Source organism: Arthrobacter sp. NPDC080073 (genome assembly GCF_040686575.1).
GTDB lineage: Bacteria > Actinomycetota > Actinomycetes > Actinomycetales > Micrococcaceae > Arthrobacter.
On record NZ_JBFBKR010000011.1, the window covers coordinates 113566 to 163731 of the forward strand.

Annotated in this window: 44 protein-coding genes (1 of these 44 only partly in view); 15 read left to right on the forward strand and 29 right to left on the reverse strand. The window is 62.4% G+C overall.

Annotated features, from left to right (window positions below):
• Nucleotides 1-553 carry the 3' portion of a GntR family transcriptional regulator gene (locus AB0O52_RS14040; protein WP_364538508.1) on the forward strand. It extends 230 nt beyond the left edge of the window, so 553 of the gene's 783 nt are visible here — the last part of the coding sequence; its start codon lies off the left edge, out of view; the stop codon is at nucleotides 551-553.
• Between the two features lie 36 nt (nucleotides 554-589).
• On the opposite strand, the gene AB0O52_RS14045 is transcribed toward AB0O52_RS14040, so the two are convergent.
• Nucleotides 590-1591 carry a nucleoside hydrolase gene (locus AB0O52_RS14045; protein ID WP_364538510.1) on the reverse strand — a complete coding sequence of 334 codons (1002 nt, stop codon included), beginning with the start codon at nucleotides 1589-1591 and terminating at the stop codon, nucleotides 590-592.
• A gap of 27 nt (nucleotides 1592-1618) precedes the next feature.
• Complete coding sequence (locus AB0O52_RS14050; protein ID WP_364538512.1) at nucleotides 1619-3049, reverse strand: MFS transporter; 1431 nt, start codon at nucleotides 3047-3049, stop codon at nucleotides 1619-1621.
• 128 nt (nucleotides 3050-3177) lie between these two features.
• Between AB0O52_RS14050 and AB0O52_RS14055 the strand changes: the two genes are divergently transcribed.
• From AB0O52_RS14055 to AB0O52_RS14090, 8 genes are all read left to right on the forward strand, one after another.
• Complete coding sequence (locus AB0O52_RS14055; RefSeq protein ID WP_364538514.1) at nucleotides 3178-4050, forward strand: ribokinase; 873 nt, start codon at nucleotides 3178-3180, stop codon at nucleotides 4048-4050.
• A gap of 625 nt (nucleotides 4051-4675) precedes the next feature.
• Nucleotides 4676-5926, forward strand: coding sequence for a DNA (cytosine-5-)-methyltransferase (gene dcm, locus AB0O52_RS14060; protein ID WP_364538516.1), 1251 nt, complete (start codon nucleotides 4676-4678; stop codon nucleotides 5924-5926).
• Between the two features lie 102 nt (nucleotides 5927-6028).
• Complete coding sequence (locus AB0O52_RS14065) at nucleotides 6029-7279, forward strand: type II restriction endonuclease (RefSeq protein WP_364538518.1); 1251 nt, start codon at nucleotides 6029-6031, stop codon at nucleotides 7277-7279.
• A 237-nt stretch (nucleotides 7280-7516) separates the two neighbouring features.
• Nucleotides 7517-8548 carry a ribbon-helix-helix domain-containing protein gene (locus tag AB0O52_RS14070; RefSeq protein ID WP_364538520.1) on the forward strand — a complete coding sequence of 344 codons (1032 nt, stop codon included), beginning with the start codon at nucleotides 7517-7519 and terminating at the stop codon, nucleotides 8546-8548.
• Complete coding sequence (locus AB0O52_RS14075) at nucleotides 8535-10454, forward strand: hypothetical protein (RefSeq protein WP_364538522.1); 1920 nt, start codon at nucleotides 8535-8537, stop codon at nucleotides 10452-10454. Before AB0O52_RS14070 ends, AB0O52_RS14075 begins: the two co-directional genes overlap by 14 nt.
• An 84-nt stretch (nucleotides 10455-10538) precedes the next feature.
• A complete protein-coding gene (locus AB0O52_RS14080; protein WP_364538524.1) occupies nucleotides 10539-11240 on the forward strand; it encodes a hypothetical protein in 702 nt (233 codons plus the stop codon).
• On the forward strand, nucleotides 11233-11958 hold the full coding sequence (locus AB0O52_RS14085) for a hypothetical protein (RefSeq protein WP_364538526.1): 726 nt from the start codon (nucleotides 11233-11235) through the stop codon (nucleotides 11956-11958). The genes AB0O52_RS14080 and AB0O52_RS14085 overlap by 8 nt, the downstream gene beginning before the upstream one ends.
• A gap of 845 nt (nucleotides 11959-12803) precedes the next feature.
• Nucleotides 12804-14039: an MFS transporter gene (locus AB0O52_RS14090; RefSeq protein WP_364538528.1), complete on the forward strand. Its 1236-nt coding sequence runs from the start codon at nucleotides 12804-12806 to the stop codon at nucleotides 14037-14039.
• A gap of 53 nt (nucleotides 14040-14092) precedes the next feature.
• Here AB0O52_RS14090 and AB0O52_RS14095 read toward each other — a convergent pair whose 3' ends face one another.
• The gene (locus AB0O52_RS14095) at nucleotides 14093-15028 is read right to left on the reverse strand and encodes a 2-hydroxyacid dehydrogenase (protein WP_364538530.1); all 936 of its coding nucleotides are present in this window, start codon (nucleotides 15026-15028) and stop codon (nucleotides 14093-14095) included.
• Between the two features lie 260 nt (nucleotides 15029-15288).
• Between AB0O52_RS14095 and AB0O52_RS14100 the strand changes: the two genes are divergently transcribed.
• On the forward strand, nucleotides 15289-16263 hold the full coding sequence (locus tag AB0O52_RS14100; RefSeq protein WP_364538532.1) for an aldo/keto reductase: 975 nt from the start codon (nucleotides 15289-15291) through the stop codon (nucleotides 16261-16263).
• A 439-nt stretch (nucleotides 16264-16702) separates the two neighbouring features.
• Here the strand turns inward: AB0O52_RS14100 and AB0O52_RS14105 are convergent, their stop codons facing one another.
• The 3 genes from AB0O52_RS14105 to AB0O52_RS14115 all read right to left on the reverse strand — a co-directional run bounded on the left by AB0O52_RS14105 (nucleotide 16703) and on the right by AB0O52_RS14115 (nucleotide 19608).
• Nucleotides 16703-17809 carry an ABC transporter substrate-binding protein gene (locus AB0O52_RS14105; RefSeq protein ID WP_364538534.1) on the reverse strand — a complete coding sequence of 369 codons (1107 nt, stop codon included), beginning with the start codon at nucleotides 17807-17809 and terminating at the stop codon, nucleotides 16703-16705.
• Between the two features lie 66 nt (nucleotides 17810-17875).
• Nucleotides 17876-18724 (reverse strand): ABC transporter permease, encoded by an 849-nt coding sequence (locus AB0O52_RS14110; RefSeq protein WP_364538536.1) that lies wholly within the window; start codon nucleotides 18722-18724, stop codon nucleotides 17876-17878.
• Nucleotides 18725-18750: 26 nt separating this feature from the next.
• A complete protein-coding gene (locus tag AB0O52_RS14115; RefSeq protein WP_364538538.1) occupies nucleotides 18751-19608 on the reverse strand; it encodes an ABC transporter ATP-binding protein in 858 nt (285 codons plus the stop codon).
• Between the two features lie 262 nt (nucleotides 19609-19870).
• Between AB0O52_RS14115 and AB0O52_RS14120 the strand changes: the two genes are divergently transcribed.
• A complete protein-coding gene (locus AB0O52_RS14120) occupies nucleotides 19871-20539 on the forward strand; it encodes a response regulator (protein ID WP_364538540.1) in 669 nt (222 codons plus the stop codon).
• A 24-nt stretch (nucleotides 20540-20563) separates the two neighbouring features.
• Here the strand turns inward: AB0O52_RS14120 and AB0O52_RS14125 are convergent, their stop codons facing one another.
• From AB0O52_RS14125 to AB0O52_RS14135, 3 genes are all read right to left on the reverse strand, one after another.
• The gene (locus tag AB0O52_RS14125) at nucleotides 20564-21124 is read right to left on the reverse strand and encodes a YceI family protein (protein WP_364538542.1); all 561 of its coding nucleotides are present in this window, start codon (nucleotides 21122-21124) and stop codon (nucleotides 20564-20566) included.
• 91 nt (nucleotides 21125-21215) lie between these two features.
• Nucleotides 21216-22121 (reverse strand): EamA family transporter, encoded by a 906-nt coding sequence (locus AB0O52_RS14130; RefSeq protein ID WP_364538544.1) that lies wholly within the window; start codon nucleotides 22119-22121, stop codon nucleotides 21216-21218.
• Nucleotides 22114-22707, reverse strand: a complete 594-nt coding sequence (locus tag AB0O52_RS14135) for an XRE family transcriptional regulator (protein ID WP_364538546.1) — start codon at nucleotides 22705-22707, stop codon at nucleotides 22114-22116. The genes AB0O52_RS14130 and AB0O52_RS14135 overlap by 8 nt, the downstream gene beginning before the upstream one ends.
• A 128-nt stretch (nucleotides 22708-22835) precedes the next feature.
• On the opposite strand from AB0O52_RS14135, the gene AB0O52_RS14140 reads away from it, so the two are divergent.
• On the forward strand, nucleotides 22836-24206 hold the full coding sequence (locus AB0O52_RS14140; protein WP_364538548.1) for a DUF2254 domain-containing protein: 1371 nt from the start codon (nucleotides 22836-22838) through the stop codon (nucleotides 24204-24206).
• Between the two features lie 12 nt (nucleotides 24207-24218).
• Here AB0O52_RS14140 and AB0O52_RS14145 read toward each other — a convergent pair whose 3' ends face one another.
• The 18 genes from AB0O52_RS14145 to AB0O52_RS14230 form a co-directional block, all read right to left on the reverse strand.
• Nucleotides 24219-25610, reverse strand: a complete 1392-nt coding sequence (locus tag AB0O52_RS14145; RefSeq protein ID WP_364538549.1) for a hypothetical protein — start codon at nucleotides 25608-25610, stop codon at nucleotides 24219-24221.
• A gap of 103 nt (nucleotides 25611-25713) precedes the next feature.
• Complete coding sequence (locus tag AB0O52_RS14150; RefSeq protein WP_364538551.1) at nucleotides 25714-26130, reverse strand: ester cyclase; 417 nt, start codon at nucleotides 26128-26130, stop codon at nucleotides 25714-25716.
• Nucleotides 26131-26174: 44 nt separating this feature from the next.
• On the reverse strand, nucleotides 26175-26924 hold the full coding sequence (locus AB0O52_RS14155) for a DUF2182 domain-containing protein (RefSeq protein WP_364538553.1): 750 nt from the start codon (nucleotides 26922-26924) through the stop codon (nucleotides 26175-26177).
• A gap of 74 nt (nucleotides 26925-26998) precedes the next feature.
• On the reverse strand, nucleotides 26999-27616 hold the full coding sequence (locus AB0O52_RS14160; protein ID WP_364538555.1) for a DUF1326 domain-containing protein: 618 nt from the start codon (nucleotides 27614-27616) through the stop codon (nucleotides 26999-27001).
• Between the two features lie 64 nt (nucleotides 27617-27680).
• The gene (locus AB0O52_RS14165; RefSeq protein WP_364538557.1) at nucleotides 27681-28364 is read right to left on the reverse strand and encodes a hypothetical protein; all 684 of its coding nucleotides are present in this window, start codon (nucleotides 28362-28364) and stop codon (nucleotides 27681-27683) included.
• Between the two features lie 247 nt (nucleotides 28365-28611).
• Nucleotides 28612-29814, reverse strand: a complete 1203-nt coding sequence (locus AB0O52_RS14170) for a glycosyltransferase 87 family protein (RefSeq protein ID WP_364538559.1) — start codon at nucleotides 29812-29814, stop codon at nucleotides 28612-28614.
• A 38-nt stretch (nucleotides 29815-29852) separates the two neighbouring features.
• Entirely contained in the window at nucleotides 29853-30224 is a 372-nt protein-coding gene (locus AB0O52_RS14175) for a hypothetical protein (RefSeq protein ID WP_364538561.1), read from the reverse strand.
• Between the two features lie 427 nt (nucleotides 30225-30651).
• Nucleotides 30652-33213, reverse strand: a complete 2562-nt coding sequence (locus AB0O52_RS14180; RefSeq protein WP_364538563.1) for a LuxR C-terminal-related transcriptional regulator — start codon at nucleotides 33211-33213, stop codon at nucleotides 30652-30654.
• 242 nt (nucleotides 33214-33455) lie between these two features.
• Nucleotides 33456-34823 carry an MFS transporter gene (locus AB0O52_RS14185; RefSeq protein WP_364538565.1) on the reverse strand — a complete coding sequence of 456 codons (1368 nt, stop codon included), beginning with the start codon at nucleotides 34821-34823 and terminating at the stop codon, nucleotides 33456-33458.
• Between the two features lie 69 nt (nucleotides 34824-34892).
• Nucleotides 34893-35813 carry a hypothetical protein gene (locus tag AB0O52_RS14190; protein WP_364538567.1) on the reverse strand — a complete coding sequence of 307 codons (921 nt, stop codon included), beginning with the start codon at nucleotides 35811-35813 and terminating at the stop codon, nucleotides 34893-34895.
• A 246-nt stretch (nucleotides 35814-36059) separates the two neighbouring features.
• Nucleotides 36060-37058 (reverse strand): aldo/keto reductase family protein, encoded by a 999-nt coding sequence (locus tag AB0O52_RS14195; RefSeq protein ID WP_364538569.1) that lies wholly within the window; start codon nucleotides 37056-37058, stop codon nucleotides 36060-36062.
• 21 nt (nucleotides 37059-37079) lie between these two features.
• Complete coding sequence (locus AB0O52_RS14200; protein WP_364538571.1) at nucleotides 37080-39332, reverse strand: TIM-barrel domain-containing protein; 2253 nt, start codon at nucleotides 39330-39332, stop codon at nucleotides 37080-37082.
• A gap of 1 nt (nucleotide 39333) precedes the next feature.
• On the reverse strand, nucleotides 39334-40521 hold the full coding sequence (locus AB0O52_RS14205) for a glycoside hydrolase family 15 protein (RefSeq protein ID WP_364538573.1): 1188 nt from the start codon (nucleotides 40519-40521) through the stop codon (nucleotides 39334-39336).
• Nucleotides 40522-40620: 99 nt separating this feature from the next.
• Entirely contained in the window at nucleotides 40621-41871 is a 1251-nt protein-coding gene (locus AB0O52_RS14210) for a sugar ABC transporter substrate-binding protein (protein ID WP_364538575.1), read from the reverse strand.
• A 36-nt stretch (nucleotides 41872-41907) separates the two neighbouring features.
• Nucleotides 41908-42723: a carbohydrate ABC transporter permease gene (locus AB0O52_RS14215; RefSeq protein WP_364538577.1), complete on the reverse strand. Its 816-nt coding sequence runs from the start codon at nucleotides 42721-42723 to the stop codon at nucleotides 41908-41910.
• Entirely contained in the window at nucleotides 42716-43675 is a 960-nt protein-coding gene (locus AB0O52_RS14220; RefSeq protein WP_364538579.1) for a sugar ABC transporter permease, read from the reverse strand. Before AB0O52_RS14220 ends, AB0O52_RS14215 begins: the two co-directional genes overlap by 8 nt.
• Nucleotides 43672-44886, reverse strand: coding sequence for an ROK family protein (locus AB0O52_RS14225; protein ID WP_364538581.1), 1215 nt, complete (start codon nucleotides 44884-44886; stop codon nucleotides 43672-43674). Before AB0O52_RS14225 ends, AB0O52_RS14220 begins: the two co-directional genes overlap by 4 nt.
• Before the next feature lie 293 nt (nucleotides 44887-45179).
• Nucleotides 45180-45728: a TetR/AcrR family transcriptional regulator gene (locus AB0O52_RS14230; RefSeq protein ID WP_364538583.1), complete on the reverse strand. Its 549-nt coding sequence runs from the start codon at nucleotides 45726-45728 to the stop codon at nucleotides 45180-45182.
• 115 nt (nucleotides 45729-45843) lie between these two features.
• Here AB0O52_RS14230 and AB0O52_RS14235 point away from each other — a divergent pair, with 115 nt between their 5' ends.
• Complete coding sequence (locus tag AB0O52_RS14235; RefSeq protein WP_364538585.1) at nucleotides 45844-47265, forward strand: MFS transporter; 1422 nt, start codon at nucleotides 45844-45846, stop codon at nucleotides 47263-47265.
• Between the two features lie 9 nt (nucleotides 47266-47274).
• Here the strand turns inward: AB0O52_RS14235 and AB0O52_RS14240 are convergent, their stop codons facing one another.
• Nucleotides 47275-47778, reverse strand: a complete 504-nt coding sequence (locus tag AB0O52_RS14240) for a DUF664 domain-containing protein (RefSeq protein WP_364538587.1) — start codon at nucleotides 47776-47778, stop codon at nucleotides 47275-47277.
• 9 nt (nucleotides 47779-47787) lie between these two features.
• The gene (locus tag AB0O52_RS14245; RefSeq protein ID WP_364538589.1) at nucleotides 47788-48126 is read right to left on the reverse strand and encodes a hypothetical protein; all 339 of its coding nucleotides are present in this window, start codon (nucleotides 48124-48126) and stop codon (nucleotides 47788-47790) included.
• A gap of 133 nt (nucleotides 48127-48259) precedes the next feature.
• On the opposite strand from AB0O52_RS14245, the gene AB0O52_RS14250 reads away from it, so the two are divergent.
• Together AB0O52_RS14250 and AB0O52_RS14255 are read left to right on the forward strand one after the other, a co-directional pair.
• Complete coding sequence (locus tag AB0O52_RS14250; RefSeq protein ID WP_364538591.1) at nucleotides 48260-48580, forward strand: hypothetical protein; 321 nt, start codon at nucleotides 48260-48262, stop codon at nucleotides 48578-48580.
• Nucleotides 48581-48673: 93 nt separating this feature from the next.
• Nucleotides 48674-50166: DUF222 domain-containing protein (locus tag AB0O52_RS14255; protein WP_364538593.1), on the forward strand; the 1493-nt coding region annotated here is incomplete at its 3' end.

Genomic DNA, 50166 nt, shown 5'->3' on the forward strand with positions numbered 1-50166 from the left:
CCGCGGCGTCGGCCGGTTCGTCGCCGACACTCTCCCCCGCATCGGCATCGAACGCATCCGCCCATTCGAGGAAGTCCTCGGCGGCCCCGGCAAACACGTCGAAATCAAGCGCACCCAGGTAGTGAAGCAACCCGCGTCCGAGTTCGCAGCTCCCGGCGTCGGGATCAACCCAGGCGACGACTGCTGGCTCTGGGAGTCCGTCCTGATCCGGGACGGCGAGCCCATCGCCCAGCTCCAAGAAAACATCTCCGCCCTCCCGGTCAGCTTCGCCGGCGGTGCCGCCGCGCCTTTGGAAATAGACGACGACGGCGGCACCACCTTGCTTGCCGCGCTCAACAAAGCGGCGGGCAACAGGTTGGGGCCGGGTGAGTGCCAAATCGGGCTCAGCCAGGTCGGCCCGAGCCGCGCTAAATTGCTCGACCTGCGAGCCTCGGACCCGGTTCTGGTTTTGACACAGTACGTCCGGCACGCGAACCGGCCGTTCTACTTGGCCAAGTGCCTCATCGCAGACCGCGCGGGTCACCTCTCGGTGATGCAAACACTGCAGTCCTAAGCCGCGTCCAGCCCAGTTCGCGCCGGGCCAACTGACTCAGTTGGGCCGGCTCAGCAAGACTGGGGTCGCGGGGATGGCCTCGGAGACTCCAAACGCAAGCAGCGTATCCACCAGGTGCGGAGCGAAGTCGTCCTCGAGCGATAGGACCACACGGCAGCGGGCGCCGAGCTGCTCCGGGTAGTCCATGTACAGGCCCCGCAGCTCGCAGATGGTCTGTCCGCGGCCCGGCCCGGACGTGGTGTCGACCTCGACATGCACCACCGGCGCAACCGCAGCAGAAACGGCGCCCACCGCGAGCGCCGCGGCGAGGGGGTCGTGCATCGCGGAACATGCGCGGCCGTAGATGCCCTCGTAGAATCGGAAGTAGTAGCCGAGCATCTCGCCCAGCGCCCGCGGAACGGGCAAAGAAGAGGCGAGCAGCTCCTGCCGGTGGCTCTCCTCGAGCACGTTAGCCATGGTCACGTCGAGCGGCACGAGGGTCACGTTCCAGTCCGCGGACAGCACAAGAGCGGCGGCTTCGGGGTCGTTGGCGATGTTGGCCTCGGCCACCCGCGTGATGTTTCCGGGGGCCAGGGCCGCCCCGCCCATGATGGTGATTTCCTCCACCAGCCCCGGCAGCTCGGGGTCCAGCCGCAGGGCCTCGGCGATGTTGGTCAGCGGGCCGATGGCAAGGACACGCAGCGTGCCCGGGTACTCGTGGGCGAGCCGGACCAGCATCTCCGGCGCGGTTTCGGACGCAAGGTGGGCCTCCGCCGTCGTAAGCGTTACCTCTCCGATCCCGTTGCTGCCGTGCACGTGCGGCGCTCCTCCGCCGAACGAGCCGGAAAGGGGGTCGTGCGCGCCGAGGGCCACCGGGATGTGTGCGTGCCCGGCGAGCTCGAGCAGGTCCAGGGTGTTGCGGGCGCCGACGGCGGCGCTGACGTTGCCGCTGACGGCGCCGATCCCTAGCACGTCCGCCTGCGGGGAGGCAAGGAGGTAAGCGAGGGCGAGGGCGTCGTCGATTCCGGTATCGCAGTCGAGGTAGAACGGGCTGGTCATGTTGTTTCTCGATTCAGTTAAAAGGGATTAGAGGGTTTCGCCCTTGGGGGCAGCGACGAAGAGGCTGACGATGAACGCGACGGCGGTGATCGCCACCGAGATCCAGAGGGCGGTGGCATAGCCAACAGACGTGGCTTGGGCGGCGAACGGCGCAACGAGCACGACGCCGAGGCTCGCCCCGATGCCGAATGACGCACCGTTGATGCCGGGCAGCGCAGCCGGTGCCTCCTTGGGCGAGAGCAGGACAGAGAGTCCGTTGATCGCGGTCAGGAAGAGACCGTTGTAGAAGATGCCGAGCGACGCGACGGCGATCAGCACCGCCACCTGGTTGCTGGAGAACGTGGCGGCGACGATAGCGCTTGCGAGGCTGAGTGCGGTGCCGGCGCGAAGTGTTTTGATCCAGCCGCGGCGATCGGCCAGCCAACCGGCGAGCGGGGCGGCGAAGACGCCGATGAGCGCGGCCGGGGTGAGGAACAGCAGGGCGGAGAGCGAGGCGCTGAGCCCGAAGCCGGCGTGCATGTCCTGGCTCAGCAGCACCACGGTGAAGTTGATGATGGCGAAGATGCCGGCGAGGGTGAGGACCGTCGTCGCGATGACGGGCCAGACCTGGCGGGAACGCAGGTGGTGGACGGCGATGAGCGGGTTGCGGCGGCGCTTCTCGATCATCCAGAAGGCGACGAAGGACGCGATGGTGCCGGCCAGCAGGCCCAGGGTGCTCGGCGCGGTCCAACCGGCGGCCGAGCCGTCGGACACAAAGTAGGTGATGAACACCAAGAACACCGAGAGCGAGCCCGCTCCCCACCAGTCCATGGCGCCGCGGATGCCCTGCGGCCTTCCCTTGGGAACGGTCTTGAGGATGCAGGCCGCGGCGATGGCGGTAAGAATCAGGACGACGACGAAGATGGAGCGGAAGCCGAGGGTCTCGGACATCAGACCGCCGAAGTAGCCGTCGACGCCGCCGATCCCGCCGTTGATGGCGGCGATGATGCCCACGGAGGTGCCGAAGACGCGGGCATTCAGGTCTTCGCTGAGCACGATGTAGGCGAGGGCGAAGACCGCGCTGGACACGCCCTGCAGGAACCGGCCGGCGATGAGGATCGGCAGGGTGGGCGCTGCGATGCAGAGGATGGTGCCGGCGCCCATGATGGCCAGCACCAGCAGGAGGGCGAAACGGCGTCCGATGAAGTCGCTCCACCTGCCGATCACGGGTCCGGCGATGGCACCGGCGAGGAAGAACATGGACTGCACCGGAGCTGCGCTGTCCGCCGACAGGCCGAAGCTTGCGGCGATGTGCGGCAGCGCCGGGGTGACCATGCTGGCGTTGAGCTGGAAGGACAGCACGCCGAGCAGCAGGGCGGAAATAAGCATGGCCGCTCGGCGACCGCCGAGCTTGCTCGTGTCAGTTTCGAGTACGACGGCGGATGGCGGCGAAGTGGTAACGGTGGCTGGGGTGTTCACAACAAACTCCTTTGTCTGCAGGCGGGTCTGCCATTGGGATGTGAGTTGTTATACAACCATGTATGACACACAAGTACAACCATCCCGTACACTATTTCTCAATCCAGCCCTTCCCGTTAGGACTTCCCATGAACACTCGACTTCCTGCCGTCACCGTTGTCGGCAGCATCAACCTGGACATCATCGCCACCACAGACCGGCTGCCCACCCCCGGGGAAACTATTGGTTCCGGTGTTCTGAGCCAGCAGCCTGGCGGCAAGGGAGCCAACCAAGCGGTCGCTGCGGCACGGCTCGGCGGTAGTGCCCGGATGATCGGGGCCGTGGGTGGCGATGGTCAGGGGCGGGTGATGCTTTCTTCGTTGGCTGCTGCTGGGGTGGATGTTTCGGACGTCGCGGTGCTCGACGGTTTCGCAACGGGAACCGCCCTGATCGTGGTGGACCGCGACGGCGAGAACCAGATTGTCGTGTGCCCGGGCGCGAACTCGGGGTTCTCCTTGGAGGGGATTTCCTTCTCTGCTGAGGGGGCGGTGCTGTGCCAGCTCGAGGTCGGCCTGCCTGTGGTCCTGGAGGCCGCGCGTCGTTCCTCGGGGTTCTTCGTGCTGAACGCTGCTCCGGCGATGGACCTTCCGGCCGAGTTCCTGGAGCGGTGCGACCTGGTGATCGTCAACGAGACCGAGTATGAGCTGATCCCGGCTTTGGCTGGCGCGAAGCTCGTGGCTGTTACGTATGGTGCGGATGGCTCGGCGATGTTCAAGCGGGGTGTGCGGGTCGCTTCGGCTCCTGCTGTTTCCGCGACGGTGGCGAATACAATCGGCGCGGGTGATGCGTTCTGCGCCGCGCTGGTGCTGGCGCTGCGGTCGGGGCTTTCTCATGAGTCCGCGCTGGCGGTGGCGAATGCTGTCGGGGCGGATGCCGTTGGTGATGCTTCGTCGCAGCCGGCGTTGGGGCGGTTGGAGGAGTATGTTGCGCGGGTTGCCGGGGTCAGGGTCGCTAGGCGCTGAGTCTGGGTAGAATTGACAGATTGTCAGAATGACAGGGAAAAGTGTCACCTTTCCTTTTGCTGCCAGTTACGCCTGCGTCCTTGGGTGACATGAACTTCAGGAAAGCCCGCCCGAGCACACGGATTTGGCTTTTATAGCCTCCTGAACAGCAGGTGTAGCCAACGTCAAATCCTTCCTTCCCGTTCTTCAAGCCCCACAGGCTCCGGTGACCCCGACTGGCAGCCCCTCGACCCAGCACACACGTGTCCGTCGAGATACAAATTAAAAGAAATGTCACTGCGTCAGTGTGAGGGGCTTTCGACTCTGTGATGGGATTCCGACAGTCCTGGTTAATTGCGTAGGGCAGGTCACTAGTCGGCGTCGAACACGTTGAGCCGCCAGCAGGCTCCTCATGAACGCTGCACCCCCTATTCCTCCTCGCTTCGCATGCCTAACACAGGGTTGGCTATCGAACGCGCTGAATGTCCGAGGCTCAAGAGAGGATTGAACTCACCACTTAGGTCCCATCCTCAATTAGAGAAGGGCGATCGGGCTTCGGTCCGTAGTCCCTAACACTACCCGGCGCGCCGTTCGGACTCTGGGTCAGATATACGACAGAATGTCGGGTGAACAACCCAGATAGGACATGATGGACAACGTAACCACGCTTCTTGCCCGAGCCCGTGCCCGGTACACCCAACGCCAGCTCGCCGAGCAACTCAACGTCTCGGACCGGACCGTGGCCCGCTGGGAAAGCGGCGAAACACCATGCCCGACCATGCTCGCCCCTGCCCTGAAGGAACTCTTGGGCATCCGGACAGCCTCCGGGGCGGATGATTTCAAGTTCATCGACCTCTTCGCAGGGATCGGGGGCATCCGCAAAGGTTTCGAAGCCCACGGCGGACAGTGCGTGTTCACGAGCGAGTGGAACAAGTACGCCGAAAAAACCTACCTCGCCAATTTCCCTGACGACCAGGAAGAATCCCACACCTTCGTCGGCGACATCCAGCCGTTCCCCGCCGAGGACGTCCCGGACCACGACATCCTGCTGGGCGGATTTCCCTGCCAGCCGTTCTCCATCGCCGGGGTCAGCAAGAAAAACTCCCTCGGGCGCCTGCACGGCTTCCAAGACGCCACCCAAGGCACCCTGTTCTTCGATGTGGCCCGGATCATCGATGAAAAGCGCCCTGCCGGGTTCATGCTCGAGAACGTCAAGAACCTCCGCTCCCACGACAAGGGTCGGACCTTTGCAGTGATCATGCAGACCCTGCAGGAGGAACTGGGCTACGAGGTCCACACCAAGGTCATTGACGCGATCAATTTCACGCCACAGCATCGGGAGCGCATCATAATCGTCGGCTTCCGCGAGCCCACGGACTTCAGCTGGGACGATCTGGAAATCCCTCCGGTCGGACCCAAACTTCACACCATCTTGCACAAAACCGATGGCACCGAACCGGTCTTGGAATGGGACGGGGACCGCTACTTCGACCACGATAACGCCGAAGTGCAGCCCAAATTCACGCTGACTCCCAAGCTCTGGGCCTATCTGCAGGCGTACGCGGCCAAACATAAGGCCGCCGGCAACGGCTTTGGATTCGGTCTGGTCCACCCCAGCGGGACGAGTCGGACTCTCTCGGCCCGGTACTACAAGGACGGCTCCGAGATCCTCGTCGCCCAGGACGGACTCCGACCCCGCCGGCTCACCCCGCGCGAATGCGCCCGCCTGATGGGCTACGAGGACACCTTCCGCATCCCCGTCAGCGACACCCAAGCGTACAAGCAATTCGGCAACAGCGTCGTCACACCCGTGATGAGTGAGATCGCACGGATCATGACCCCGCACGTCCTCAAAATAATGAATCAGCCCGCCACCACTGAGGTTCTGTCCGCCTGACCCGCCAAGACCTCGCGACCGTGTCGTGGCGCTCATTTGAATGGGCGCCACGATACTGTCGGGTCCGGAACATAAGCATCTGGATTTCAGCTGGGGGAATGTATGGATTTCGGTGACTTGGCCGACCACTTTGACGGCGTAGCCGCCAAGATTCTCAGCACGGTCGAGACAGTCGGTAAGCGTTCCAACCAGCACGAGCTTGACGGCGTCAAAGCCCTCCAAGGCCTCTTCGGGCGCCCCAGCGAAAAACTGGTCATACCCACACGGTTCCTGCTGGTCTCCGATGACACCGACGAGCCTGTTGCTGAAGACGGCACGCTGACGTTCTACGACGCCCGGCTCAACATCCCGAACCGCTCCGAATACCGCCTCTACTACCCGGCATCTGTGGACGCTATGAAACAAGCCCAACCCGGCGATATCGTCTTCATCGCCAAACAAAAGACCGGTGGAGCCCTCTTCATCGTCGCCCCATCCGGATCCAGCATCGCCGCCCAACTGGACTGGCTCTTCGGCACCGACGTCTTGGAACACCGCGGATTCTCCATCCGCTCTGGCTTGGAAACCGGGCACGACAGCCTCGGCCTGACCGCCATGTACCTGCTGGACATGCTTGGCATCGCCATAGAACCTGCCGACGACGTCTGGCTGGACAAGATCCTTGCCAAATTTGGCGCCCGTTTTCCCACCTCGGCGGAGTTCGGTGCCTTCGCCCGCGCTACTCTTCCTGGTCTACACCCTGCCGATGACCCCGATGGGGTCCTCATGGCGTGGCTGGAACAAGAAGAAATCCTCTTCAGAACTCTGGAACGCCACTTGGCGACCGGCACTCTCGATGCCCTCTACCGTGACGGCCACGTGGACGTAGACAGCTTCATTGAGGTGTCCTTGTCCCTGCACAACCGCCGCAAAAGCAGGGCCGGGAAAGGGCTGGAGAACCAGCTCATCGCGCTATTCGACGCCTTAGACGTCCGGCACACCTTCAATCCGGTCACCGAAAACCGGGCACGCCCGGATTTCATCTTCCCCGGCATTGAGGAATACCGGGCCCCCATGTTTCCGGCACTCGATCTGACCATGCTCGGCGTGAAAACCACTTGTAAGGACCGGTGGCGGCAGGTCCTCAGCGAGGCCAAACGCATCGAGGACAAGCACTTGCTGACCTTGGAAAGCCCGATCAGCCCCGCCCAGACAGACGAGATGAAAGACCACAGGATCCAGCTCGTTATTCCCAAGGGCCTGCACGAACCATACAAACCGGAGCAGCGGCAATGGTTGATGAGCGTAGACGATTTCATCACGATGGCAAGGAAACGGGACGGCCGCGGCCCTACACAGCCGTCGCTGCTCTGAGCTCGATCACGGTGACACCAGCCCCAAGCGGATGATCAGCCGTGGAGTCCAGCCCGCCCCAGTGGGCGTTTCTCCCGTTTGGCCTTGCATAGCGTTATTCAAGTGCCTACACCAAGGTTCATTCAGCCATATGTACTGCCGTCAGCCGGGCGATACATCTGATCTTCGGAAAAAACATTGACTATATCTCGCATACAGTGAATCATTGTTGAGTTGGACCGACTACATGGGGAAGATATGGAACAGGTTTTGAGACCGGTCAGGTTGCTGATGAATGCTCAGTTGATCCGCCGTGTCGACGAAGTCATTGCCTCAGGTTTGGGAGGGTTTACAACTCGCGAGGAACTCATCGAGGAAGCCCTCAACTCGTATCTCCTAGAACTGCGAGACATCAACTTTCGGTCGCCCGACCTTTCAGTAGGGAAGCCAGTTGCAGGCACACTGCAGGAAGGAACAGAAGTCGTCCGGGACGAGGGACGATCAAGGAGTGTGCCGACTAGGATCATCTCGCTACCGAGCGGCTTCGCGACCCAAGGCGATGAAATGTTTGTGGAAGACGTTCCACTGCTTGGGCTGCACAACCGGGATTGGCCCTCGCTCTGGGCCTTGAGCCGACTGGCACACGTTTCAGCCGCTGGTCCCGTGCCCTTTGCATCGTTTTTGGAAGACGTAACAGCGGAAGCCTGGCGGCTTGCAGCCTCTTTGCAAGCTGAATTGGGCGCGCATGCCAAGCCCGCCACGCTAATGCTGCCGACCAATGTGCTTAAGAAGCAATCAGCCAACATTGGCTTCCAAAACTTCGCCGTTGGCTCGGTATCAAGCAAGCCCCATCACCGCGGACTGCACAAGGTTACAGGCCCGTTGCCCGTTTGGCGGGCAATCGCTTTTCTAAAAGGCGCTAAGGGACTCCAAGTCTCTCTCACTAAGCAGGGCTGGGAGCTACTCAAAATCGTCGACGGGCTAGGAGCCGATCAACCACACAACCGCGGAGTTGCCGAAGCCTTCTTCAGCTACCTTCGAGCCAATTCCCCGAGCGACTGGTGGGGATTCGAAACGATGCTGCGCGAGGTTTCACATACGCCTACACGCGATGCGCTGCTGACAGCAATGGCGGACGCGCGGGAATGGAGTCCTTCGATCGCCTCATCAGCGACCCAAGGATATATCGCTCGCAGTCGTGAATGGGGCTTGGTCGAGCCCAAACTTACAGGCGGAACGTACCGGCTCACAGACTTCGGAAAGGAAACTCTTCACAATGTCCAGCGTTGATATCCCCGCGTGGCGCTTCGTCAAGCACCATCCCGAGACCAAGTCCCGGGATCCTCTCCAATCGGAACTTCTCAATCAGGAATCGTTCAAACCGGCCGATGCTTTGGTGAGGGAAAGCATCCAGAACTCCCTCGATGCCAAGCTCCCCGACCACGAGAAAGTCCGTGTCCGGATCCACGTTTCAGGGAACACCGGAAGTCTCAGCCCATTCGAGGCGAGTCCATACTTCCGGGACTTTTGGCCGCACGTTGCCCAGTGCGAGAACGGCGGCCAAGTTGCCGCCGACTTGGAAGATGGACGCTGCCGTTTCGTTGTCATCGAAGACTTTGGGACCTGCGGACTCACCGGCGACACCGAGGCAGCACGGGTCGCAGACGGAGAATCGAATAACTACTACTATTTCCTCCGAGCAGAGGGAATTTCCGGCAAAAGTGCAGGGAATCTTGGACGATGGGGCGTTGGAAAATACGTTTTCCCAAAATCCAGCGGTGTCAACGCATTCCTTGCCTTGACTAATCGGTCCGACGATCCCGGCAACAGTTTGCTCGTCGGCCAGTCAGTCCTAATGAATCACACCTTGGATGGAACCGACTACGATCCCGACGGTTGGTGGGCAAAGCCTGGAGAAGGCATACAGATGCCGATCACTGATGCTGACCTAATTGCTCAGACGACACGGCGCTGGAACATCACCCGCACCGACGAATCGGGACTGAGCATAGTCATCCCATATGTAGACGAAAGCCTCGGCGGCGTCGACTTCATCCGCTCCGTTATCCGCGCCTACTTCGGGGCGATCCTTTCCGGTGGGCTAGTCGTTGATATCGACGACGCGGATGCCGAGGAAATCGTTACGCTGGATGAAAACAACATCTCCACTCTTGCGGAAACGTATTTTGAAGGGCCAGAACGCGATAAGGTCGTCAGCGAAATACATCTGCTGCAGGTGCGAAACTCCATCCCAGCAGAAGGTAAGTTCAACACAACGACCGTCTCAGCAGAAGCGGGCAAGAAATGGTCCTCAGCGACCATCGGGACGGACACAGCCAACGCTATCCGAACGAGACTCGAAACGGGCCAACCTGTCGAGGTGACCGTTCCTCTCGAGTTGCAGTTGAAGGAACGGCCGAGTAGTCCTGTGCGCACTCATTTCCATGTTCTCCTTCAGCAAGACGAATCCCTCAGACAAAAGCCGCTCTTCCTGCGCAGGGGTATCGTCATCTCCGAGGCCTACCGCTTCAAACTGCCCGGGGTCCGCGCCATCTGTCTTGTAGACGACGAGCCACTCACCAAAATGCTCGGTGATGCGGAAAACCCGGCCCACACGACGTGGACTTACAACGACAAGGTCAAAGCGCGGTATGTCCGGGGCGGGGATGTCCTCGACTTGGTAAAACAAGCTCCGCACAAGATCTATCAGCTCGTCTTGGACGCCGCTCTGGAGGAACAACGCATTATCTTCTCCGACATTTTCGCTGCACCCCTCGACCCGCAAAAAGGGCGCAAGAGCCGAGGAGGCCCTGAGCGGACCGGAACGACCACAAAACGCACTCTTCTAGGTGGCCGAAAACGCAAGGCTCGAGGCCAGTCTCTCATCATCCTAAATCGTGAGGAGTCCGGGGGCTTCTCGATCATGCCAACCGAGTACGGGCGCTCGGGGCAGCTAAAGAGGGTCGAACTTGCGGTCGGCTACACCACGCGGCGCGGTGACGCGCTTGCTAAGTGGACCAAGGACGACTTCGAGCTGTCCACACTAGCATCCGGCATTTCCGGCGGAAAGCTCGCCAAGGTCGGCGGGAACACCTTGATCGCCGAGATCGATGACCCAGAAAACTTCAAACTCACCGTTACCGGCTTCGATACCAACCGGGACCTCACCATCCGTTCGAGGGGGTTTTCAAAGTAGATGGCAACATATAACTTCACCGGTCGCCGAGACATAGACCGATCGCGGATCCGACTGCGCCTCAGGGAAACCGAAGGAAAGATCTTGCTAGAAGTACAATCCGTCGATTTATCTGGGCTGGACTTTCCACCCACAGCCGAAGTTGCTGTGGAAGCCTACCGGCAAACCACCAAGGTCCGTATTCCCTGCGGATCGATTGGATCACCGAATTATCCCGAGGCTGTGCATCTCAGCGCATTCGACATCATCGAAAATGTTCAGCTGCGCTTACGTGTTGTAGGTACCGAAAGCGGTTCTCACGGGAAAGTCCTTGCTGTTGCAGACCGCCTTCTTGGCGCTGGAAGCCGCGACGAAGATTCTGCCGAGCCGCTCCTGAAGCTACAGCGGGCAGAACTCGGAGAACGGGTTTGGAGGTTCGGCATCGACGGTGACCAACCGATCCTTTACATCAACAAGTTCTTGGAAAACCATGACCAGCTCGTCCATTCGGCTGCATTCAAGGCCCTTGTCCTGCCCGAGTTCTTCCGTCAGGTTGCCTTGTGGATTGCCCGGAATCGGGATGATGCAGATGAACCAAATTCGACGATCAGCCATTGGCTGCTCTTTTGCGACAGCATCGGGGTCGATCCCTCCGACCTAGATTCCTCGGAGGAAGGCGACTCAGGTATCGCCGACATCATTGACGAGTGGGCGACGGAGGCTGCCTCGGTATTTGCGGACCACATCGGTGCTCTTTCCCTGTTGAATAGCCCGATCGACCTAGAGGAAGAAGACGACAATGGCTGAGATACGTCGATTCAACGAGCCTGGACTGGCAGCCGCCCGGGAGCTACTCGACAGTTTGCGGAAGGGAAAAGCCGCCGACATTGATGCACTCCTGGAGAACGAGGAATACACAACACTCGTCGCGGAGTCCGTCGAATACGAGGTCATTGATTTCGAAGACAGGATGCACGCCGCGCAGTTCTTCTTCGACCTTCTGACGCCACTAACCGAAGAGCATCCAGACTTGGAATTGGACGCCGGGCTGTGGTCTTGGTTGACATTCAAATGGCTGCCCGTCCTTGCGCCCGAAGACCCGACCACCGGGGCGCGGACAGTACGGTCCACGGCTTATTACATCCTCAACCCTCACGACTACAAGACCTACTACCGACACTATTTCTCAGGCCCATACCGCATATATAAAGCTCACCAAGAGCACCCAGAGGAGGCCTACGGCGTATTGGCCACGCCGGTGAACAGCCCTGGCGAAGTGGTCGAACAAATCGCATCTAACCAAGAGATCGTCAGCAACTCGACCCTTCTGGGCGTAGTCACCCGCCTATATCTCGATGGCAAGACCAAAAAGCTCAAACGGGGATCGGGCGGCAGTAAGGGAGGATCCCCGCGCCGCCTGGCTGCTGTTCTTGCTCAATTCGATTTGACGTGGGATACGTACGCCATGACACCCGACGAAATCATCAACCTTCTTCCGCAGGAGTTCGCCAAGTTCAAGTCCTGACTTGTGGCACTGGTTACGTTCGACGCGTTCCGTTGAAATTTCGCTGACCACTTCCTCTGAAGTGAAACGTTTGCTTTGAAAGGGCGATCCACCATAGTAGAAGGGTTGGAGAGTGTAGCTGGCGCGTCACGTATAAGACATCCCGGACAGGGCAAGAGTCAGGAAGGTCGTGCGCGGCCGGTGAGGCGGGAAGTACGCGGATCTGAGCGGGAACTTGGAGTTTCTGGGAGGCATCCGGTGGACTGCCAGCTTACGTGCGCCGGGCTACAGATGCGGTGACAAGCGTCCGGCGCACACACCGGGAACGTCTGCCGGGATTCATCGGTACCGTAAAGATGTTTTTCCTAATAATGGTCCTGTGTATTTGGTCGACGCGCGCCGCAGTCGGCTCAACGGTCGTCGCCATAGATTCTCCCCTACCGCAGATCGGCAGGCTCACAGGAACGTCTCGACGTGTTCGTGCGTGATCGGTAAGCCAGTGGGTTGCTAGGCGTGCAAAGCAAGGTGATCCCCATTCTCCAATGATGATCGGTCACGCACACGTACCGGGCGAGCGGCCCCGGCTTCGACCACAGCCAAATCCGGGTAGCGGTTGATGACTTCTGTCACGACGAACACTCATCTCCCTGAGATGTGTGACTACGGCAGGCTAACGGCTGGGCCTAGGCGAGAGTGTTGTGTTAAGGGAACGAGGCTCCTACGGTTCGATCTGGCTTGGGAGCGAGCTCCCCCAACCTAGCCCTAACAGACCCTCCCTCACGCAAAGCAAAACGGGTAGCTTGGACGAAGGACTCTGGCATAGGCGCCGTCCTCCTTCCCACCCTTTTGAATGGATCTGCTCCCCCATGTCTTCCGCCCTGCCCTCGCCTGCGCCCAAACGCTTCCCGATCGCCGCGATGCTGGTCCTTGCCACCATCGCCTTCACCGCGATCACCACGGAGCTTCTGACGTCGGGTCTGCTCCCCCAGATCAGCGTCGGCTTGGACGTGTCGGAGCCCGTGGCCGGGTACCTCGCTGCGGCTTATGCCGCCGTCATCGTGGTCACGGTGATCCCGGCCGCGCGGCTGTTGGCCAGGGTCCCGCGGAAGACCCTGCTCGTCTCACTCGTCCTCACCTTCGCGTTGAGCAACGTGCTCGTCGGCCTCGCACCCAACTTCGCCGCGGCCATGGGCGGCCGGCTCGTTGGCGGCTTGGCGCACGGGCTGCTCTGGACCACTATGGCACCGTTCGTCTCACGCGTGGTCCCGTCCGACAAGGTAGGCAAGGCCCTTGCCATCGTCTTCAGCGGCAACAGCTTGGGCATGGCCATCGGTGCTCCCGTCGGAACGGCTCTCGGTACAGTTCTCGGCTGGCGCGCGGCCTTCCTCTTCCTGGCTGGCTTCGGCCTGTTGCTGACCGGTCTGGCTCTCTGGCTGCTCCCCCAGGTCTACCGGACCTCCGATGCCGCCCGGCCCTCCATGCGGATTGCCATCGCCCAGCCCGGCGTGAAATCGGTGGCGATCGCTTGGCCATTATTGGTGCTCGCCCACTTCGCGCTGTTCACCTACGTCGCGCCGTTCATCCGCGAAGCCGGCCTGCCCGACTACGCCATCAGCCTCTCCCTCACCGTCCTCGGCGCGTCCGGCCTGGTCGGCATCTGGGTCGCGGGCATCACCGTGGACTCCCGGCCACGCCGTTCACTGCTGATTACGACGGCGGCAATCGCCATCGCGATGCTCCTCCTACCGCTCGGGGGCGGAACCATGCCCGGCGCCATTGTGCTCATGGCAGTCTGGGGTGCGGGCCTTGGCGCGGTCGGCATCTACAACCAGGCCGCTATCCTCCGCGCGGGGGGCGAATACCGGGATGCCGCCAACGGACTCACCGTGCTCACCATCCAGCTCGGCATCACCATCGGAGCGCTCTACGGCTCCGCCGCGCTGGTTCTGGCCGGCCCGCTCATGGTGCCCTTGGCCGCGGCGCTGCCAGTCGTCGTCGCACTCGTCATCACGCTGACGGGCAAGCGGCATGCCTACCCGCCCGGGCGGAAAGAGGCCGGCTGGTCGGAACCGAAACTCAAGGAAATGGCGGACCAGCACTAATCCTGCAAGTGGGCTTCGAGGCTCAGGCTCCGGCGCCTCAACACCCTCGTCCGCTACCCCTCGGCTGACTCCACACCCAGCACCACGTTCACCGGTTCCTCGCCAGCCAGCAGCAACGAGATCTGCTTCTGGATCAGCCGGACCATCCGGGGGAACATCGCCGAGCTCGCCCCGCCCACGTGAGGCGTGATCAGCACGCCGGGGGCCGTCCATAAAGGATGGTCGGCGGGCAACGGCTCGGGGTCCGTCACATCCAAAGCAGCGCGTAACCGCCCAGAAGACGTCTCCCGAAGTAAGGCGTTAGTGTCCACCACAGGACCCCGCGCCACGTTCACCAACAACGCTCCCTCCTGCATCGACGCGAGGAACCGGGCGTCCACCAGCTTGCGGGTGTGCTCGGACAACGGCACGCTGACCACTACGATCTCGTGCAGAGGCAACTGTTCATGAAGGGCATCGATGCCGTAGATCCGGCCGTGGTCATCGTCCCGTGCCCGGCTTGCCATGCGTGTCACGTGCGTTTCGAACGGCAACAGCCTGGCTTCAATGGCCTTCCCCACACCCCCGTAGCCCACCAGGAGAACGCGGCGGTCCGCCAAGCTGGGGCGCTGGCCGTTGGCCCATTTTCCGGATGCCTGGTTATGCACAAACTCCGGAATCCCGCGCTGGCTGGCGATCATCATCCCCAAGGCAAGTTCCGCCGTCGACGTCTCATGGACTCCTGCCGCGTTCGCGAAAACGCAGCCAGATGGCAAGACGTCAGCGACGCCGTCGTACCCTATCGACTGGCTCTGCACCAGCCGGACCGTCACGCCCTCCAGCGCCGCAAGCGCGTCTGGCCGGCCCAAGTAGGGCGGCACCAGCATGTCGAAACTGTCAGCCGGCGCTGGGCCAGCCAGATCCCACACAACGAACTCGACGTCGGCGGAAGGTTCCATGGCATCCAGGAGTTTCTGATCGGGCAGACACACCCGCAGCCGGGCCGTCATTGCGCCACCATCAGATCGACGTTCGCAGCACGCAGCGCGGTTTCGCTCATTTCCCTTTTCCTGCTTCCCTTGGCGGTCGATTTAGCCGGACGGCAAGTCGTGTTCCAACACCAATCTACTTTCCGCCGCGGTCCGGCGGCCCGTTCCCGCCCTCACGTTGTCCCTCCTCCGCCAACGTGCCTATAGTGGCCCTACCCGCACCCCTCTCTGAGCACCGTCCTGCCGTCCAGCACGTTCTGCCACCTATAGGAGAGAACCCCATGGAAAACCGCACGCTTGGTTCACTGACCGTTTCTGCCCTCGGCCTCGGCTGCATGGGCATGAGTGAGTTCTACGGGGAAGGAGACGAAAGCGAATCCATTGCCACCATCCATGCATTCCTCGACGCCGGCGGCAGCCTGTTGGATACCGCCGATATGTATGGGCCCTTCACCAACGAAAAGCTGGTGGGCAAGGCCATTGCGGACCGTCGTGACGACGTCGTGCTGGCCACGAAGTTCGGAAACGAACGGCGCGACGACGGCTCCTTCGTCGGCGTCAACGGCAGGCCCGAATACGTCCGCTCCGCCTGCGACGCCAGTCTGCAGCGCCTCGGCGTGGACCACATCGACCTGTACTACCAGCACCGGGTGGACAAGACCGTCCCCATCGAGGACACGGTAGGAGCCATGGCGGAACTGGTCCAGGCAGGGAAGGTCAGGCACCTTGGACTGTCGGAGGCCGCGCCGGACACCGTTCGCCGCGCCCACGCGGTACATCCCATCACCGCATTGCAGACCGAGTACTCCCTCTGGGAGCGGGAGCCGGAAACGAAGGTCTTTCCCGTCCTGGCAGAGCTGGGCATCGGGTTCGTTCCCTACAGCCCGCTCGGCCGCGGCTTCCTGACCGGGCAGATCCGCAGCGAGGCCGACTTCGCGGAGAACGACTTCCGCCGCCACTCCCCTCGCTTCCAAGGCGAGAACTTCAAGCGCAACCTGGAACTCGTGGATCGGGTGAAAGAACTCGCCGACCAGAAGCAATGCACCCCGGGGCAGCTGGCCCTCGCGTGGCTGCTGGCACAGGGCGAGCACATCGTCCCGATCCCCGGCACCAAGAAGCGCGAACGCCTGGCCGAGAACCTCGGGGCCACCGCCGTCGAACTCTCCGAAGATGATCTGAAGCGCCTCGACGAACTGGCCCCGGCAGGATCCACTGCCGGAGCGCGCTACCCCAACATGGCCAGCATCGACACCTAAGGCCAAGCGTCCCCGGAGGTCGCTCACCAGGAAGCGGGCAGGGTCCGCTCGTATCGGCCATGGATCGAATTCCAGTTGTATGGAAATAACACCGCGTCGCATACTAAGGGCGTCTGACCAAATCTAAGCATCGAGGGCTGTCTGGGGGTCTGCAAGATGACTGGTCGTGCTGTTGTATTTGCCGCAGTGGCTACGGGATTACTTGTGTTCGTCGTTCCATACGTTGTCTCGGTCCTGTTCGGTGTTGCACCCAACGGGACCGAGACGTTGATCGTCGTCATTCTGCTCTGGATCGCTGTGTGGACGGTCAGCAGAACAAGATTCAAGCGCGATACCCAAACGAGATGACGATCGCCCGTCACCCACAAACAAAACATCCGGCCTGCGTGGATTACCACGCAGGCCGATTGTCAGGGGCTGGCTATACAGGGATGAGAGATTAGCCGTCGTTGCCGGCAGGGGTGCTGGTGGCGGTGTAGCCCTCGAGCTTGAGAGCGGCCTGGGCGTACTTCTGGGTGAACGTGTCGGCGATGTTGACCTTGGAGGTGTCAACGCCGATGGTCTTCTCCTCGTCGAAGATCGTCTTGGGGCCGCCTGCAGGCATGATGCCGTCGGGGAGGAACTGGCCCTTGTCCTGGTTCAGCGCGGCGACGTACTGATCCTTGGAGATGGTGCTGTTTTGGACGTAGGACTGGGGCAGTTTGTCGGCGATGTCCTGGGCGGAGTGGGTGCTGATCCAGTGCATCGTGTCCACAAGGGCGTTGACGACCTTCTGGGCTGCGTCCTCGTGGGTCTTGACCCAGTCCGCCTGGGCGAGGAGGCCGGCGGACGGCAGGGTGCCGCCAAGTGCTGCCTTGGCTCCGTCAGAGGTGGCGAGGTCGATCGCCGAAACGGCGAGGTTCTTGTTCTCAAGGGCGCCCACGGTCGGCTGGGTGGTCATGACGCAGTCAGCGGATCCGCGCTGGATCGCCGCGATGGCGGTTGCTCCGGCGCCGACGGCGATCGTGTGGTAGTCGCTCTTCGCGAGGCCGGCCTTGGCAGCGATGAACTGGGTGAGCTCATCGGTTCCCGAGCCGAGGTCGGTGACGCCGACTGTCTTGCCCTTGAGGTCTGCGCCCGTTTTCACGTTTGCCTTGGGGTTGCACATGATGCGTTCGCCCGGCGCACTCGAGAGCTGCACGAGGTTGATGACGTTCTTGCCCTTCGACTGGAAATCGACGGTGTGGACGTACCACGCACCGGCCATGTCCACCTGCCCTGATGCCATCGCGTCTTCGGCGCCAACGCCACCCTGGGACTCGGTGGAAAGCTCCATCTTGACGCCGTACTTCTTGTAGTAGCCGAGCTGCTCTGCGAGCTGGTACGGCAGGTAGATCTGCTTGTCGATGCCGCCAACCATCATCTTCACGGTGGGCATCGAGGCGGCGTCTGCAGAAGCACCGCCGCTTGCAGTGCTGTTGCTGCTTGCGGAGCTGGTGCCGCAAGCCGCGAGGCTCAGTGCGATCACTCCGGCAGCGCCGACGGCGTAGATCTTGTTCTTCATCATGGTTGTGCTTTTCCTTCTATTGTGAGGATTCGAGCGTTGGGTCAGTGGTATGGGAGACGGCGGGCGTCAGATCGCCTGCGCTTCGGAACGGTTTGGTGGCCGCCATTTGAGAAGCGTGTGCTCTAGCAGGGCGATGAGGTATTCCGCGCCGAGCGTGATGACTGCGATGATCACCATGCAGGCGAAGACAGTGTTGGGATCGAAGGTTCCCTGTGCCTGGCTGATGATGAGGCCGATTCCTTGCTGGGCGCCGAGCACTTCAGCAACGAGTGCGCCGATGATCGCGAAACCGAACGCGGTGTGCAAGCTCGCGATGATCCAGGTCATTGCCGAGGGAATGGTCACGTGGATCGCCACCTGAAGCGGCGATGCACCCAAGACCCGCACGTTTCCGACCAGGTTCTGATCCACTTCACGGACACCTTGGAAGGCGTTGAAGAAGACGACGAAGAAGACCAGTACCGCTGCGAGCAGCACCTTCGGGAAGACTCCGAGGCCGAACGCCACGATGAAGATCGAGCCGAGCACGATTCTTGGGATCGAGTTCACGATCCGGATGTACGGGCCGACAACTTCGGACAGGTACTTGTTCGAGCCCAAAAGGATACCGAGCACGACGCCGACGAGCGTTCCGAGCGCGAAGCCGTAGATGGCCTCCTGCATGGTGACCCAGAGGTTCTCCCAGATGGTGCCGAATGCCGTGCCCTTGGTGAAGAGATCCACCAGGCTGTTCCAGATTTCTGACGGCTGGCCGAAGAAGAACTTGTCCACCCAGCCCTCCGTGGTGAACCACTGCCAGCCACCGATCACGATCACCGCGAGGATGGCACGGCCGGCCCAAACCCACGTGGTGCGGCGGTTTAGGGCACGCCGGGCGGAAACCTTAAGCTCACTCGCTTGTGCTTGTTCTTGCACGGGAGCACCTCTACTGATTGTGGTTGTCATGCTGCTGCACCCGCCGATTGCTTGTAGGCGCGGGTGACTTCGTCCTTCAGGGACTCCCAGATTTGGCCCTGCAGCTCCAGGAACCGCTCCTCGTGCCGGATCTTCTGGACATCTCCGCGCGGCCTGGGCAGATCGATGTTGAAGACATCCTTGATCGTGCCGGGGCTGCTGGTCATGATGACTACCTTGTCGGCGAGCGCCACTGCCTCGTCGAGGTCGTGCGTGATGAACAGGACAGAGGGGCGCAGCTCCTCCCAGAGCTGCAGCAGTTCGTTCTGCATGATGGCCTTGGTCTGCACGTCGAGGGCGCCGAACGGCTCATCCATCAAGAGGATCCGCGGGTTGTTGATCAGCGCCGCCGCCATGGCGACGCGCTTGCGCATGCCGCCGGACAACTGGTGCGGGTAACGGTCCTCGAAGCCGGCCAGGCCCACGCGGCGCAGCCAGTCCCTTGCGAGCAAGGTGGCTTCCTTCTTGGGGGTTCCGAGGAGGACCGGGCCGATCAAGACGTTCCCAAGCACGGTCTTCCAGGGGAAGAGCGCGTCCGCCTGGAACATGTAGCTGACGCCGTTGGTGATGCCGTCAACGATCTGGTCGTGGACCCTCACTGAACCGGCGCTTGGCCGCTCGAGTCCGGAAACCTGAGCCAGCGTGGTGGACTTGCCGCAGCCCGTCGGTCCGACGATCGCGCAGAACTCGCCGGGTTCGACCCTGAGCGTCACATCGCGGATGGCAGTGAATGTCTCGTGCTTGGGCGTGAGGTAACGCTTGGTCAACCCGACGATGTCGATACCCGCGGCGACCTCAGCCCTCTCAGGGTCCCCGGGCGGCCGGTTGGGGTGGTTAGCATTCATAACGCTAAGACCTCTCTGTCTTTCGTTCGTTTTTCCAGCTGCAGCTTGCGCTGTCACCCGGATCCCTTCATTGGGAGTCCGGCGAATTCGTGATGTGGATCACTGGAACTGTGTAAAGCTTAGGAAGGGACCATCCGGGCCAGAAGTCTTCAGTAAGTTGTGCGCCTTAGCCGCAAAAGTGCACGTTTTGTGCGTTTTCTGCCGTCGCTTCAACTACCGGGGAAATGCCCGCACCATCGCGGAAAGGACAGGAGCGCAGACGTTGATTAGGACATTGGTGGTTGACGACGATTTCCGGGTCGCCGGAATCCACGCTGCCCGCGTGGCAAGGGTTGACGGATTCGAATGCGTCGGTCAGGTGTACAGCGCCGCAGCCGCCCGGGAGGCAATTGAGCGCCTCAACCCGGACCTGCTCTTGCTGGATGTACACCTTCCGGACGAGGACGGGATCTCGATGTTGCGATCCCTGCAGGCTTCCGGAACCGACGTTGATTGCATCATCATCACCGCTTCCCAGGACCTGGCCACCGTCAAGTCAGCAATGACTAGCGGCGCGGTCTATTACTTGGTCAAGCCCTTCAGCTTTGACCGGCTCCGCACGCAGTTGGAGGCGTACCGGAACTGGCGGCAGGAGCTGGATTCCGCTTCAACTGCCGACCAAGCCACTATTGACGGCCTCTACAACGCGCGCTCGGCGGGGGTCAGGACCACCGCCCCGGCGCCGCGCCTGCAGCCCACCATGCAGAAAGCGCTCGACGCCGTCCGCGCCGCCGGGGGTCCCGTCAGTGCTGCTCAGATCGCTGAGCAGCTCGGTGTGAGCCGCCCGACGGCCCAGCGTTACCTCAGCGTCCTGGAACGCAAGGGCCTTCTGGCACTGGATCTCACGTACGGAAGCACCGGCCGCCCGCTCAACTCCTACACGGTGAGTTGAGCGGGCGGCCGGGCTTCGTCTTGACTACTCGGCTGCGGGCTCGCCCTGCTTCACGAGCGCAGCCTCGAGGTTGATCTTTACTTTGTCGCTCACCAGGAAACCGCCGGTCTCCAAAGCTGCGTTCCACGTCAGTCCGAAGTCCTTCCGGCTGATCTCGGTTTCGGCGGAGAAACCGGCGCGGGTCGCGCCGAAAGGATCAACAGCGACGCCGGTGAACTCAACTTCCAGCTCCACCGGCTTGGTGATTCCCCGGATGGTGAGGTCGCCCGTCAGAGTGTAATCCTCGCCGTCGCCCTCTACGCTCGTGGCTCGGAAGGTCATCTCCGGGTACTTCTCGACGTCGAAGAACTCGGCGCCGCGGACGTGCGCGTCGCGGTTGGCATCGCCGGAGTCGAAGCTCGCGGTCTTGACGGTTGCGTGGAGCGACGCGTCGGCGAGGGATTCGCGGATGCGGGCCTCGGCGCTCGCGTCAGTGAACCGTCCGCGGACCTTGCTGATGCCGGCGTGCCGGACACTGAAGCCAATTTCACTGTGGGACATGTCCAGCAACCACGTGCCGGGGGTCAAACCTTTGGGAAGAGTCATTGTGGATCTCCTGTTCGAAGAATCTCGCTTGGATCGATCCCTTCCACCCTTGTTGAGCCCGAACTTGAAGTCAAGGACTCCGGCTCCCTATCTAGCCGACAAGGTCAAGGTCCGCGCTGGTGCCCGCCTGATCAGTGGTGAGCGGGTGGCGTCGACCACCGCGTTGCGCTGCGGCGCCGGCGAGGACCACCAGCGTGATGCCGACAAACTGGATGAGCGAGGGCTGCTGGTGGAGCACGAGCAGCCCGAGGAGGACGCCGAAGGCGGGTTCGAGCGCCATCAGGGTGCCGAAGGCGGCTGAAGTCATCCGGCGCAACGCGAGCAGCTCCAAGATGAAGGGCAACACGGGCATCAGGACAGCCACTGCGACTGCGGTAGCGAGGACACCGAAGGTGAGCTGACCAGCGGCTTGCGGGATACCTACCACCGCTGCCGTGAGGGCAGCCACGGGAACCGTGAGCGAAAGTGTTCCGATGCCAGTGAAGCGATCGCCAACGCGTTGGGTGAGCAGAATGTAGGCAGCCCACCCGGCGGCGGCGAGGCAGGCGAACCCGATACCCGCCAGGTCGACTTGCCCTTGCCAGGGGTCGGTGAGCAGTACGACTCCCACCAGCGCGAGCGCAGGCCAGAGAAGGGCCCTCGCGCTGTGGCTGCGCAGGGAGGCGACGGTCAAGGGGCCAAGGAACTCGATCGCGACGGCGGTGCCGAGCGGGATGCGCTCGATAGCGGCGAGGAAGGCAATGGTCATCAGTCCCGTGGCGACACCCAGTGCGAGGAGCACCGGCACATCGCGACGGCGAACCGCACGCAGCGGAGGCCGGGCCACGGCCAGGAAGATGAGCGCTCCCACGCTGAGCCTCAGCCAAGCGGTGCCGGCCGCACCCACCACAGGGATCAGGTCCACCGAAAGGGCGGACCCCAACTGGACCGACAACATCGCGGCAACGGCCAGCCCCCATGGTGGCACTGCGGCACCGCCGATTGCGCGTTTACTCATGCCTGTGTCCGGACCCTACGCCGGGTTCGAAAACGGCCAGGGAGAACCTCGCCGGCTCCGTGCCCGGATTGGCATAGGAGTGCGCCACGTTGCCCGGGAAGCTCACGGCGTCACCGGTATCGAGGGTGATCGCTTGCCCTGCGACCTCGACCACCACGGTGCCTTCCTGAACCTGCAAAAGTTCCTTGGTACCCGGTGTGTGGGCCTCGCTTACGTGATGGTCACCAGGGCTCAAACTCCAATCCCACAGTTCAACCACGTCCGGCGATTCTGTGCCGGCAACCAGCATCCCTCGGCCACCGGAAGCACTGCTCCACAATGCCGCTCCTTCACCGCGGCGGGTGACCTTCACCGGCTTGGGCTGGGGCGATTCGACCAAGGCCGGCAGCCCGACTCCGAGCGCGTCGCTGATCCTCAGCAGGGTTCCCACGCTTGGATTCGCAGCGCCCTGCTCGACGTTCACCACCATTCGGCGGCTCACACCGGCAGCATCCGCCAACTGATCAAGGGTCCAGCCCCGCGACTGCCGCTCCTGCCTGACCCGGGCGCCGATTGCGGATGCCAGGGCAGTTGTACTCTCATCCATAAGTGCATCATACTGCACTCATAGTGCACTACAAATTGTCGGATACTTACCGGTGGAGCGCCCGTCCGATATCACTTTTCACAAGCCTCCCCTTGACTGGCGGGCACCCTCAGTCGAGAGTGACACTTGTGAGGCGTGAGGCCGTTCGGGAGTATCTGGCGAGTGCCCTGTGGGCGATGCCGACCTGCGCCGTCATCATCGCGATCATCGCGGGGGCCAGCCTTTCCGCGGTGCAGCTCGACGCTACGTCACCCTTCGCCGTCCTCCTCTTCCAAGGGACATCCGACGACGCGCGGAACCTGCTCATCGGGATCGCGAGCACCATGGTGACTGTCATCGCCGTCGTCCTCGGACTGAGCGTCGTGGCACTGCAGCTCGCGTCGACGCAGTTCAGCCCGCGGCTGCTGCGGAACTTCCTGCGCGACATTCCCAACCAGGTAACGCTCAGCGCCTTCGTGGCCACGTTCGCATACAGCACGGCGGGCCTGTACACCGTCGGCATCGCCGCGGGACAGCGCACCCAGGACTACCCTCGCCTCGCGGTGAGCGGCGCACTCCTGCTGCTGTTCGTCAGCATGGTCATGCTCGTCTTCTTCGCCCATCATCTGTCCCATTCGATCCAGGTGGACCAAGTCATGAAGGGCGTCGAGAAGGCCACCCTCAAGGTGATCGAGCGGTCCTTCGTCCCCGGTGATCCCGGAATCCGCATGCCAAACCCGCCGCCCGGCGCCACCGCTTTGCTGGTGCCGCAGTCGGGATATGTCCAAGCCTTCCATGTCGACGCGTTCGTCAGGGTGCTCGCGAGCCGGGGCCTCACTGGCCGGATGGTGCCCATGATCGGCCGGCACGTCGTCGCGGGGTCCCCGCTCGCGTGGGTGTGGGAGACCACCGGCGACAGCGCGCGTCCTCTTGCCCCCGACGGCGGCACTGAACTCCGGCGGGCGCTCGCCGAGAGCGTGCGGATCGGTTACGAGCGGACCCTTGAGCAGGACGTCGCCTTCGGGATCCGGCAACTCGCCGACGTCGCGTCCAAAGCGCTCTCGCCCGCCATCAACGACCCCTACACTGCGAACCAAGCGGTGGACCATCTCGCCTCGATCCTCGCGGCCCTCTCACTCCGGCAGCACGGGCCGCAGGCCGTGGTGGACGCGCAAGGCACCGTGAGACTTTACGTACCGGCCCGCGATTTCGCCTATCTCGTGGATCTGGCCCTCGGACAGGTGCGACGCTACGGCGCGAACGAGCCTCGCGTCGTCAGGGCCCTGTTGCGCGCGTGCCGTGAGCTTGTGTGGTTCGGCGACGCAGCCCACCACGCTGTCGTGCGGCATTACGTCGAGACCCTCATGAGCGACGTGGCCCGGCTCGTGGCCCAGCCAGCCGATCGCGAACCCCTCCTCGCGGAAGGCGCGGCGCTGCTCGAAGCCTTCGACCACGCCGAGGGCGCGAGCGACGCCGAGGAAGCGAGCGACGCCGCGGGAGCGAGCGACGCCGCCAACTAAGGTTCGCGTGCGTCATTCGATTTCTGCTTCGGCGGCCACGTTGCGGATGCCGCGGGGGCGTCCTGCTTTGGTCCAGGCCCGGTAAAGGAGGCCTGCGACGGCGACGGCCGCGGCAAGGCTGACGATGGGGAACCCGCGGGAGAGATTGGCAACGAGGGTGAAGGCCACCACGAGGGCTCCGACAGTATTGAGGATGAAGACTCCCGGCTGGCGTTCCTTGCGGGCCAAGAGCGCCATGGAGACCAGACCGCCGAGGAAACTGAGGAAGACCGCGACTGCGTAGAACAGGACAAGCTCCTGGTCGTTGCCGCCGTCGACGGCTGTCACGGCACCGGCCAGGACGATGAAGACCACCACACCCCAATAGGGCGTGTGATGGTGGTTGGTACGGCCCAGGGAGAGGGGAAGGACGCCGACGGTCTCACCGTTGGGGTTGATGTGGCGCGCGAGGGCTTTGAGTAGGCCCGGCCCAGCCTGGAAGCCCGAGGAAGCCGCCGAGAGCAGCAGCAGGGCAGTGACGAGCTGGAACGCGGCGAACACGGGCGCGGGCGCAGCCAGGCGGGCGAGCTCGGCGATCTGTGTGCTGTCTTTTGGAGGGACGCCGACGTGCAGCTGCGCGGCCTCGAGGGCGAGACCCAGCGTGATAGTGCCGACGATGGCGAGAGTCAGCCAGAGGGTTAGCTGCCCGAAACGGCGCTTCCCGTCATTGCCGAGCTGACCGAGCTGGGCGACCGCCGACGTCGCGGCTTCCACACCGGTGGCCATGGCCATGGCGACCGGGAACGCAAGCACCACGGCAAGGACTGGTGGAGGCCCGGGAGCGCCGACGATCGTGCCGAGCGGTTTAGGTGCTGCGCCCAGACCGTAGGCAAGGACGACAACGGAAATGACGATAAAGGCCACAGTCATCGCCGCGAAAACCAGTCTGCCAAGGTGACCGAACCAGGTCGCGGCACCGACGAGGACCACCAAGCCCAGCGCGAGCAGCAAACGCCAGGGTGCAAGAGCGGGAAAATAGGCGATAACCGCCGAGGATCCCGCCGAGACACTGATCGCGATAGTGAGCAGGAAATCCACCACCAGCGCACCAATCGGGATGAAAGACCAGCCGTCTCCGAAGGCCTCACCCACTGCGGCCGGTGCCCCGCCGCCTCTCGGGTAGCGCGCGACGAGCTGCCGGTAGTTCACGATCACCAAGGCGACGATGGCCACTACCAAGACCATCGTCGGGACCAGCAGTGCCAAGTCCCCGTTCAGGGCGCGCAGAGCCGCTTCGATCGCGTACGCGACGGAGGAGACAGGGTCGGCCATGACCGCGAAGGCAAACGCCAGCAACAGAGCGGTGCGGGAGCGCAGGCCTCTTGCCAGTCCACCTCCGGTGGACGCTCCGCTCGGAATTTTCACGGGGATCTCCGGTTCCAGGACAGACGTATCGACCTGCCGACCAGACTTCCCGGCTCACCTCCGAATGCCTCCCGCCCGCAGCTAGGAGCGCGGGCGGGAGACGCTATTGCGGAATCGCACCGATCTGCTGCATGAGGCTAAGGGTGTCAGTTGATCCCCAGTGCTCAGCAACCTTGCCGTCCTCGACGCGGATGATGTCGGTCCCGCCGAATTCGACGCTGTTGCCCGACGCCGGAATGCCCGCCATGTCTCCGCGGTGCGTACCCGTCATAACCACGTGGCACGCCTCCAGGTTTCCGTCAGTCAGCCACGGCTCCATCGTCTTGACCTTGATGTCCGGGAACGCTGCGCGGATGGCGGTGACGAAGAACCGAACGCCTTCCTTCCCAGACGGTTGCCCGGGGAGAGCCTCTTCATGATCGACCATGTTATCCGTTGCCAGTTCATCAATCAGATCGAGATTTCCACCCTCGATGATTTCTTTGTAAAAACGCCCGATCAGTCCAGTGCCATCAGTCATTTCCGACTCCTTAATGAATGAGACCGTCCAATTTTTCCCAGCATTTACATCCCGACTCCCGGCGTCACCCCGGGCGCGAAGGCGACGCCGACAGCGATCAGTACCAGCGCGACCGCCACCGATCGGTTAGCGAGGCGCCTCCACGGGAGCATCTTCTCCAAGGCGATGAACGCCCCCACCACAGCCATCCAGCCGACGCTCATCACTCCGAGCGCGAAGAGCGCCACCATCAGCGCCCAGCAGCAAGCAACGCACCAGGCGCCGTGCTCGAGTCCAAGACGCAGCGCACCAAAGGTCCCGTAGTGGATGCGGCGCAAAATGAAGTCCATGGGCGTCCGGCACTTCATCAGGGAGACGTTCTTGGCCGGCGTGAGTTGGTAGACGGCCGCGACAAAGATCACTCCAGCTGCCAGGTAGCGACCACCCGGATCGGAGACAAACAATCCGGGGATGAGGGATGCGACTATTGCATAGAGCGCATAGGCAGCGAGACCGAAGATCGTCCACGAGATCAGGTAGCCCGCAACGAATACGGCCGTGGAACCCGACGGAGCGTAGCGACCGGTCTCCCGGCGGTGGTGGGTGATCCGGGCGTAAGCGACAACCATGGGCGCCACCGACGGAAACATCATCGCCGCAAGCATCACCACCCAGGTGGTGAGGAAGAAACCGAGCGGCCCGGGATCGGTCCAACGCCCCATGTCCATCCCGGACGTTTGTGCGGCAGAAACGATCCAGCTGACTGCCGCGAGGACGAGTAGAACTGCGACCAAGCCGGCCTCGCGCACGTCCATCCTGAAAGCTGTGGCGGGCGGCGTACCGCCCGCCACAGTTCCACGAATCAACTTTCTACGAGGCAGGTGCGCAGTCATGCCCTGCCCTTGGGGGCGCCTTCAGCCATTTCGCTTGCGTAGGCGAACTCCCCGCTTTCCCCATAGATCCCGTCGAATTCCAGACCGAAGAGATCCGAGTGCCCCGGGGCTTTCCCGATCATGTAGTCAGCCGCGAAGGCGTACATCGCGTTCTTGACAGTTGTGACGCCGCCACCGGGTCCGGGCAGCGTTTCCAGCGTGTAGTTCACACTGTCTCCCACCGCGCCGGACGGGTTATCGCCATCCGAGAACGTGACCCGTGCCCTCTGAACACCCAACCATTCGCCGTACAGGGCCGCTAGATCCCCGAACGGTCCGCCGACCTCGCCGTGCAGGATGCTCTCAAGGGCGGTCGCCTGGCCGTCCGAGGCGCCTTCATCGACGACGACGCCGATCTTCCAACCGCCCGCTGTGAGGTTTGACGGGAAGAAATTGACGAAGGCGAAGTCGACACCGGAAAGGTCGGTATCATCGAGCTTCCCGTCCGCAACATGGAACACGGCCACACCGCGGCACTCGCCGTTCGCACTGTTGGGCCTGCCGTCCACCGGACACGGACAGATCAAGGCACAACTGCAATTGGCAACATATTTTCCGGACATTTCCCAAGACATTGAGGACTCTCCTCGCTAGCTCATTCGACTAGCGGAGCTCCCCCAGAGGCAGCGCCGAAAACACTCAAATCGAGACCACGAACCCCGTAAGGCCGAGAATATTCCCGCCCCATGAGGGTGTCAACAAGCTCTGCAAACCCAAAGGATGAGCGCGCCGGAGAAGCACTTCAAGGCGTCCGGCTGCCCGATAAAGCCGCAGGTCAGGGCCGGGAGTTCCCCGGTCGTCATTTCCCCGCGGCCGGAACCACGCCCCCCCCGTTTCGAGGCGGACCGGACAACCGAGCTGCGCTTCGTAGGCCGCGGCCAGGGCACTGTTGTCTGCGCCCTCTGAAACAGTGACCACCACATGGGATCCGTCCTTGGACATCTCAACGACCCGGACTCTTGCATCTTCTGTCAAAAGGATTCCCGCCCGGTCCATGGCAGTTCCCGGAACGCACGCTGCCGAACGGATCGAGATGTCAACGCCCGGGAGTTCGTCGCGCAAGCGTGAGATCCGGTCGCTCTCGGCGCCATGCCACATAATGACGAGCTTCCCCTGTTCAAGGGCGACTGACCCGAAGTTGGGGTCGCCACTTAACTCTTTGGTGATGAGGCTTGCCGCTGACGCCAGCGCCCCGTCTTGCGGTGCCGCTTCGGTATTCTGGACCGGATCGGTAACTCTTACCGGGCCGACGGGATGGTGGACGTTTCCGTCGCAGGCAGTCAATCCGGCTCCCAAGAGGAGCAGGAGCATCGCAGAGACCACGCCGGCAGTGTTTCTCCAACGCACAGCAACCCCCAAAGCTACAGCCCCCTCACGAACGATCGAACAAGGAGATCGTCGGTACTGTAGCTGCCTGCCCACGATGCGAAACTTTCGTTGATGGCCAGCATGTACAGGCTGACGCGGAAGGTAGCAGCTGGCGTCTGCTTGGTGCACTATTTCTAGCCATAAGATGTACTGACCTCTCAGCCGAATTGCCCGGCCCCGGTATTGAGGGAGGGCTGCATTTCTAGATCCTGGCCGGGCGTCCTTCCAAGCCCCCTTGGGAGAGGGCTGCCGCCGCCAGAGGCCACGTGCGGCTCCTCAGCGCGAAGAAGGTCCCTATCGTTGCGATTGAAATAAGCAGCAACGACTCACGAAGGAGTATGCCCAGGGGTGCGAGCACGATAGTGCCGTTCTGCAGCATGTGTTCACCCAGATCCGTTCCATGGATCAGCAGAACGAGCGCAGCAGCGGCTACGAAGATCCGCGTGCGCGTCCGTCCCAGGAACCAGAGCACAATAAGGGCCGGGATCAGATATACCCAGTGGTGCACCCAACTCACAGGTGAGACAAGATTGGCAGTCATTCCGACAGTCAGCACCGCCGCCAGCATCTGTCCCGCACGGAAGATCTCCGCCGCAGCCAACAAGCCGAGGACGGCCACAACGATAACGATGATCTTGGAGGGCGAGACCGCCCAATGCCCGATCGCTCCCGCCGCCCCCTGTATGGAGTTGTTGCCCGCGCTGGCGAACTGGGTGCCGAGATCAACCTTTGAGCTGAGCTGCCACACGTTTGAGAACCAATAGGTGACTGACATGACGGGAAACATGATCCCGCCCATAATGACAGTCCCGGCGAAACCGACAATGGCGGAGACCGCCATATGCCATTGCCTTGTCATCAAGAGATATGGGATGAAGATGGCCGGGGTCAGCTTGATACCGGCAGCGACCCCGATCAACACCCCTTTCGGAACGAACCGGGACCACCTTCTATTGGCGTGACGAACGAAATCCGCGAGACAGAGTCCAGCGAGGAACAAGTTGATCTGACCCCACACCAAGTGCTGGGCGACGACGGTGGTACAACAGCCCAGCAAAAGAAGCGCGAGCCATATCGTCCGGCGCCTAGGCAAAGACCGCGGCAGGCAAACACCAATGATTAACGCCAAAATTGCTACGGAGCCCGTGGTCCACAGCATGAAGGACACCTGGGGAGGAAACAAACTCGTGACAGACAGGAGCGCAGCTGCAAACGGCGTGTAAACGAAAGGCAGACCCTCGGACGGCAAAAGTTCCCCAAAAATGTTGCGGGAATAGATGTCTTCCCCGCGCCAAGACGCTGCCGAAGCGTACCGATAAACCAGGAAGTCCACCGGAGGGTAGACGCCGAGATTGAGCAGATACAGGCTGGCAAAGACGACCCCCAGCGCCGGGACCATTGTCATTATTGGCCACATTCGCACAAGGCTGCTCACGGTTTCGGCTAGTTCGAAATAGCGCCCTTGTGGAAGCGCCCGTACCGGTGAAGGAACAGGTATATGCTTACGAACGTCACCAGGCCAAGAACGGGCCCGGCCGAAAAGGCAACGGGCGTACCGTGGATGAGAACCGCGGCGCCCCCGAAAACCGCAGCGACGACTCCAACTCCAGGATTGGCCGTAGCCAGTCTCCCCTGGATTTCGCGGCCCAGTTGGCGGTAGTGAATGGCTTGCAGGACAGCAAAGAGGATGAAGGCCGCGACCATGATCAAAGACCATGGCGGGTCTGTCATCGACACTACGCTGACAGTTACCCCGAACAAGGCTGACAGTGCGAGCCAGTAATTGCGGACGGTTGAATCGGTCCCGGAGTTCATCGGCATCCCCTTTTGAAGTCAATAACGGACCCGGCGATCTCAGTGGTGGCGGCGCCAACTGCACCGACCCTCTTCAAAATTCTTGACTTCGAATTCACACTGTCCTCCTGCGAGTGATGTTGGGTGGCGCCCGGCGAAGCCGATGCTTCACCACGAAAGTATGCAGGCCAGATAAAATAGTCAAGACATTTTAATAACAGGTCGGAGGACCTTAATCTTAAGGTCAATACCCGGAAATGATTGATGCATCCGTGCAGACCTCGACCCTACTCAATTCCAACCTTTGAACCACTCAATTTGAGGTCTATACATACTCAATTTCGAGTATGTACCACTCAATATGCGCAATAACCTGACACTGGCGCATAGGGAATGCACTCATACTCCCAGCTGAATTGCAGTCGAGGATCTGCAGTCGCGCGTTCTGTTACCCGTCATCTGGTTGGGAGTTTCGAGCGTGCTCATAAAGGGACTGGCGCGTGGTGGTTCCGGTCTTGGCAAGGGCTCTGGAGATGTGGTTTTCCACGGTCCGGGGGCTGATCCCCAGGAGGGCAGCGATTTCGGGGGTGCGTTGGCTGCCCGCCAGGATGGCGATTTCCCTCTCCCGAGGAGTCAGACCCTGGGAATGCCCTCCCGTGTCGAGGGTCAGTTGTGCCTCTTCTGACGGGAATCGGTTTTCGAAGGTTGAGATGATCTGATGAAAGGACTTGGCCAACCCCCGGTGGCGTTTGAGGAGGTGACCCTTGACCACGCCTTCCAGGAGCCTGGTGATCGCAGGAAGGTCGGAGTCGGCTTCGTATTGGTCCAATAGGATTTTTAGCCGATGGTGGTCGCGGTCACGAATGGCACCGGCGATGGCGAGGAACTGGGCATGGGTGCTCACGCCGTTTTCCAGCAGTAACCGTTGCGTGGTCTCCAGGATCTTGTGTCCGGGGTAGAGGGACAACATGAACAATGAGGCATACACGGCTTCGGTGATGTAACCGCGGTCCAGTTGTTGTTCCAGAAGGTTCGCAGCCTTTTCGTCGAAGTCGGATGGATCGGCGTATTTCCGGGTAACGAGCTCATAGACTGCTTTCCCGGTTCCAGGCAGGGGGCCGATGTCCGCGACGTTTTTGCGTGCCTGTATCCCGAGGGAGGCGGCATTCTTGCCGGGTCCAGCCAGGGTGCGAAGGCCGGCGATTCTGAGCATCGCGTCGTGGAGGAAGCTCACGAGGAAGCCGGGCCGGCCGAGCGCGAAGACGCCAGTCATTACACAGTCAGCTTCCTTGCTGCGGCCTTGTTGTGTCATGGCCAGTACCGCAACGTAACTGCTCGCGACGAACCCGAACTGATCAAGGCGCCGCCGAGCCGCGGCACGTTGACTGAGGGAGAAGATCACTGCTTCGTCGCCGTGGCCGGCAATGTGGAGCGCGAGTCCGCGGACGAAGGGTTCCATGCCTGCGGCAAGGTCGAAGCCGTCCGCTGAATCCAGGGCCCGGAGGGCAGCCTGGGCGTCGAAGCGGTAGAGCTCCAGAATGCCCCGGATAACTGGCAGAACGCCGCTCTCGGGGTGGCGGCTGCGGAGCCTGTCCAGGGTTTCGTCGAGGTTCACAGGCATTCGGTCAAAGGACGCCTCAAGGTAGAGCGCGAACGCTTGGGCTTCTGCCTTCCAATCGGGGTGAGCGTGGCCGATCGCCTTGAGTATGCCCGTCGCGACAGATACTTCCCTGCCGCTGACGATGGCCCACAGCGCCCGGGTCATGGCGAAGAAGAAGTGATCGCCAGAATCAGCTCCTACCGCCTCAGTTTCGCTGAAGACTTGTTCGATGCGTGAGGGATCGACCGGACCGCCCCAGTAGAACTTGAGGAACGCTGCTGCGTTGGACATGGTCTTTTCGGACTCCCAGGCGCTGAATTGTGATTCCTCCAGTTCCCGGAGCTGTTCTTGGAAATGCTGCGTCGCAGCTGTGCCGCCGCGGGCTTCACTCCGCAGGTCTCTGATCAGTTCGGCCAGAAGCTCAGGCGAGGAACTCTTCATGGGCCGGTCATGGGAATCGATCTCCCGGCTCATCCGATCCGCCAGCACCCTGGGGGAGGACCGCACCTGAGGGTCACGGAAATGGTCGACAACAATGTGGGGACTGACGCTTACCCACATGGCTCCAGTGCTGTCTTCGGTGAGCGCAACCAGCCCGCGCATTTCGAGCCTGTCCAGGACGCCTGTCTCAACTATGTGCCTTAGGGACTCCAGCGGCCGGGCTCCCACCACAGACAGGGTGTGCAATCCCTTCCATTCATCGGCGCTTAGTCCGTGAAGGAGTGCCTGGACGGTGCTCTGGATGTATTCGTTCCAGAGTGTGTGCCCACTCATGCTCCACTGTCCGTCATGGAGGACAAGCTGCTTGCTTAGCTCCGCGCTTTGGGCGATTCTGACCGCGAGTCGCGGGTTGCCTCCAGATTTCATGAGCACGGCGGTGGTCAAATCCACGTCCGGCGGCGACCCGAGCGTCTGGGCCAGGAGTTTATTGACTTGATCGTAGTGAAGTGGACTGAGTCGTATCGTTATCTCCGGCCACCGGGCAGGCGTGAACACAGAGCCCCCTGAGTACAGTGGGGGATCGTCCATCGTCACCACCAGCGGCCTTTGGGTCCGGCCCTGAACAATGTCGATGACTGCCGCTGATTCCCTGTCGAGCTCATCGATATCGTCAACAACTATTACCCGGGCGCCTCGCTGCGCCAACTGTTCGGCGAGCACGTTCGCGACTCCTAGCGGCCCATCCTCTTGTCCGCGCCCTTCCAGTCCGAGTGCGCCAATCCCTGCGAACGGCGTCTCATTCAGGAGCCGCGAACCCGAGAGGCTGTAGACCGTGAACCCGGCCTTTTCGAGGCCAGCAGCGATCGACTGCAGGACCGTTGATTTTCCGCTTCCGGGGCCGCCGACGATCCGAACACTGACACCGCGAGCCACGTAGTCAAGTGCCCGTAGGACTTCCTCTTCGAACACTTCCCAACTCCTAAGGCAGACACCCCAGCTTTGAATGTGAGCCCAGTGGCCTTCCAAATCTGAGAGCGCCCCAGAGCCCTTAGCCTGACAATCTATCCAACGCTACGGTCGAAAATGATCACTGAGTGTGCATTGCACAGAAATTGAGTGGGCTTGGCACTGAAAATGAGTGGTTGAGGTGCGTCGGAGTAGGTATAGGGGTTGTCCACCCGCAGCGGGGTCTCGGGGCCGCGCGATTGGACCTATCCCACGGCCCCCGGCTTCCGCCAAGCCAGGGCCAACACGAACACCACCGCGCTCAGCCCCAGCATCACCAACACCATGAGCCCCCAGTTCGCCTGGTTGACTCCGGGCCCATACAGCACACCAATGAGAACTGTCGCCGTGATCGCCCCAAGGTACCTGCACGTCTGGAAAATACCCGCTGCCACTCCCCTGTCCTCAGGCCGTGCGGACACATACAAACCTTGGTTCGACGCCGTGCTGACTACGCCATACGGAATACCCATCAACGCCGTGAGTATGAGCACCAGCGGCGGCCAGAAGGACAGCGTCAGCCCCCCGAGCGCACCGGAAGCCAGCGCCAAAAGCACGACGCCGGCGATCATCACGGACCGTACGCCGAACCGCTCAATGAACCGCACCGTGACCGGCGTCATGAAAACCGACATGGCAGCAAGGGGCAGCATCAGCAGGCCGACCACGCCGGCGTCGTACTTTCCCGCCTGCTGCAGCAACTGCGGGAGCCCGAAGAAGGCAAAATAGTAGACCGCGCTGAACACCGCGAATCCTAGGTACAACAACAGCAGCGGCCGGTTTCGGCCGAGCAGCCGCAAATCCAGGAACGGCGGACTGAACCGGAACTCGCGCCATGCGAACAGCCCCGCCAGGACAACGGCGACGGCGATGAACCACCAGCGGTAGGCCGGCATCACGTTGAGCAGCGCCATCATCGCCAGCGTCAGCGATGCGATGAACGCCAGGATGCCCGGAATGTCGGAATCGCGGAGGAGTGCCGAGAGCTTGCCGCTTTCACGCCCGACGTCGGGCGGTGCCACCTGCCGCACCACGATCAGGGCCAGGAGCGAGACCGGCACGTTGATCGCGAACAGCGCCTGCCAGCCGACCAGGCTCACCAGAAGGCCGCCGACGACGGGCCCCACCGCGGCCGCCGAGGTGTTCGCCATCTGGATCCGCCCCAGGGGGCGGGTGGAGCTGATGTTCGCCTGCCGGCTGAGCGTCGAGACCATGACGACGGCGCACGGGTACGCCGTCGCGGTCCCCACCGCCATGAGCGCTCGAGCCACGCAGACCAATGCGAAGTTCGGCGAGAACGGCGCCAAAAGGCAGGAAACGGCAACTACCGCCATGCCGAAGGTGAACAACCTCCGCGGGCCGAACCGGTCCGCAAGCCGGCCCATGAGCGGCTGGCCAGCGGCCGAGGCGAGATAGAAGGATGTGATCACCCAGGTGACCGTGGCGACGTCGAGCGCAAAGTCTCGGCGCAGGACCACGAGCGCGACCGCGATCATCGATGAGTTGAGCGGATTCAGCGCCGTCCCGAGACTAAGTGCAGCGATCGCTAGGCCGGGGCGGGGTTTGTTGGTCACGTCCCTAAGTCTGGTCCATCGTTGCCTGAGGTCACGAAACGACGCGTCACGAAGGTCGGCTGGGAGCCGTCAGTTCTGCGGTATCGACTGCACCGGCTTGCGCTTCCCGCTGACATCTTCAGTCAGCGTCGGGACCGGGGGCTTCGGCGGGGCCACTACGGGAGCAGGTGCCGGCGGTGGTGGTGGTGGCGGTGCGGGCGGAAGGCAAGAGTAGTTGTAGTCGAAGTCCGTGGTGAATTGGGTGAGTACAACCACACCGCCTGCTGTCAGCGGCGGTGCCGAGCAGAGTTCCGCTGAGCTCTCCGGTGACGTTGCTCCGGCCAGCCAGCTCTTCAGCCCGTTCAGATTGCTGTCAGGATGAAGCCGACCGGCGATAAGTCCGAACTGGTACGAGGTGGAATAGATGCCCACAGCCGCGCCGATGCTTTGCAGAAACGCTGCCATGCCTTCAATATCGGCGGCGTTGGCCACGGTGTCCGAAGACCACGCATTCCCGGTCTCCACGTCCAGCCACCACAGGCGCTTGGCGGGATCGGGCACCCCGTACCGGGTGACGGCGTCGAAGGCCATTCCGTAACCGTAGAGGTAGGCGCAGGCCGCCGAAGCTGACCCGTCGCAGCTGCCATATGGGTTGGGTGCGCGCAGGCCCACCTCCGCGTCGGATCCGGGCCACCAACCGCCATAGCCTGCGGGATTGGCGGTATTCACATACACGGCGGCTGCGGGTTGGCTTGTCCCGCCCGCCGAGCCGCTGGCCCAGCCCAGCTGCTCGGCGAAACAGGGATTCGCAGTGCCCGGACGGCCGCCGTTCACGCCGACGATCGCGAACGCCTGGCCGGAAGGTAGTCCGCCACCACATTGGGGCCAGGAAATATCGCTGCCCAAGACAATGCCCGGAGCCTCCATGGGCGCGGCATTCGCGGCCGATAATGGTGTGGTTGTCGAGGCAAGCAAAAGGCAAGCGACGGCCATGATTTTTCCAGTTTTCATGATGTGCGTCCTTGGCATGGTTCAGGGCCCTGCCGGGGTTGGTACTGCCGCACATTGCATCCCAAAAGCAATGGCAGTGAGCCATCTTCGGCTCACTACGGATCCTACGGACGGGCTCCTGGGCAGCCTTGAGTGATCCCTACTGGACTTGGTTAACGACTTTGCGAGTAAGTGGCGTTGTGCACTTGGAGTACAGCTCGGATGCTGGAGTACTCATGGCCGAGCCGGTGCCGATAGTGTCCCACCTTATGGTCGGATCTGGAAGGAGTCAGTTTTCGCAGGATCACGTTCAATCACAGGATCAAGGATGTCGTCGATCTGCTTCATCAGGGCGTCCTCAAGCTTCCGGCCGGCAGCTGCGGCATTGGATGTGATCTGTTCGGGCCGCGAGGCTCCGACAATCGCTGCCGACACGTTCGGGTTCTGAAGGACCCAGGCCAAGGCCATCGTGCCCAAGCTCATTCCGGCGTCAGCGGCAATCGGCTGTAGTTGCTGCACTTTGGTGAGGACTTCCTCGCCCAGCCACCGGGCCACCGTGTCCTTGCCGCCCTTCTGATCGGTGGCACGGGAGCCCGCCGGGGCCTCTTTGCCTGGGAGATACTTGCCGGTGAGCACGCCTTGGGCAAGCGGGGACCAGACGATCTGGCTGATTCCCAGCTCCTCACAGGCCGGCACGATTTCCGTGTCGATAACCCTCCACAACATGTTGTACTGGGGTTGGTTGGACACTAGTTGTATGTTCAGTTCCTTGGCCAGAGCGGCCCCGGAACGGATTTCTTCAGCCGTCCATTCGGAAACGCCGATGTAGTGGGCCTTGCCGTCATGTACGACGTCGGCGAAGGCCTGCATCGTTTCCTCCAGTGGCGTCTCATAGTCGAAACGATGTGCCTGGTACAGGTCGACATAGTCCGTCTTGAGTCTGCGGAGGCTGGCGTTGATCGACTCCCGGATGTGCTTGCGCGAAAGGCCCCTGTCGTTACGTCCCTCTCCGGTCGGGAAAAATACCTTGGTCAGAATCTCCACGCTTTCGCGCCGCACCCCATGTAGCGCGTCGCCCAATGCACTTTCCGCGCGCGTGTCAGCGTAAGCGTCCGCGGTGTCGAAGGTGGTGATGCCGACGTCGAGGGCGGCGTGGACGCACGCGGCGGCCGTATCCTGCCCAATTTGGGACCCGTGCGTCATCCAGTTACCGTAGGCAATTTCGCTGACATACATGCCGCTTCGGCCCAGTTTCCTGTATTCCATGAAAAATCTCCTGCGGTCGGTTCAGGGGCGGACTGCGAAGATGCCCTTCATGCGGTCCCAAGCTTCTGCGCGTACAAATACGGGGATGCGGTTGAGCGGAGCGGGCACATCTACTGTTTGTTTTCCTGCGTAGCTGTCCCCCGTCCATGCGTCGATCCACTCGCCGGAAGGAAGGTAGATTGTCCAGGACCTGGTCCCCTCCTGGGTCACCGGCGCAACCAGCATGTCATCGCCGAGCATCCATTGCAGCGGGTGGTCCCAGACCTCCTGGTCTTCGGCATAGTCGAAGTACAGGGGCCGCATGAGTGGGGCGCCGGTGGCTATGGTCTTTCGGGCTTGCTCTGACAAATACGGGATGAGGCGTTCGCGAAGCTCCGTCAGTTCGCGGAATATCGGAATCACGGTTTCGTCGCCGCTTCTTTCCTGGATATTCCATGGGGTGCGGTCACGCGATGGCGTGCGGTGATGGTTGAATTCGGAGTGGTACTGCATGATGGGGACGAACACGGCCGCCGCCGCCGAGCGCAGATACAGTTCGGCAGTCGGCACGTCACCGGAAAACCCCGCAAAGTCCCAGCCCCAATACACGACGCCACTCGCAGCAGCGGATAGGCCGGCAAACATTGACCAGCGGAATGCATCCCAGGTGGAGTCCTCGTCACCCGCCCAAAAGGCTCCGTGGGCCTGGGAGCCAGTGAAACCAGCGCGGCTGAAAGTGACCGGCGCTTTGCCGGCAGACTCAAGCAGATCGCCATAGGCTTTGGCGTACGCAACCGGGAACAAGTTGTTCCCTTCGTCTCCCTTCATCCCATTGAGGTAGTGAAGATCCTCGCCCCAGGCGTGCTCCCCTCCGTCAGTTTTGAATCCGTCGATGCCAATCTCCTCAACCAGGTATCGCCGTTTCTCCGTCCACCAGCGTGCCGCCTCCGGATCGGTCAGGTCCGGCATAAGTCCAAGTGGGAACCACCATCCACGGTTCCGGTAAGGCCGCAGACTGCCGTCCGGCGCCTCCTCACGGATGAGCCTGCCTTCACGGATCGCGGCCTGAGCGTCGTTCAGAGCCTGACCGTGGGGGTGCGGCCGCATCTTGATGAGCGGGATCTGCCACAGGACCACGCGGATGTCCCGACTGTGGAGCTCGTCGACCATCGCTTTCGGGTCCGGCCACGCCCCCGCCTCAGGGAAAGTGAAGTCATTAAGCCGGAGAGGGCCGCCGTCGGGAGTGGGGTCATAGACGCCGTCACGGAACGCGGTGAAGGTTGCCTCGTCACTCCACGCCTCAATGACCACTGATCCCACAGGGATTCCAGTTTCGCGGTGCAGATCCATCTGCCGCATGACTTCTGCCTGGGTGTTCCACTCATTCCCGCTCGCCCAGAGCTTGAAGACCCAATCTGGAAGCTCCTTGGGAGACCCCACTTTGGAGAGGAAAGATTGCAGCACTTCGGTAGGCGTTCCGTCGAAGATCTGCAGGCCCAGGAGTGCGTCTCCGCGCACCGGCTCGGGCCCGACTTCGGCTTCAATGATGAGCCGGCTTTCGTCGGAAACGCCGATGTCGTACCACGTACGCCGCGAGGTCGCGACGTGGAATCCCCAGCCGTCGCCGCCCACCACATGGGCGAAGGGCATGGGCAGGTAGGTCTTCCGGTTTGCCCCCTGGCTTTTGTATTGCTCAAAGACGACGGCGTCCAGCGTGGTACCCCGGTGTTCAAGGGCGTCGAATCGCTCACCGAAGCCGGTAACCCGTTCGTTCGGGGCGAGTGCCAGCGCGAACCTGACCCGAAGGGGCCGGGAACCGTCGTGCAGTACTTCGACGGAGTCGCGGATCACCCGGTCGGTGCCGGTAATGTCCAAGGCACGTTCGGCAGGTTCCCACGTTGCCACTTGATAGCTGAACCATCGGGTACGTTCCGTCCGGCCCGCGGGGTTGTCAGCGCTGAAACGATACTTGTAGCTTGTCAAAGGATCGGCCGGGGCTAGCGTGGTCTGCCAACCGCTGGCAGCTCGAGCCAGTTTGGCCTGGGCTGAGGCGAGGTGGCCGCCGTCGACCACTTGTCCGCGGGAGGCCGCAGGCACTCTGGTGAGGGGCACGATCGAGTTGGTTTCTGACCCGTCGCTTCGAATTTCCGCCAATTCACAGACCACATTTGTCAGCTCAGGTGAGGTTCGTACGCCCAAGGTGACGGACTCGCCGGCTTGGGGACGGACAGGGCTGCGCTGATCGGTGTCGTTGACGTAGGGGTGTCCTGAGCCGAATGGTTTGTGGCGGATCAATTCAGAGTCCTTTTTCGTTCGTCTGGGGGCCGGATTCCGACCGGTCCATGGGGTGGATGGTGTCGAGGGCAATCGCGAGTCGGATGAACATGGCGTGGCTCCACAGCAGCGGACTGGCCGAAGGCCCCCAACGATCGATCCAGGGTTGCAGTTGTTCGGCGTCCAGGAGGTTCCCTTCCACCTGTTCGGGGAGTTCGGTGTTGTCCCGCGCAACGGAAGCAACCCAGAGAAGCAGTTCCCGTGCCCGTGAGCGGTTTCCGGCGGCTTCCTGCGCCAGTCCGAGAAAACAGCTGAGGAGGGGCCATTGGCCGCCGCCGTAGTAGCTGTCTGCCAGATAGCGGTGAACGCCGTTGCGGACCGTGAGCTGCTCTTCGACAGCGGAGATGGTCCCTTTTCCTACAGGGCTTACCGGCTCGAGGAAGTTCATTGGAGCGATGAGCGCCAGGAGGCTGCCGTCGAGCGCCTCCGTTCCCAGCCACTTGGTGAGGTGCCTGTTCCTGACGCCATCGTTCTGGACGCGACGTCGGATCAGTTCCACTGTCTCGGTGGCTCGCAGGGCTCTTTCCTCGTCCAGATGCCCGGCAGCAACAATGCTGGCCAGCCCCGAGGAAATGCAGCCGAGGGTGCTGACGTGCACTTGGTGGGCAGCTTCTTCCCACCAGTCGTAGCAGGGCCGGTCCCAGGAGCAGACCAGATAGTCAACCGTGAGGGCAACGGCCTCGTCCCACCGTTCAAGTGACCGGCCGTACCGGGTGCTGTGTTCAGCCAAGGCCCAAAGCCACGTACCGTAACCGTCGAGCTGAAAATCCCACCACTCATCGTTTCCGTCATCCCCCTCGAGGGTGAATCGGGCTGGCAGCATCTGCCCATCGGCCGGAGGCCTGCCGGCCAGGCTTTCCGCCACGATGTACCGAATTTTTCCGGAACGGGAACTCAAGACGTTCGAGCACCAGTCGAAGAACAGTTCGGCGGATTCAACATGCCCAGCGGCGGACATGGCGTCAGCAATGAACGAGCCGTCACGAAACCAGCAGTACCCGGCGTAAGCGGAAAACGACGGGCTCGCAGGGTAAGCGCCGCCTGGGGTCTGCTGTTCCAAAATGAGCTTGGTGCTTGCCAGGACTAGCGAACGGACAGTGGCATCGCCAATGAATGTCAACGTTGAACCTGGCATGGACTTGTCGATCATGTGCTTCTCTTTCAGGTCTTCAGGCAGCGAGCGTGTCGCGGCGCCAGCGGTCAGGTGACGCCGCGACTCGTGCTCCGGCCGCGTTCGGATGTGCCGGGCCTATTTCAACAGCGCGTTGATTTGGTCGGCTGCACCCTTCAGGGCATCAGCAGCCGTGGAGCGCTTCGCTTCGACTTCGCCTAGGGCGTTGTTGATGATGTCGACCATCTTTTGCTGGTTGTCGCCGATGACCGGCGGGAGGGCCACGTGGTCAAGGGCGTCGAAAATGGCCTGGCGGTTTGCCGGCTTGTCCTTTGCGAGATAGGGCTTCAGGACTGAGTCATCGGAGGTGGCGGGGAGTTCCCATCCGGCGCTGATGCGGGTCTGTGCCATGACGTCTGAACTGGTCATGTATTCGGCCCATTTCTGGGCGGCGGCCTTGTTCTTGGAGTTGGCCGCTACCGCAATGGCGTTGGAGAACTCCGCGCTTGCCTTCTGCGTGTCTCCGGGCTCGACGACGATGTCCCAGCTTTTGGGTGAATCGGCGAAACTGCTGGCCACCCAGATGCCGCTGTGGAGCATGCCAAGTTTGCCGTCCTTGAACAGTTTCGTGTCGAAGTCCGGGGTCCCGGCGCCTTGGGCGGGTGTAGGCATGGTGGTTCCGCTCTTGCCTGCCAGCCACTCGGCAGCTTTGATGCCCTGGGGCGAGTTGAAGGCGACGGATTTGCCGTCGTCGTTGAGGAATTTGCCCCCGGTTTGGGCCAGCGCTTTGTAGAACTCGTAGAAGCTCACGTTTTGGAAGTCTCCAAAGACGCCCGCGGCGCTGTCCGTGATCTTCTTCGCGGCAGCCGTCTCATCTGCCCATGTCCAGCTGGACGTGGGGTATGCGACCTTGGCAGCGTCAAAGAGCGCCTTGTTGTAGTAGAGGACGACGTCGGAGAAGGAGCTGGGTAGCGCGTACTGCTTGCCGTCTGACTGGTAGGACTGCAGCAGTGACTGCTTGTACTTTGAACCGTCGACTCCCTCGAGGGGGGCGACAGCCCCACTGGACACGTAGGATCGCAGGTTCGCGTATTCGATATCGAAAGTATCCGCTTGCGTCCCAGCCGCCAGATCAGTCTGGAGTGCTGTGGCGTAGTCCTTGTAGGGCAAGGTGGTGACCTGGACGGTGATATTGGGGTTGGCTTTTTGGAAGGCCTGAACAATGGTGTCCAAGTTCTTCTCGTTGCCACCATTGGACGTGAAGTTTGCATATCTGATGGTCACTTTTTCACTGGTTGACGCGTCGGGGCTTCCTGCGGAGCCACAGCCGGTCGTTGCCAGGATTGCGGCCAGGGCGAGGCCTAGAGCGGCCAAGGGCTTCTTTTTCATGTCTATCTCCATTGATAAAGGGGGGAGCAGGGCGGCCTATTTGAGTCCGGTTCCTGCAACCCCTTGGATGATGTACTTCTGGGTGAAGATATAAAGGGCAAGCATTGGAAGGATGCTGACCACAGATCCAGCCATGACGATGTCCCACTGGGTTGTGTACTGTCCTTGGAGCCCCGCCAACGCCACGGGGAGGGTCTTCATTCCGGGGGTGCGCAGGATAATCAGCGGCCACAGGAAGCTGTTCCAGCTGTTCAGGAACGCGAACACGGTCAGGGTTGCAAGTGCCGGACGGACCAAAGGCAGGACGATCAGCCCGAAGATCCGGAAGTGGCCCGCACCGTCCAGCGTTGCTGCCTGGTCGAGGTCGGTGGGAACGGAATTCATGGCTTGGCGCAGCAGGAACACCCCGAATGCGCTTGCAATGCCCGGTAGCAGAACGCCCAAGTACGTGTTGATAAGGCCGAGGCTTTTCATCTCAACGAACAATGGAACAACGAGGACCTGCAGGGGAACCATCATGGTGGCTAGATAGACGGCGAACACGGCGTTGCGCCCCTTGAAGGGCATCCTCGAAAAAACATACGCCGCCAGGGAGCTCGTAACGAGCTGGAACACCGTGGTGAGGATGGCAAGGATCAGGCTGTTAAGGACGATCTGGACGAACGGGAGCCGTTGGAGCAACTCAGCATAGGCGGAAAGTGAAGGGTTCTCCGGGATCAGCTGAGGAGTGGCAGACAAGCCGGACCCGGGGCTGATAGACGTTACGAGAGCCCACAGGAAGGGAAACACCATCACAGCGGCCCCGGCGACCACAAGGATGTTCAGCGCGATCAGGCGCGGGAACTTACGCATAGTTCACCCACTTCTTTTGGCCCCGCACCTGGATCAGGGTGATGACCAGAATGAAGAGGAACAGCAGCCATGACAGGGCGGATGCTTCCCCTGCCCGGCCGTAACGGAACGTGAGGTCATAGATCTGCTCAACTACCACTTGGGATGAATTGTTTGGCCCGCCTCCGGTCATGGCATAGACCTGGTCAAACACTTGGAAACCATTGATCAGTGACAGAACGATGACGAAAAACGTTGACGGAGACAACATCGGAAGCGTAATGCTGAACAGGCGCCGCCACGGGCCGGCGCCGTCGACCGTCGCAGCCTCATACAGTTCTTCAGGGATGGCCTGCAGCCCGGCAAGCAGAATCACCATGACGAACCCAAGATCTTTCCACGCGGAGGCGAGGATGATCGCCGGCATTGACCATGACGGGTCTGTCCACCACCCCGGACCGGCAATGCCGATCAGTCCAAGGAGCCAGTTCACGATGCCCGTGCTGGGATTCAGCAGCCAACGCCAGACGAGCGCCACCACGATCCAGCTCGTTACCACCGGAAGGAAATAGAGGCCCCGAAGCATGCTGCGCCCTTTGATCCGAGTGTTCAGGGCGAGGGCGATAGCAAGGCCGCCGACATACACGAGGGGTAGGTATCCGACAATGTAGAAAACGGTGTGAAGGAACGCGCCCTGTGTACCCGGATCCGACACGAGCCTGGCGTAATTGTCCAGGCCCACCCACTTCATCGGGCCAACCAAGTTCCACTGGTTCAGGCTGATCCAGAATGCGGACACCATGGGAACGATCGTGAAGAACAGCAGTGGCAACGCACTCGGCAGCAGGAACAACGCAACGGTCAATGCATACCGTAGACGCGGCGCGGCCTTCCGTCGGATAGGTGCAGGATTGCCTCCGCTTGTGGTGGTGACCCTGAGAAGGCCCGGCTTCGAATTTCCAACAGTTGTCATGACCCGATTACCTCCCCTACGGGCGTGCTGAGGCGGGCCCGTACCCTACGTCCCTGTTCGCCGGAGCTTTCTCCGCTGTAGAACGGGGTAGATGCGACCAAGGCCGCCGCACCGCGGGCCCAGCCCTCGTCGTCCCAGGACTCGACGATCACGGGAACGCTCCGGCGGTCGGAGGTGAGCGCAGCCCGGAATGCCTGCTCGAAACCTGCCTTCCAATGGCTCCAGGCCAGGGTGCCCTCACCGCTGACAATCACGATTTCCGGGTCAAGTACCTGTACTAGACCCGCAACGATCCGTCCCAGGGGTTGGCCTGCTTCGCTGAAAATGTCCTGTGCCATGGGGTTGCCCCTGTCGGCCTCGGCCTGCAAATCGGCCACAGTTCCTGCAGGCTGGATCACGCCCGACCGGCGTGCCTGAGCGACGAGCGCCGCTTCACCTATCAAGGCCTCAATGCAGCCACGGTTACCGCAAGTGCACAGCGGCCCTCCCGTCACCGCAGCGATATGCCCGATTTCACCGGCACCGCCGCGGCTCCCGCGGACGACCGTCCCCCCGGTGACGAATCCAGCACCGACGCCCTCACCGATGGTCACGACGAGGAAGTCGGCATGATCGCGGCCGGGCCCATAAAGCCGCTCCGCGACGGCGAGAGCGTTGACATTGTTTTCGACCAGCACAGGTACGCCGAGCTCCCGGCTCAGCACAGCGCCGAGGGGAGCCTGCCGCCAACCAAGGAGGCTCGAATCGACCACCCCGCTTCCCTGCGCGTCGACGGACCCAGGAACGCCAACCCCGACCCCCAGGATGGGAGCGCCACTGCCCGAATCCCGGAACGCGCGCACGAGTTCGACCAAGGCCGACAGGAACGTGACCGAGGAGGCGTTGAACGGCTGGCTCTCGGCCCGCAGCACCTGTCCCCCAAGCTCTGTTTCAACCAGCGCAACGTGGTCGTTGGCAACTTTCATGCCGACCACCCGTCCTGCGGAAGCCGCCAGCCCCAATAGACGGGCAGGACGCCCTCCGTTGGATGGCGACATCGCCAACTCCCTCACGAGACCATCCGAGATGAGGTCTTTTACAAACTGGGTCATCAGTGCCGGCGAGACCCCTAGCCCCCTGGCAAGGTCGGCGCGGGATGCGCCGCCAGAGGTGCCCAGAAATGCCAAGATCGCAGAGCGGGTAACGTCAGCGTTGCCACTCGGTCGCGACATGTGAACTCCTTTGTTTAGAACTAAATAAAGATTAGAACTATGGTGCGGGTCACGTCAAGGGAAGGTTCACAAATATTGGAGAGGGCTGGGCGATAGCCTGTCGGCGGGCACCTAGAGGCCGACGGTCAGCTCGCGTATGTGAGCGAGCGAGTGCGAAAAATGCCCCATAAGTGAGCGAGCGTCGCCCAAATCCCAAAGCGCTCCGCGCGGCAGGAGGGTCGGGAGCGTCGGGAGGGTCGGGGACCGCCGTCGGGAGGGCCGGGGACCGCCGTCGCGCGGTCCTCTAACCCGCGTCAGGAAGCGATAAGTCCGTCAGCGACTACCGCGAGCATCGATGCTGCTGCATCGGAGGGAAGTTCGCTGCTATCCACAACCACGGCCACGCCGCCGACGAGCCGGCTGATCTGCATTGCATCGACTCCAGGACGCAAGGCCGAGTCCAATGCTTCGATCACGCGCTGATTGGCCCCAAGGTAGGTCTGGCACTTTGCTGCAAAGGGGGAACCGGGGTCGCCGAGCGCGGCGGTAATCCGTGCAGCGGCGCCCTTGTGTTCTGTCAGCATGGACGCATAGTCGGTCAGCCAACTCAACAACCGCTCCCGCGCGGGAGCGTCGAGGGTAAGTGCGTGGCTGACGGCGGTGTTGACCTTCTCTGCCCACGCCTCGAGGACCGCGTCGTACAGCGACTCTTTGGTCGGGAAATGCCGGTAGAGCGTGCCGGGTCCAACCTCGGCCGCTTTGGCGACTTCGTCCATCGAAACGGCTTCGTAGCCTTTGACCCGGAAGAGTGCACGCGCAACCTCCACGATCCGGTCGCGGTTGCGTTGAGCGTCAGCGCGCACAGAAACACCTTTCGATACATCATTGCAAAACGGAGAGTGCCTCCGTATAGTTCTAAGCGGAGCAACTCTCCTCTTAGTGTACGTCAGCCCCTTCGGCTAGAACAGGACACCTCCCATGACACCCACAATCGCCACACGCGCTCCCGCCGGGATCACCCGGATAAGCGGAAATCCGCGCGGCCGCGCCGGCAGCCTTGGCCTCTGGTTGGTCATGCTCGCCCAACTCATGCTTGTCCTCGACGCGACCGTCGTGAACGTCGCGCTCCCCCACATCGCCACCGACCTCCACTTCGACCGGGCCGAGCTCAGCTGGGTCTTGAACGGCTACGCGCTCGCCTTCGGCGGCCTCCTGCTGCTCGGCGGACGGATCGGTGACGTCCTCGGCCGTCGTCGCACCTTCCTGGTCGGCGTCGCAGCCTTCACACTCTTCTCACTGCTTGGCGGCCTGGCCACCTCGCCCCTCCTCCTCGTCATCGCACGCGCACTCCAAGGCCTTGGCGCGGCATTCGCTGCCCCGAGCGTTCTCGCACTGATCACCACCAGCGCAAAGGACGACGGCGCGCGGAACCGCGCGCTCGCCCTGTTCTCCGCCATTGCCTCAATGGGCGGCGCCCTCGGGCTCATCCTCGGCGGACTGCTCACCGACACCACCAGCTGGCGGTGGACCCTCTTCATCAACGTGCCGATCGGCGTCGTGGTCCTCATTGCGGTGCCGCGCCTCGTCGCGGAAACTCCCCGGCGCCCCGGCCGCTTCGACATCCTCGGAGCGGTCACCGCGACGGGCGGCGCCGTCGCGATCGTGTGGGGTCTCATTCAAGCGGGCGACGTCGGCTGGTCCAGTCCGCGCACGATCGGCGGCTTGGTTGCCGGGGCAGTACTGATCGCAGTGCTCGCCGTCACCGAACGGAGGGTGGCCCACCCCCTGCTCCGTCCGCAACTGCTGCGCAGCCCGAGCCGCGTGGCTTCGCTGGCCGCGATGGCGGCCACCTACGGCGGGATGCTGGCGATGTTCTTCCTCATGGTCCAGTACCTCGAAGACGATCTGCATCTCACGCCCATGGTGACCGGGCTGGCGTTCCTGCCGATGCCGCTGAGCATCTTCGCGATGTCGCGGATCGTCCCGCGGCTACTCGAACGCTTCGGGGCCGTCCGGCTGGTCATCTTCGGTACCGCCCTTCGCGTCGTCGCCTTCTTGCCGCTGACGCAATTGAACACGGACACCCCGTTCGCCCTCGTTTTGCTTGCACTTCTGGGAACCGGAATCTCCGCCGGCATGACGTTCATGCCGCTCACGACGCTCGCGCTACGCAATGTCGAACCCGAGCATGCAGGGTCCGCCTCCGGGCTGTTCCAGACAATGCAGCAGCTGGGCGGCGCGGTCGGGCTGGCGATCGTGGCTTCGATTTACGCGGCCTTCGCTATCCCCGGCGACTTCCTGATCGGCGGCCGGGCCGGGTTCTGGTCGGCCACCATCCTCTCCGCGCTCGCGCTGGCAGCCGTCCTGGGGTTGGTCTTCAAACCCCGGAACGCGGCATGAGGAGTACGCTCACAGGCCGCCTAAGCCCTTGGCATAGGCGGCCTGCCCCACGTGTTGAAGGCAATCGGCAATAGTGCTGACCAACCGCACGCCTAGAGTGACGGGCGGATCCCAGCGGGTGTCGACAATACGGTCAAGGTCTTTGTCGCCGAGGGTTTCCAGGAACGCCACGGTCTGCCGGTGGACGGCGTCGTAATATTCGAGCAGCAGCTCCGGCGGGGCCTGAACCGCGTCGACTTTATCGCTCGAGTGGCCGTATCCGGTGTCGCGTTCAGGGAGCGGAAGGTTGAAGCGGCTTGCGAAGTCCTGCGAAGTCCACACCTGCTCGACGCCGGCGACGGAAGCGAGCTGCACGTCTTCCACCCGGCTGAGGTGCCAGATCAACCACGCAATCGAGTTTCCGTTCCCTTCGGGCCGACGGACCAGGGACTCGTCGTCGACCCCCTCAAGGGTGGCGCCCACGGTGTCACGGATCCGGCCAAAGGCATCCTGCAGCAGTTCGTTGGATTTCATCGCGTCCCTTCACTGAGTTCCTCGTCGAGACCTCACGAAGTCCCAGGCCTCATGTGCCAGGGCCAGCCATGACTCTTCATCGTCGGCAATGACGGTGAGCCATTCCTTCATCGCACGGCCCTTTCCGGCGTCAAACGGTGCCCCAACTCCGGTTCCGATCAACGTCTCGACCCGTTGGCGCGGCAGCTTCACAACAAGCCTGCCTCCGGAAATCATCGCAAAAATCGAGCCGTGGACCTTTAGTGCGTTCGAACCGAATCCGCGCTGCCCGGGTTCTCCCGGCACGCTCACGCCCGGGTTGGCCCTGAATTCATCGATCAGTGCGTTGAAACGCTCCTCCGGCAGCATGGGAACATCTTCCCGCCCAGGGTGTCGGGGAACAACCGGTAACCGTCAGCGAAGTGGGCGGTCCCCAGACACCATGCGGATCGGCAGGCATAAACTACAAGCAGAACGTCTCTTCCGACGCCGGGGAGCTCAAATGGACACTGAATTCGCTGATGTCATCGGTCATGATGTCACCACGATCACTTGTCTCTGCGGAAACACCGTCAGCAAAGAGGGATTGATCCAGGCCAACTCACAGGGCGTCCCTGTCTACGCGGGAGCAGACACACCGGTCCCCGCCGGGCTGGCTCCGTGGCCCGACGATGAGGACCTCTACACCTTGTGTCCGTCATGCGGCCGCGTTTACCACGACACCGTCATTGAAGAGACAGGGACCGCGCCCGTTGCCTTCCAGATCGACATCAGCGGCCCCATTGCCGAGGCGATCCGGGTTCATTGGGAGCTCAACACCTGATTTTTGAGACGTGTTTTCCTTGTTTCGCTTTTCGCGGGGTCGATTGGCAGCGCGGGGGCCTTAAATGTCAGACCCCCGTGACAGGGTTTATTCATGGAAGGCATCGGTCAACTCGCGGCACCTCGGGCAGTAGTCGCCCCCGAGGTCGGGATTGCGGCGTTGGGACGTCTGTCCCGCCGCCTGACGCCCGTTCCTGCCTGGCATGCCGGGCAGCAAAGCCCGGCCGCCGTGCCGCCGCGGGCCGCGCTGCCGCCGGCAACAGCCCTTGACCAGGCCCTGGCGGCGATGGATGCGCTGCGCACTGCGGCTGTCTCCGAGGCCCGCGTGTTCGGTTTCCGTGATGCCGCCGATTTCGCCGGCACGGTCGAGGAGATCTCCCGCACCGTCGAGTTTTTGCAGCTCGTCGCAGCCCAGGCCGTGGAACGGACCCGGAGCGAAGCCCAGACGGCGCGGCAGTCCTCGTCGGTGCCGGGGTGGCGGACCGGCTGGACGGAGCCCACGGCCGCGGAAGACCCGGCCGCCGCCACCGCGGAGGCGGGAACTGAAGCCGATACGGCAGCCGCGGCCGGCCCGCAAGGCTCCGCTGCCGCCTTCCCGGCAACCGCCGCGTCCAGCCTCACGGCCGCAGCAGACCCGGCCTCTGCCGCCGCCCTCACGGCAGCACCCTGCGTTGCGGAGGCGGCCGACGCGGTCGATGACGGGTACCGGAACGCGGCCGAATTCCTGCGCGCCAGGCTGCGGATCGGCATCGGCGAGGCCAGGCGCCGGCTCGCACTGGCCGCCGGCGTGCTCCCGCAGACCGGGATCGCCGGGCAGGACGTCCCCGCCCGGCACGAGGTGCTCGCCGCGGCCCTGTCCTCGGCAGCCGTGCCGTCCCGTTCGGCCACGGTGATCAGCACGGCCCTGGACCAGGTACGGCACCTCGCGGACGCGGAAACCGCCCGGCAGATGGAGCACTCCCTGACCAGCACCGCGGCCCAAAGCGACCCCGATTTCGTCTCCCGGATGGCCGGACGCTGGGTCGATGCCATCGACCAGGACGGAACCGAACCCGGCGAGGACGAACTGCGCCACCGCCAGGGAGCGTTCATCCGCAAACCCCGCCGCGGCCTGCACCACCTGGAAATCTTCGCCACGGCCGAACAATTCGAAACCCTCGCCACCGCCATGAACACCGCCGCCAATCCGCGCCTCCAACCCGACACCGCCGGCACCGGCACCGACGGCGCACACACCGGCACCGGCACCAGTCACCCGCCGTTGGACCGCCGCTCCCGGGCCCAGAAACTCCTGGACGGACTCACCGGCGCCTGCGCCGTGGCCCTGGCCACCGGCGAACTGCCCGCGAACGGCGGCCTCCGGCCCCAGGTGATGGTGACCATCGACTACCAAGACCTCCTCAAACGCCTCGAACGCGGGCGCCCCGAACGCGTCGACGGCGAAACGCCCGCCGGCCCGCGCCTCAGCAGCGGCGCGTCCACGTTCCAGGGCCCGATCCACCCCTCGGTCATCCGCAAGATCGCCTGCGACGCGGACATCATCCCCGTCCTGCTCGGCAGCGAGGGCCGCGTCCTGGACATCGGCCG

Coding starts and splice junctions, on each gene's coding strand:
- AB0O52_RS14045 (WP_364538510.1), bottom strand. CDS start 1,591: ATGACCAGCCCGTTCTACCTCGACTGCGATACCGGAATCGACGACGCC.
- AB0O52_RS14055 (WP_364538514.1), top strand. CDS start 3,178: ATGAACACTCGACTTCCTGCCGTCACCGTTGTCGGCAGCATCAACCTG.
- dcm (WP_364538516.1), top strand. CDS start 4,676: ATGATGGACAACGTAACCACGCTTCTTGCCCGAGCCCGTGCCCGGTAC.
- AB0O52_RS14065 (WP_364538518.1), top strand. CDS start 6,029: ATGGATTTCGGTGACTTGGCCGACCACTTTGACGGCGTAGCCGCCAAG.
- AB0O52_RS14070 (WP_364538520.1), top strand. CDS start 7,517: ATGGAACAGGTTTTGAGACCGGTCAGGTTGCTGATGAATGCTCAGTTG.
- AB0O52_RS14075 (WP_364538522.1), top strand. CDS start 8,535: ATGTCCAGCGTTGATATCCCCGCGTGGCGCTTCGTCAAGCACCATCCC.
- AB0O52_RS14085 (WP_364538526.1), top strand. CDS start 11,233: ATGGCTGAGATACGTCGATTCAACGAGCCTGGACTGGCAGCCGCCCGG.
- AB0O52_RS14090 (WP_364538528.1), top strand. CDS start 12,804: ATGTCTTCCGCCCTGCCCTCGCCTGCGCCCAAACGCTTCCCGATCGCC.
- AB0O52_RS14095 (WP_364538530.1), bottom strand. CDS start 15,028: ATGACGGCCCGGCTGCGGGTGTGTCTGCCCGATCAGAAACTCCTGGAT.
- AB0O52_RS14100 (WP_364538532.1), top strand. CDS start 15,289: ATGGAAAACCGCACGCTTGGTTCACTGACCGTTTCTGCCCTCGGCCTC.
- AB0O52_RS14105 (WP_364538534.1), bottom strand. CDS start 17,809: ATGATGAAGAACAAGATCTACGCCGTCGGCGCTGCCGGAGTGATCGCA.
- AB0O52_RS14115 (WP_364538538.1), bottom strand. CDS start 19,608: ATGAATGCTAACCACCCCAACCGGCCGCCCGGGGACCCTGAGAGGGCT.
- AB0O52_RS14125 (WP_364538542.1), bottom strand. CDS start 21,124: ATGACTCTTCCCAAAGGTTTGACCCCCGGCACGTGGTTGCTGGACATG.
- AB0O52_RS14130 (WP_364538544.1), bottom strand. CDS start 22,121: ATGAGTAAACGCGCAATCGGCGGTGCCGCAGTGCCACCATGGGGGCTG.
- AB0O52_RS14135 (WP_364538546.1), bottom strand. CDS start 22,707: ATGGATGAGAGTACAACTGCCCTGGCATCCGCAATCGGCGCCCGGGTC.
- AB0O52_RS14150 (WP_364538551.1), bottom strand. CDS start 26,130: ATGACTGATGGCACTGGACTGATCGGGCGTTTTTACAAAGAAATCATC.
- AB0O52_RS14155 (WP_364538553.1), bottom strand. CDS start 26,924: ATGGACGTGCGCGAGGCCGGCTTGGTCGCAGTTCTACTCGTCCTCGCG.
- AB0O52_RS14160 (WP_364538555.1), bottom strand. CDS start 27,616: ATGTCTTGGGAAATGTCCGGAAAATATGTTGCCAATTGCAGTTGTGCC.
- AB0O52_RS14170 (WP_364538559.1), bottom strand. CDS start 29,814: ATGACAATGGTCCCGGCGCTGGGGGTCGTCTTTGCCAGCCTGTATCTG.
- AB0O52_RS14175 (WP_364538561.1), bottom strand. CDS start 30,224: ATGAACTCCGGGACCGATTCAACCGTCCGCAATTACTGGCTCGCACTG.
- AB0O52_RS14190 (WP_364538567.1), bottom strand. CDS start 35,813: ATGAAAACTGGAAAAATCATGGCCGTCGCTTGCCTTTTGCTTGCCTCG.
- AB0O52_RS14195 (WP_364538569.1), bottom strand. CDS start 37,058: ATGGAATACAGGAAACTGGGCCGAAGCGGCATGTATGTCAGCGAAATT.
- AB0O52_RS14205 (WP_364538573.1), bottom strand. CDS start 40,521: ATGATCGACAAGTCCATGCCAGGTTCAACGTTGACATTCATTGGCGAT.
- AB0O52_RS14210 (WP_364538575.1), bottom strand. CDS start 41,871: ATGAAAAAGAAGCCCTTGGCCGCTCTAGGCCTCGCCCTGGCCGCAATC.
- AB0O52_RS14215 (WP_364538577.1), bottom strand. CDS start 42,723: ATGCGTAAGTTCCCGCGCCTGATCGCGCTGAACATCCTTGTGGTCGCC.
- AB0O52_RS14220 (WP_364538579.1), bottom strand. CDS start 43,675: ATGACAACTGTTGGAAATTCGAAGCCGGGCCTTCTCAGGGTCACCACC.
- AB0O52_RS14225 (WP_364538581.1), bottom strand. CDS start 44,886: ATGTCGCGACCGAGTGGCAACGCTGACGTTACCCGCTCTGCGATCTTG.
- AB0O52_RS14235 (WP_364538585.1), top strand. CDS start 45,844: ATGACACCCACAATCGCCACACGCGCTCCCGCCGGGATCACCCGGATA.
- AB0O52_RS14240 (WP_364538587.1), bottom strand. CDS start 47,778: ATGAAATCCAACGAACTGCTGCAGGATGCCTTTGGCCGGATCCGTGAC.
- AB0O52_RS14245 (WP_364538589.1), bottom strand. CDS start 48,126: ATGCTGCCGGAGGAGCGTTTCAACGCACTGATCGATGAATTCAGGGCC.
- AB0O52_RS14250 (WP_364538591.1), top strand. CDS start 48,260: ATGGACACTGAATTCGCTGATGTCATCGGTCATGATGTCACCACGATC.